Origin of the sequence: Clostridium septicum, from assembly GCF_003606265.1 — a bacterium.
Lineage (GTDB): Bacteria > Bacillota > Clostridia > Clostridiales > Clostridiaceae > Clostridium > Clostridium septicum.
Genome location: NZ_CP023671.1, coordinates 2,883,576 through 2,941,246, shown reverse-complemented (window position 1 = coordinate 2,941,246; position 57,671 = coordinate 2,883,576). Strand labels below are relative to the sequence as shown.

At 26.8% G+C, this 57,671-nt stretch carries 64 protein-coding genes and 1 other RNA gene (2 of these 65 cut by a window edge); 10 read left to right on the top strand and 55 right to left on the bottom strand.

Translation table 11 applies throughout. The annotated features are described in order from the left end of the window. Positions 1-380, bottom strand: the beginning of a protein-coding gene (folP, locus tag CP523_RS13575) for a dihydropteroate synthase (protein ID WP_120140955.1). Its footprint begins 430 nt before the window's first position; the window shows 380 of its 810 coding nt (coding positions 1-380); its start codon is at positions 378-380; the stop codon falls past the left edge of the window. A gap of 123 nt (positions 381-503) precedes the next feature. On the opposite strand from folP, the gene CP523_RS13570 reads away from it, so the two are divergent. Continuing rightward, on the top strand, positions 504-1,526 hold the full coding sequence (locus CP523_RS13570) for an IS6 family transposase (protein ID WP_120140954.1): 1,023 nt from the start codon (positions 504-506) through the stop codon (positions 1,524-1,526). Positions 1,527-1,676: 150 nt separating this feature from the next. Here the strand turns inward: CP523_RS13570 and CP523_RS13565 are convergent, their stop codons facing one another. From CP523_RS13565 to CP523_RS13545, 5 genes are read right to left on the bottom strand one after another with little or no spacing between them, the layout of a single operon-like run. Further along, positions 1,677-2,150, bottom strand: a complete 474-nt coding sequence (locus tag CP523_RS13565) for an HD domain-containing protein (RefSeq protein WP_066677594.1) — start codon at positions 2,148-2,150, stop codon at positions 1,677-1,679. Between the two features lie 14 nt (positions 2,151-2,164). Continuing rightward, positions 2,165-2,719: a GTP cyclohydrolase I FolE gene (gene folE, locus CP523_RS13560; RefSeq protein ID WP_066677593.1), complete on the bottom strand. Its 555-nt coding sequence runs from the start codon at positions 2,717-2,719 to the stop codon at positions 2,165-2,167. After that, positions 2,719-3,474: an aminotransferase class IV gene (locus CP523_RS13555; RefSeq protein ID WP_120140953.1), complete on the bottom strand. Its 756-nt coding sequence runs from the start codon at positions 3,472-3,474 to the stop codon at positions 2,719-2,721. Before CP523_RS13555 ends, folE begins: the two co-directional genes overlap by 1 nt. Further along, positions 3,474-4,829, bottom strand: a complete 1,356-nt coding sequence (gene pabB / locus CP523_RS13550; protein WP_066677590.1) for an aminodeoxychorismate synthase component I — start codon at positions 4,827-4,829, stop codon at positions 3,474-3,476. The genes CP523_RS13555 and pabB overlap by 1 nt, the downstream gene beginning before the upstream one ends. Beyond that, positions 4,830-5,420 (bottom strand): anthranilate synthase component II, encoded by a 591-nt coding sequence (locus tag CP523_RS13545; protein WP_066677588.1) that lies wholly within the window; start codon positions 5,418-5,420, stop codon positions 4,830-4,832. Positions 5,421-5,570: 150 nt separating this feature from the next. Between CP523_RS13545 and CP523_RS13540 the strand changes: the two genes are divergently transcribed. Then, positions 5,571-6,398 (top strand): PHP domain-containing protein, encoded by an 828-nt coding sequence (locus CP523_RS13540; RefSeq protein WP_066677587.1) that lies wholly within the window; start codon positions 5,571-5,573, stop codon positions 6,396-6,398. A gap of 42 nt (positions 6,399-6,440) precedes the next feature. On the opposite strand, the gene CP523_RS13535 is transcribed toward CP523_RS13540, so the two are convergent. The 4 genes from CP523_RS13535 to CP523_RS13520 all read right to left on the bottom strand — a co-directional run bounded on the left by CP523_RS13535 (position 6,441) and on the right by CP523_RS13520 (position 9,351). Continuing rightward, positions 6,441-6,710, bottom strand: a complete 270-nt coding sequence (locus tag CP523_RS13535; RefSeq protein ID WP_066677586.1) for a phage holin — start codon at positions 6,708-6,710, stop codon at positions 6,441-6,443. 87 nt (positions 6,711-6,797) lie between these two features. After that, positions 6,798-8,189 (bottom strand): aminopeptidase, encoded by a 1,392-nt coding sequence (locus tag CP523_RS13530; protein WP_066677584.1) that lies wholly within the window; start codon positions 8,187-8,189, stop codon positions 6,798-6,800. 35 nt (positions 8,190-8,224) lie between these two features. Further along, positions 8,225-9,133: an HPr(Ser) kinase/phosphatase gene (hprK, locus tag CP523_RS13525; protein ID WP_066677582.1), complete on the bottom strand. Its 909-nt coding sequence runs from the start codon at positions 9,131-9,133 to the stop codon at positions 8,225-8,227. 14 nt (positions 9,134-9,147) lie between these two features. Then, the gene (locus CP523_RS13520; protein ID WP_066677580.1) at positions 9,148-9,351 is read right to left on the bottom strand and encodes a DUF896 domain-containing protein; all 204 of its coding nucleotides are present in this window, start codon (positions 9,349-9,351) and stop codon (positions 9,148-9,150) included. A 307-nt stretch (positions 9,352-9,658) separates the two neighbouring features. Between CP523_RS13520 and CP523_RS16660 the strand changes: the two genes are divergently transcribed. Then, a complete protein-coding gene (locus CP523_RS16660) occupies positions 9,659-9,862 on the top strand; it encodes a Spo0E family sporulation regulatory protein-aspartic acid phosphatase (RefSeq protein WP_066677579.1) in 204 nt (67 codons plus the stop codon). Positions 9,863-9,994: 132 nt separating this feature from the next. On the opposite strand, the gene ssrS is transcribed toward CP523_RS16660, so the two are convergent. From ssrS to CP523_RS13495, 4 genes are all read right to left on the bottom strand, one after another. Next, positions 9,995-10,187, bottom strand: a non-coding RNA gene (ssrS, locus tag CP523_RS13510) — 6S RNA. A gap of 68 nt (positions 10,188-10,255) precedes the next feature. Then, positions 10,256-10,651, bottom strand: coding sequence for a hypothetical protein (locus CP523_RS13505; protein ID WP_066677577.1), 396 nt, complete (start codon positions 10,649-10,651; stop codon positions 10,256-10,258). A gap of 17 nt (positions 10,652-10,668) precedes the next feature. Then, a complete protein-coding gene (locus tag CP523_RS13500) occupies positions 10,669-10,941 on the bottom strand; it encodes a DUF1292 domain-containing protein (RefSeq protein ID WP_066677576.1) in 273 nt (90 codons plus the stop codon). A gap of 139 nt (positions 10,942-11,080) precedes the next feature. Then, positions 11,081-11,404 carry a hypothetical protein gene (locus tag CP523_RS13495; RefSeq protein WP_066677574.1) on the bottom strand — a complete coding sequence of 108 codons (324 nt, stop codon included), beginning with the start codon at positions 11,402-11,404 and terminating at the stop codon, positions 11,081-11,083. 244 nt (positions 11,405-11,648) lie between these two features. On the opposite strand from CP523_RS13495, the gene CP523_RS13490 reads away from it, so the two are divergent. The 4 genes from CP523_RS13490 (at position 11,649) to CP523_RS13475 (ending at position 16,020) form a co-directional block, all read left to right on the top strand. After that, complete coding sequence (locus tag CP523_RS13490) at positions 11,649-12,518, top strand: cation diffusion facilitator family transporter (protein ID WP_066677572.1); 870 nt, start codon at positions 11,649-11,651, stop codon at positions 12,516-12,518. Between the two features lie 83 nt (positions 12,519-12,601). Further along, complete coding sequence (gene ytaF, locus CP523_RS13485) at positions 12,602-13,225, top strand: sporulation membrane protein YtaF (protein ID WP_066677570.1); 624 nt, start codon at positions 12,602-12,604, stop codon at positions 13,223-13,225. A 147-nt stretch (positions 13,226-13,372) separates the two neighbouring features. Continuing rightward, positions 13,373-15,394 carry a thioredoxin domain-containing protein gene (locus CP523_RS13480; RefSeq protein WP_120140952.1) on the top strand — a complete coding sequence of 674 codons (2,022 nt, stop codon included), beginning with the start codon at positions 13,373-13,375 and terminating at the stop codon, positions 15,392-15,394. Between the two features lie 107 nt (positions 15,395-15,501). Beyond that, positions 15,502-16,020 carry a L,D-transpeptidase gene (locus CP523_RS13475; protein ID WP_083089550.1) on the top strand — a complete coding sequence of 173 codons (519 nt, stop codon included), beginning with the start codon at positions 15,502-15,504 and terminating at the stop codon, positions 16,018-16,020. 51 nt (positions 16,021-16,071) lie between these two features. Here CP523_RS13475 and CP523_RS13470 read toward each other — a convergent pair whose 3' ends face one another. The 7 genes from CP523_RS13470 to CP523_RS13450 form a co-directional block, all read right to left on the bottom strand. Then, positions 16,072-17,685, bottom strand: coding sequence for a YesL family protein (locus CP523_RS13470; protein ID WP_227909520.1), 1,614 nt, complete (start codon positions 17,683-17,685; stop codon positions 16,072-16,074). Positions 17,686-17,840: 155 nt separating this feature from the next. Next, entirely contained in the window at positions 17,841-17,978 is a 138-nt protein-coding gene (locus CP523_RS16050) for a hypothetical protein (protein ID WP_162925994.1), read from the bottom strand. Between the two features lie 400 nt (positions 17,979-18,378). After that, positions 18,379-18,513 (bottom strand): hypothetical protein, encoded by a 135-nt coding sequence (locus CP523_RS16535; RefSeq protein WP_265586010.1) that lies wholly within the window; start codon positions 18,511-18,513, stop codon positions 18,379-18,381. A gap of 96 nt (positions 18,514-18,609) precedes the next feature. After that, on the bottom strand, positions 18,610-19,572 hold the full coding sequence (locus CP523_RS13465; protein ID WP_066677563.1) for a calcium/sodium antiporter: 963 nt from the start codon (positions 19,570-19,572) through the stop codon (positions 18,610-18,612). A gap of 207 nt (positions 19,573-19,779) precedes the next feature. Continuing rightward, complete coding sequence (locus CP523_RS13460) at positions 19,780-20,952, bottom strand: FprA family A-type flavoprotein (RefSeq protein ID WP_066677562.1); 1,173 nt, start codon at positions 20,950-20,952, stop codon at positions 19,780-19,782. 196 nt (positions 20,953-21,148) lie between these two features. Beyond that, positions 21,149-23,425, bottom strand: coding sequence for an RNA polymerase recycling motor HelD (gene helD, locus CP523_RS13455; protein WP_066677560.1), 2,277 nt, complete (start codon positions 23,423-23,425; stop codon positions 21,149-21,151). 59 nt (positions 23,426-23,484) lie between these two features. Further along, entirely contained in the window at positions 23,485-25,026 is a 1,542-nt protein-coding gene (locus CP523_RS13450; protein WP_066677559.1) for a BCCT family transporter, read from the bottom strand. Between the two features lie 373 nt (positions 25,027-25,399). Between CP523_RS13450 and CP523_RS13445 the strand changes: the two genes are divergently transcribed. Beyond that, complete coding sequence (locus tag CP523_RS13445) at positions 25,400-26,026, top strand: GntR family transcriptional regulator (protein ID WP_066677553.1); 627 nt, start codon at positions 25,400-25,402, stop codon at positions 26,024-26,026. Positions 26,027-26,058: 32 nt separating this feature from the next. Here the strand turns inward: CP523_RS13445 and CP523_RS13440 are convergent, their stop codons facing one another. From CP523_RS13440 to CP523_RS13405, 8 genes are all read right to left on the bottom strand, one after another. Beyond that, complete coding sequence (locus CP523_RS13440) at positions 26,059-27,414, bottom strand: PFL family protein (RefSeq protein WP_120140951.1); 1,356 nt, start codon at positions 27,412-27,414, stop codon at positions 26,059-26,061. A gap of 14 nt (positions 27,415-27,428) precedes the next feature. Next, entirely contained in the window at positions 27,429-27,698 is a 270-nt protein-coding gene (locus CP523_RS13435; protein WP_066677545.1) for an ACT domain-containing protein, read from the bottom strand. Positions 27,699-27,927: 229 nt separating this feature from the next. Then, on the bottom strand, positions 27,928-28,389 hold the full coding sequence (locus CP523_RS13430; protein WP_066677538.1) for a hypothetical protein: 462 nt from the start codon (positions 28,387-28,389) through the stop codon (positions 27,928-27,930). A gap of 317 nt (positions 28,390-28,706) precedes the next feature. After that, on the bottom strand, positions 28,707-29,075 hold the full coding sequence (locus CP523_RS13425; protein WP_066677536.1) for a methylglyoxal synthase: 369 nt from the start codon (positions 29,073-29,075) through the stop codon (positions 28,707-28,709). Between the two features lie 65 nt (positions 29,076-29,140). Beyond that, positions 29,141-29,698 carry a glycerol-3-phosphate responsive antiterminator gene (locus CP523_RS13420; protein ID WP_120140950.1) on the bottom strand — a complete coding sequence of 186 codons (558 nt, stop codon included), beginning with the start codon at positions 29,696-29,698 and terminating at the stop codon, positions 29,141-29,143. Positions 29,699-29,828: 130 nt separating this feature from the next. Continuing rightward, positions 29,829-30,371: an ECF transporter S component gene (locus tag CP523_RS13415; protein WP_066677530.1), complete on the bottom strand. Its 543-nt coding sequence runs from the start codon at positions 30,369-30,371 to the stop codon at positions 29,829-29,831. A gap of 245 nt (positions 30,372-30,616) precedes the next feature. Next, entirely contained in the window at positions 30,617-31,645 is a 1,029-nt protein-coding gene (locus tag CP523_RS13410; RefSeq protein ID WP_066677527.1) for an acyltransferase family protein, read from the bottom strand. Further along, positions 31,638-32,459 carry an alpha/beta hydrolase gene (locus tag CP523_RS13405; protein ID WP_066677525.1) on the bottom strand — a complete coding sequence of 274 codons (822 nt, stop codon included), beginning with the start codon at positions 32,457-32,459 and terminating at the stop codon, positions 31,638-31,640. The genes CP523_RS13410 and CP523_RS13405 overlap by 8 nt, the downstream gene beginning before the upstream one ends. Before the next feature lie 229 nt (positions 32,460-32,688). Here CP523_RS13405 and zupT point away from each other — a divergent pair, with 229 nt between their 5' ends. Continuing rightward, a complete protein-coding gene (gene zupT / locus CP523_RS13400) occupies positions 32,689-33,465 on the top strand; it encodes a zinc transporter ZupT (protein WP_066677523.1) in 777 nt (258 codons plus the stop codon). Between the two features lie 53 nt (positions 33,466-33,518). Here the strand turns inward: zupT and trmB are convergent, their stop codons facing one another. From trmB to CP523_RS13375, 5 genes are all read right to left on the bottom strand, one after another. Further along, a complete protein-coding gene (trmB, locus tag CP523_RS13395; RefSeq protein WP_066677521.1) occupies positions 33,519-34,175 on the bottom strand; it encodes a tRNA (guanosine(46)-N7)-methyltransferase TrmB in 657 nt (218 codons plus the stop codon). Between the two features lie 194 nt (positions 34,176-34,369). Next, positions 34,370-35,020 carry a hypothetical protein gene (locus CP523_RS13390; RefSeq protein WP_066677518.1) on the bottom strand — a complete coding sequence of 217 codons (651 nt, stop codon included), beginning with the start codon at positions 35,018-35,020 and terminating at the stop codon, positions 34,370-34,372. A 111-nt stretch (positions 35,021-35,131) separates the two neighbouring features. Beyond that, positions 35,132-35,749, bottom strand: a complete 618-nt coding sequence (locus CP523_RS13385) for a DUF488 domain-containing protein (RefSeq protein ID WP_066677516.1) — start codon at positions 35,747-35,749, stop codon at positions 35,132-35,134. Between the two features lie 542 nt (positions 35,750-36,291). Then, a complete protein-coding gene (locus tag CP523_RS13380; protein WP_066677597.1) occupies positions 36,292-37,047 on the bottom strand; it encodes a DNA adenine methylase in 756 nt (251 codons plus the stop codon). Positions 37,048-37,115: 68 nt separating this feature from the next. Then, positions 37,116-37,769, bottom strand: a complete 654-nt coding sequence (locus CP523_RS13375; protein ID WP_120140949.1) for a helix-turn-helix domain-containing protein — start codon at positions 37,767-37,769, stop codon at positions 37,116-37,118. A gap of 151 nt (positions 37,770-37,920) precedes the next feature. On the opposite strand from CP523_RS13375, the gene CP523_RS13370 reads away from it, so the two are divergent. Beyond that, a complete protein-coding gene (locus tag CP523_RS13370; RefSeq protein ID WP_083089548.1) occupies positions 37,921-38,088 on the top strand; it encodes a ribbon-helix-helix domain-containing protein in 168 nt (55 codons plus the stop codon). 272 nt (positions 38,089-38,360) lie between these two features. Here CP523_RS13370 and CP523_RS13365 read toward each other — a convergent pair whose 3' ends face one another. The 21 genes from CP523_RS13365 to CP523_RS13265 all read right to left on the bottom strand — a co-directional run. Continuing rightward, positions 38,361-39,581 carry an IS256 family transposase gene (locus CP523_RS13365; RefSeq protein ID WP_120140434.1) on the bottom strand — a complete coding sequence of 407 codons (1,221 nt, stop codon included), beginning with the start codon at positions 39,579-39,581 and terminating at the stop codon, positions 38,361-38,363. Between the two features lie 398 nt (positions 39,582-39,979). Further along, positions 39,980-40,591: a hypothetical protein gene (locus tag CP523_RS13360; protein WP_066677511.1), complete on the bottom strand. Its 612-nt coding sequence runs from the start codon at positions 40,589-40,591 to the stop codon at positions 39,980-39,982. After that, positions 40,585-41,319: an ImmA/IrrE family metallo-endopeptidase gene (locus tag CP523_RS13355; RefSeq protein ID WP_066677505.1), complete on the bottom strand. Its 735-nt coding sequence runs from the start codon at positions 41,317-41,319 to the stop codon at positions 40,585-40,587. The genes CP523_RS13360 and CP523_RS13355 overlap by 7 nt, the downstream gene beginning before the upstream one ends. Before the next feature lie 4 nt (positions 41,320-41,323). Beyond that, on the bottom strand, positions 41,324-41,683 hold the full coding sequence (locus CP523_RS13350) for a hypothetical protein (RefSeq protein WP_066677503.1): 360 nt from the start codon (positions 41,681-41,683) through the stop codon (positions 41,324-41,326). Then, a complete protein-coding gene (locus tag CP523_RS13345) occupies positions 41,684-43,225 on the bottom strand; it encodes a hypothetical protein (protein ID WP_066677501.1) in 1,542 nt (513 codons plus the stop codon). Between the two features lie 6 nt (positions 43,226-43,231). Then, entirely contained in the window at positions 43,232-44,329 is a 1,098-nt protein-coding gene (locus CP523_RS13340; protein ID WP_066677499.1) for a 3'-5' exonuclease, read from the bottom strand. Between the two features lie 250 nt (positions 44,330-44,579). Then, a complete protein-coding gene (locus tag CP523_RS13335; RefSeq protein ID WP_066677497.1) occupies positions 44,580-45,629 on the bottom strand; it encodes a peptidoglycan recognition protein family protein in 1,050 nt (349 codons plus the stop codon). Positions 45,630-45,698: 69 nt separating this feature from the next. After that, positions 45,699-45,980: a phage holin family protein gene (locus CP523_RS13330; protein ID WP_066677495.1), complete on the bottom strand. Its 282-nt coding sequence runs from the start codon at positions 45,978-45,980 to the stop codon at positions 45,699-45,701. 15 nt (positions 45,981-45,995) lie between these two features. After that, on the bottom strand, positions 45,996-46,229 hold the full coding sequence (locus CP523_RS13325; protein ID WP_066677493.1) for a hemolysin XhlA family protein: 234 nt from the start codon (positions 46,227-46,229) through the stop codon (positions 45,996-45,998). Between the two features lie 36 nt (positions 46,230-46,265). After that, positions 46,266-49,898 (bottom strand): hypothetical protein, encoded by a 3,633-nt coding sequence (locus tag CP523_RS13320; protein ID WP_120140948.1) that lies wholly within the window; start codon positions 49,896-49,898, stop codon positions 46,266-46,268. Between the two features lies 1 nt (position 49,899). Beyond that, on the bottom strand, positions 49,900-50,178 hold the full coding sequence (locus CP523_RS13315; RefSeq protein WP_120140947.1) for a hypothetical protein: 279 nt from the start codon (positions 50,176-50,178) through the stop codon (positions 49,900-49,902). 1 nt (position 50,179) lies between these two features. Next, a complete protein-coding gene (locus tag CP523_RS13310) occupies positions 50,180-51,589 on the bottom strand; it encodes a phage tail spike protein (protein WP_120140946.1) in 1,410 nt (469 codons plus the stop codon). A 2-nt stretch (positions 51,590-51,591) separates the two neighbouring features. Then, positions 51,592-52,290, bottom strand: coding sequence for a phage tail domain-containing protein (locus tag CP523_RS13305; RefSeq protein WP_066679042.1), 699 nt, complete (start codon positions 52,288-52,290; stop codon positions 51,592-51,594). After that, positions 52,290-54,446, bottom strand: a complete 2,157-nt coding sequence (locus CP523_RS13300; RefSeq protein WP_066679044.1) for a phage tail tape measure protein — start codon at positions 54,444-54,446, stop codon at positions 52,290-52,292. The genes CP523_RS13305 and CP523_RS13300 overlap by 1 nt, the downstream gene beginning before the upstream one ends. Before the next feature lie 361 nt (positions 54,447-54,807). After that, on the bottom strand, positions 54,808-55,137 hold the full coding sequence (locus tag CP523_RS13295; protein ID WP_120140945.1) for a phage tail tape measure protein: 330 nt from the start codon (positions 55,135-55,137) through the stop codon (positions 54,808-54,810). A gap of 70 nt (positions 55,138-55,207) precedes the next feature. Continuing rightward, the gene (locus CP523_RS13290; RefSeq protein WP_242871394.1) at positions 55,208-55,345 is read right to left on the bottom strand and encodes a Com family DNA-binding transcriptional regulator; all 138 of its coding nucleotides are present in this window, start codon (positions 55,343-55,345) and stop codon (positions 55,208-55,210) included. Positions 55,346-55,389: 44 nt separating this feature from the next. Next, the gene (locus tag CP523_RS13285; RefSeq protein WP_066679048.1) at positions 55,390-55,920 is read right to left on the bottom strand and encodes a hypothetical protein; all 531 of its coding nucleotides are present in this window, start codon (positions 55,918-55,920) and stop codon (positions 55,390-55,392) included. A gap of 52 nt (positions 55,921-55,972) precedes the next feature. Next, positions 55,973-56,575, bottom strand: coding sequence for a bacteriophage Gp15 family protein (locus tag CP523_RS13280; protein ID WP_066679050.1), 603 nt, complete (start codon positions 56,573-56,575; stop codon positions 55,973-55,975). A gap of 2 nt (positions 56,576-56,577) precedes the next feature. Further along, positions 56,578-56,931 (bottom strand): DUF6673 family protein, encoded by a 354-nt coding sequence (locus CP523_RS13275; RefSeq protein ID WP_066679052.1) that lies wholly within the window; start codon positions 56,929-56,931, stop codon positions 56,578-56,580. 12 nt (positions 56,932-56,943) lie between these two features. Further along, positions 56,944-57,426, bottom strand: coding sequence for a hypothetical protein (locus tag CP523_RS13270; protein WP_066679054.1), 483 nt, complete (start codon positions 57,424-57,426; stop codon positions 56,944-56,946). A 5-nt stretch (positions 57,427-57,431) separates the two neighbouring features. Then, positions 57,432-57,671, bottom strand: the 3' portion of a protein-coding gene (locus tag CP523_RS13265; RefSeq protein WP_066679056.1) for a chloramphenicol resistance protein. The gene runs 195 nt beyond the window's last position; the window shows 240 of its 435 coding nt (coding positions 196-435); the start codon falls outside the window, past its right edge — the gene reads right to left on this strand; the stop codon is at positions 57,432-57,434.

Sequence of the window (57,671 nt, the reverse complement as noted above, 5' to 3'; positions counted from 1 at the left end):
TTAGCTATATTTCTATCTCTTTTAAAGCCCCAAACATCATTTATTATATCTGCTCCAGCTTTTATTGCTTCTTCTGCTGTCTTACTTTTATAAGTATCTATAGATATAATTACATCTAATTCTTCTTTTATGGCTTTTATTATTGGAACTACCCTCTTTATCTCCTCTTCTTCTGATACATATCCAGCTCCTGGCCTAGTTGATTCTCCACCAATATCTATAATATCAACACCTTCTGCAACCATTTCCTTTGCTCTTTTTACAGCGGATTGAACATCATTAAATTGTCCACCATCGGAAAACGAATCTGGTGTTACATTTAATATTCCCATAATAAACGTTCTGTCTTTTATATTAAATTCCTTATTTCCTATTTTCATAAAATCCCCCTATCTTAGTACCTCGATCTGTTAAGTTATATGAACATTGCTCTTCTCAACCCAAGGAAATACAATAGGTTTGCAAGACTAAATAATACCCCCTTCGAAAAGGAGAGAAGAACAATGAGCAAAACTAATATAAAATGCCCACGCTATAATTCTGATAAACTATATAAGTTTGGTATGAATAAGCAGGCTAAACAAAAGTATCAATGTAAGCAGTGTAAGCGCCAATTCGTCCTAGGCGACGGTGACGGACGTCCTAAACTAAATAATCCTAAATGTCCTAGATGCGGTAAGGGAACTTACTTACATCATGCATATAAACATTACAATCGCTATAAGTGCAATAACAAGAAGTGTAATCACATAATAGTAAAACATCACACCACCAATATTGATACAGCTTCTAGTGAATTAGTTAGTGGTTCCCTTTCAATGAAAGGAATGCGTTTTCCGCTACATGTAATACTAACTGCATTAACACTATATTTTTTAAATAATTCATCAACAAGAGCCATTTCTCAATTCTTGATGATTAACGCTGGTATTAAGGTATCCCATGTTACTATAGCAAGTTGGACTAATAAATTTGCACCTTTCTTTAAACAAAAGGCTGATAAATTTAAAGCTAGTTTAAACTTACAATCTGACGATTGGCACGCTGATGAAACAGTAGTATTTATTAATGGTGAAAGATACTACCTTTGGTTAGCTATTGATTCAGAAACTAGATTTATTTTAGCATTTCATTTAACTAAATCTAGAAGTTCTGATTCAGCATACACATTGGTAAATGAAGCTAAAAAATTTGGTGAACCAGCTAATTTTATAACTGATAGATTACCTTCATATAATGAAGCCGTGGCTACGCTATTGCCCAATACAACTCATATTCCTGTAGCTCCAATGTCTAGTGATACAAATAATAATTTAATTGAATCATTTAATAAAACATTTAAAGCCTGGTATAAAACCAAGAAAGGATTCAACTCTTTTCAAAAAGCTAATAACCTTATATATTTATTTATCTTTCACTATAACTTTATTAGACCACATGGATCATTAAATAACTGTACTCCAGCAGAAGTTGCCGGCTTCGCCAGCGATAGCTTTGCTAAAAACTCTTGGTTTTCAGCATCTTAATTAAATTTAATACCTTTATTTAACCTGCAAAAATCAATTTTATTGCTGGTTTATTTTCCATACAATAAAATATTCAAACTTATATAATTTTCAAAGAGCGAGCAATTCTATGAAAAATCAAGCTATTTTTTCATATCAACTTAACAGATTCTAGTACCTTATAAATTTATTCTTTTTCTCTTCATCCCAGTAACATTTGTTAATTGCTTTGCAAGAAAAACAATTTCTAGATAGCTTGTCACTTTCATAAATTATTTTTGCAAGGTCAAGTTCGCCACCCTCTCTATGATTTTCAATACAATCTAAAATAAGCTTAATTTCTAAACTAGAAAAGTTACTTTTTAAAAGCAATTCTCTAGCTATTATTACGCTTCCTTTATGGTGTGGTATATTTTTTTCATATTCTAAAACTCTACCTATATCATGTAAAAATGCAATAGTATAAACTATTTCTTTATCATAAGGTAACCTATTTTCTAAAACTCTTATATAAGCAATTCTTGCTAAATCAGTAAAATGATTAAAATCATGCCTACAAAACTCTCTATCTTTTTCATAAAACTCTATTTTCTTTATGTATTCTTTATATTCAACACTATTTAATATATCATTTAATCTATTCAAAAAAGCTTTCACCTCTATTTTATTAAAGAAAGAACCTCTTTTCTTAATTCATAATCTTCTTTAAATCTGCCTCTATAAGTTGTAGTTACAGTCTTAGTTCCAGGCTTTCTAACTCCTCTCATAGTCATACACATATGCTCAGCTTCTATAACTACCATTACACCTTCTGCTCCTAAATACTCCATTAAAGCATCTGCCACTTCTGACGTTAACTTTTCTTGAAGTTGTGGCTTTTTAGCATAAACCTCAACACATCTTGCTAATTTAGACAATCCTGCAACTCTTTCATTTGGTATATATGCTATATGAGCCTTCCCATAAAAAGGTACTAAATGGTGTTCACACATAGAAAAGAAAGTTATATCTTTTTCTATAACCAAATCATTATTTTCTACTTTAAATGTCTTTGATAATGCATCTTCTGCCGTTTGTCCAATACCTGAAAAAATTTCTTCATACATTCTTGCTATTCTATCAGGTGTTTCTATTAACCCTTCTCTGTTTACATCTTCTCCAATTGCCTCTAGTATTAACTTTACCCCAGTTTTAATTTTCTCTTTATCTATCATTATGCCCCTCCTAGTTTTTCTATATCCACTAGATATTTTCTATTTATGCTATCAGTAAATTTATGTTCTCTAAATATTTTATCTTCAATACTAATAACTTTCATTATACCTAATAAGCTATTAGTTATAAATACCTCATCTGAATTTATTAAATCATTTAATGTTAACTTCACTTCTTCACAATTAGTATTTTTTAAAATATATTCTCTTATAATTCCATTTAAAAGTCCAGATTCTATTTTAGGTGTATATAATTTATTATCTTTAACAAGAAATATATTTGATGTACTTCCTTCAGTTAAATATCCTTTTTCGTTTAAAAATATAACCTCATTATATCCTTCTTTTTTAGCTTTTTTATTTTCTAATAAATTATCCATATAACTTATAGACTTTATATAAACTAAAGGAGAAGTTGAATTTCTAATAACCTTTGAAATCTTTAATTTAAAACCATTTTTATAATCTTCCTTTGAATAAGGTATATCCCTTTCTGTTAAAATTATATTTTTAGGAGAAACTAAAACCTTCAATACTTTATTTCTTAAATGTAATTTCTCTATTTCTTTATCTAAAAAATCTTCTTTAATCTTATCTCCTAACTCTAATAGCTCTATTCCTCTATTTAACCTACATATATGTTCCTTTAAAAATATTGGTTTTTCCTTAATTAAAATTGTTTCAAATACACCTCTTCCAAAGAAAATTCCTTCATCTAAAATAATTTTCTCATCATTATATATAATATTTCTCATTATAATACCCTCATTAACGCTTTAGCCTTATCTAAAGTTTCATTATACTCATCTTCTTCTATAGAATCATAAGTTATTCCTCCGCCAACACCAAAATAAGCTTTGTTTTCTTTTTTAACAATAGTCCTTATTACTATATTAAAATCTGAATTTCCTCTTAAATCAAAATAGCCAATAGAGCCTGTATAAAGATTTCTTTTTACCCCTTCTAGCTCTTCAATTATTTCCATAGCTCTTATTTTAGGTGTCCCTGTTATTGATCCCCCAGGGAAGCATTCTCTAATGCATTCAACTGCTGATACTTCTTCCTTTAATTCACCTTCTACTGTTGAAACTAAATGAAATACTGTTGCATATTCTTCTAATTTAAACAATTCAGTAACTTTTACTGAATGATTTTTACAAACTTTGCTTAAATCATTTCTCTCTAAATCTACAACCATTAAAAGTTCTGCTTTATCTTTTTCACTATTTAATAATTCTTGACTATTTTTATAATCTTCTTCTTTAGTATTTCCCCTAGGTCTAGTACCTTTTATAGGCCTAGTATGAACCTTTCTATCTTTAACTTGAATAAATCTTTCTGGAGATGAACTAATAACTTGAAAATCATCATAATTCATAAATGCAGAAAACGGAGCCTTATTTATACTTCTTAACCTCTTATAAATTTTAAAGGCATCATCGTTACAATCACAAAAAAACCTTTGTGTCATATTAGCAATATATACATCTCCACTAATTATATAATCCTTAAGTTTTGATATAGCATTTTTATATTCTTTCTTTGTAAAATTAGAGTTAAAATTCTTATTTTTTCCCTCTATATCCTCTTCGTTTAATCTAACTCCTAATTTTATTTTACATTCTATTTCATCTAAGGATTTTTCACTATTTTTAACTACTCCTAAAGATGTTATATACTTCTTATTATTTATTAAATCAAAAATTATTAAATTATCATAAAAGGAAAACCTCATATCAGGAATTATAAAATCTTCCTTTGATGTATTAGGTAAATCTTCTAGTATTCTACATGTATCATAAGAAATATATCCTATACAACCCGATAAAAAAGGTATTTCATCATACTTATCCTCAACTATTCTATACTTACTTATTAGACTTTCTAGTATATTAAAAGGATTCCCTGTAATCTCCTTATCATTTATAAAAGCTTTATTTCCTTTTGATTCAAATTTTAAAAATTCATTAATTCCTATAAATGAAAATTTTGATAAAAGTCTATCATCTTTTGATGAATCTAATAGTATACTATTTTTCTTATCTTTAAATATATTATAAACCTCTAAAGGATTTAATGATGTTACTATTTCACGTATATTTAAATCCAATTAAAAACTCTCCCCTTTAAACTCTCTTGTAATATTTAAAAAATTATTTAAAAGATTATGTCCTTCCTCTGTCATTTCAGCTTCAGGATGGAACTGTACTCCAAATATAGGATAATTTTTATGATTTACTCCCATAATTATCCCATCATCTGTTTCACAGCTTACTTCTAACTCATTAGGTAAAGTATTTTTATCTAATATTAACGAATGATATCGTGTAACTCTAAGTGGATTTTTAATCCCTTTAAAAATCCCACTATTACTGTGTGTCACCATGCTCATTTTCCCATGAACAGGTTCTTTTCCTTTTATTATATCTCCTCCAAAATAATCACCTATACATTGATGCCCAAGACATATTCCAAGTATAGGAATTTTACCTTTAAAATAATCTATTATTTCTAAGCTTCTTCCTGCTTCTTTAGGGGATTTAGGTCCAGGTGATATTATAATTCCATTAACTTTTAATTTCTCTATTTCTTCAATTGTTATTTTGTTGTTTCTATAAATTATTACTTCTTCTCCTAATTCTTCTATGTACCTTACAAGGTTAAATACAAAGGAGTCATAATTATCAAGCATTAATAACATAGGTTTCCTCCTTAATATATAATGATTTTAAATACTTACAATATTATGTTAAAATAAATTTATTGAATAAATTATATCATAACAAATTAAAATTTAAAGTTCATATATATAATTAACAAAATAAATATAATGTTGAAGGGAGATTTTCTAATGATAAAATATGACCTACATACCCATTCAACATCTTCAGATGGAAGATATTCACCTAGAGATGTTGTTAAATTAGCCAAAGAAAATGGAGTCGAATATTTGGCATTAACTGATCACGATACACTCTCTGGTATAAATGATGCCCTTTTAGAAGCTAAAAAACTTAATATTAACTTTATTCCTGGAATAGAATTATCTACTGAATTTAATCATGAGTCTATACATGTTTTAGGATTTTTTAAAGGTGACGATTATAAAAATCCAGAACTTAAAGGCTTTCTAGAATCTTTAAAAGAAAAAAGGATAAAAAGAGCTTATGAAATAGTAGAGAGATTAAAAAAATATAATAATATAGAAATAGATATTAATAATGTCTTAAAAAACGGAAAAGACACAATTGCAAGGCCCCATATTGCCAAAGCAATAATAGAAGCTGGCTATCCTCATGATCATGAATATATATTTAAAAATATTTTAGGTGATAACTGCCCTGCATATGTTCCATCTGCAAAAATCACTACAGAAGAAGGGATTAAACTATTAAAAAAATATAATGCTTTAGTGTTTTTAGCTCACCCTGTATTAGTAAAACATACACCTATAAAGGAATTACTTAAATTAGGTTTTGATGGCTTAGAAGCAATATATTTTAGAAATAAATCTAAAAAAACTAAAGAATTTTTACATCTTGCAGAAGAATTAAATTTATTAGTTTCTTGCGGCTCTGACTGTCATGGTATACCAAATGACTGTAGCCATGGAACTGTTGGAGAAATTCCTTTCCCTGATGATATTGATGTTGATAAATACATGAATTGGTTAAAATAAAGAAATGAGGATTTTACTCCTCATTTTTTTATTTAATAAAATTTATTTTCGAATTTTTTCTTCTTTATTTCCATCTATAGCTTTTGGTTCTGGTTCTTTTATAACACCATCATCTTTAAACCATTTATTACAAGTTGTTGGATTATTAACTATACCTAAAGCAACTAAAATAGATAAAATAGCATTAGTAGCAGTTTGATATTCAGGTGCTACAACCTTAACTCCAAAAGCATTTAATATTAGTGGTATTAAAGATATTATAGATACCCATAACCCATAGTTTTTAAATCTTGACCAGTCGAAATTTTTCATAATAAAAAATCCCCCTTTTTCTTATGGTTATATAATATAATACTCTCATTAAATACCATCTGTGAAAATTAGGAGATTTTTATTTTTCTATTTAGCTTCTAAAAAAGCTTTATATCCATTTTTAGTTTCAAATATATCTACTTTACTTGATACTTCCCAAGGAGCGTGCATATTTTGTAGAGCAACTCCACAATCTATAACTTCCATATTATACTCAGCTAATATATAAGCTATAGTTCCGCCACCACCTTGATCAACTTTTCCAAGTTCTGCTGTTTGGAATGATACGTTGTTACTATCCATAACATTTCTAAGCCATGCCATAAATTCTGCATTTGCATCATTACATCCACTTTTACCTCTTGCTCCTGTGTATTTACTAAATACTAATCCCCTTCCGAAATAAGAAGAATTTTTCTTTTCTAAAACTGAAGGATAATTAGGATCATATGCAGCTGTTACATCTGCTGAAAGCATTTTTGAATTTGCAAGTGCTCTTCTAAGCTTAAGTTCTGAATAATCTCCAGTTCTATCCATTACTTCTGCAACAACATTTTCAAAGAATTTTGAATGCATACCAGTAGCTCCATTGCTTCCAACTTCTTCTTTATCAACTAATAAAACTACTGATGTATAATCTACATCATCAACTTCTAATAAAGCCATTAATGAAGTATAAGCACAAATTCTATCATCTTGACCATATGCCATAACCATACTTCTGTCTAAACCAAATTCTCTAGCTTTCCCTGCTGGTACTACTTCTAGTTCGGCTGATAGAAAGTCTTCTTCTTCAAAATCATATTTTTCTTTAAGAAGCTTTAAAATATTTGCTTTAACAGCATCTTTTTTTTCACCCTCTAATGGCATATTACCTACTAATATATTTAAATCTTCACCTTCTATAACATTAGACCCCTTCTTTTGAAGTTGATCTCCTGCAAGATGTATAAGAAGATCTGAAACTCCTATTACTGGATCTTTATCGTCTTCACCTATAACAACATCTATTTTAGTTCCATCTTTTTTAACTACTACTCCATGTATTGCAAGTGGAAGTGTAACCCACTGATATTTTTTAACACCACCATAATAATGAGTATCCATCATAGCAAGTTCTCCATCCTCATATAATGGATTTTGTTTTAAATCTAATCTTGGAGAATCAACATGTGCTCCTAAAATTCTCATTCCCTTTTCAATAGGCTCTTTTCCAATAAGAAATAATGCTAACATTTTGTCTTTATTATTTATAAAAACCTTATCACCAGCTTTTAAATCTTCTCCATTTTCTATTATTTCTTCTAGATCTCTATAACCCATAGCTTGAACCATATCTATAGCTGTAAGAACACATTCTCTTTCTGTTTTACATACAGACATATAGTCTATATATCCATTACAAAAATGAAAAATTTCTTCTTTATCTTTATTATTGTACTTTAACCAAGCACTTTTACTTTTTAGCTTTTCACTCATTTTTAAATCCTCCTATTCTAATCTAAATATATTTTTTATTCTAAAACTTTATCCATTCTACTTTCAATAATATCTACTGGAGTAACATCAGACATACGATAATATCTATAATTTACTGCAGCTGCCTCTATAATAACAGCTATATTTCTCCCAGGTCTAACAGGTATTCTTAACCTTCTAACCTTAACTCCTAATATATCTTGATGCTCATTATTTAAACCAAGTCTATCATAGTCTCCATCATCTTTCCAATGTTCAAAATGCATAACTAGCTTTATATCTTTTTGTTGAAGAACAGAACTTACACCATATAAAGCAGAAATATCTATTATCCCTATTCCTCTAACTTCTAACATTCCTATTGTTATTCTAGGGGATGTACCTATAAGCTCCCCATCTATTTCTTTTATATCTACTGCATCATCTGTTACTAATCTATGACCTCTTTTAATAAGTTCTAATGCAGTTTCACTTTTGCCTATACCACTTTCACCTGTAATAAGTATCCCTATTCCATATACGTCAACCAAAACTCCATGTAATCTAGTTTCTGGTGCTAGTTTATCTGCTAAATATATAGTAAGTTTACTCATAAATTTAGTTGTTACCAAATTACTTCTAAGTAACCATATCTTATTTTTTTTCGCTGCTCTAAGTAATTCCTTGTGTGGTTCAAGGTCTCTTGTTATTATTAGACACTTTATGTTAAAGCTAAAATATTTTTCTACCCTTTTTCTTCTAAGCTCTACTGCCATGTCATCTAAAAAACTCCATTCTGCTTTACCAATCACTTGAATTCTTTCTGAAGCAAAATAGTTATAAAAACCAGCTAATTGTAAACCTGGTCTATTAATATCACTTACAGATATCATTGTATCCGGTTGACCTTCTACTAAAACCTCTAAATCAAAATCATTTATTAACTTCTCAACTGAAACTGCCACTACTCATCACCCTTTTAACTTTTTCTACTCGTTGGATTTTTAGGTTCAATCCCTTCTAACTGAACTTTAAAATTACTTTTAACTCTATCAATATATACTCTTCTTAATTTTTGTTGTTCTTCTTTTTCCTCTTCATTTAAACCTTCTTCTTTACTCTTTTTATAAAGCTCATTTATTCTCTTTATTATATCATCTATTTTCATATCATTGTAATCCATATCATTTACTTCCTTTCCTTTTGTATGTAATTGTACCTTTATTACATTTTACATTCAAATTAATTTAATATCAACTCTATAAAAAATTCGACATATACCATAAATTATCTATTTTCCTTTATTCTAAAGTCTTTGTGGCATTCCCAGAAATTAATTATCTTTTTTCTACATTTTTTACTATAAATAACTAGTATTTTTTTTACTTTTATGTAACTATTTGTCTTATGCTTTGTATTTACATTTTTATCATATTTGGTATAATAATGATATAAACACATAAAATTTGTAAATTAATAGAGGTGATGATATGTTTAAAATTTCATATAATAACAAAATAACTTACAGAAAACTTTTGTTAAACTTTCTTCTAAAATATTTATCCCCAACCAATCCTATAATTATTTATGTTTCTCAAAATTTAGATAAATTAATAGTAGATTCACAAAAAACTATATATGAAAATCACATAAAAAATACTCTTTTTAGAAAGGCCTATAAAAAGGCAGCCTAAAAAGAGTATTTATCTCTCTTTTGGAGTTTTATCTCCACTTTGTTTTTATAAATTTTTTAATTAAAACATTTATATTCTTTAAAATATTTGAACAGCAAAAAACACCCCTTTAAAGAGGTGTTGAATGCATATATTGTTCCCAACATGCCGTTCACTTAAATATTCATACCTGCAGCTCGCAGGTGGGTTTCACTCACTTAGATTCTGTTATCTCCTGCCACTAAAAAGTGAATTTCTGAAGTCCGACATCATCATAAGGTGTTGCAAATCCCGTACATATAATGTAGGTTGAATATTATAAGCTTTACGCACATCTCAGGATTATTATGATTTTATTATACCACATTTTTATAGTAGTTCAATATAAATTTTATATATATCCTTCTATATCTGCTAAATGAAATCCTTTACCACTTCTTCTATTGTAATATCATCTAATCCATTTGTAAACAACGCCATAAATTGGACATAATTCGAATTATTTGAATCCATTTGGAATGCCATTATTTCTCCTGAAACATCTAACTCATCCACTATTTCTTCTATTATTGAAAGTACTTCATCATTAGCAAAATCATATAAATACGGAATAAAATATTCCTTTATCCATTCTATACTTTCAAATTCGTAATCACTTTCTTCATTAGCATAAGCTTTTGCAGCATTTAAAACATCTTCGTCAAAATCAAAATAAAATTTAACTAGTAATAAATCTTCCTCGCTTCTTAGTTCTTCTATTTCTGATAAATTATTTTCATCTAGAATATTTAATATTTCAGTAATATTCATTTCCATTCCTCCTTAATTTAATATAACAATTTTTTATATTCTTTTTTTACTGCCAAAAATTCCTTATCATCTTCTACAAGATTTAATTCTTGTTTACCATCTTTTTCATCAACTCTAAATACATACACATCTTCTGAATTTGAGTCTTCTAATGATGCTAATAATAAATATTCTTTTTCCTTTATATATATTCTAGCAACTCCTTCAAACTCTACTTTGTTCCCTTCTTCGTCTAAAAAAGTCATTACTTCTCTTTCATCTTCTTTTATATTTACACTATTTTTTTCCATAAGTACTCTCCTCTTTTATTATCATTGTAATTATACTTTATTCTTTTGCATTTTCAAATATTTTTATATATAAAAAAATATATTATCATTTTATTTGATAATATATTTATATAACTTTATATGCATAATTGTCCATTTATTATTTATGTTTATTCTTTTTTATTTCTTTTAAATTATCTAAATGCACTTCTTTCTGAATATTTCCTTTCCTAAAAATTAAAATTTCTGATATATTCTCAATAAACTGCCAATTATTATCTGCCATGTATTTTTTAAAAACATCTGTTGCATCATCTTTTTCACCTATTGCAACATAATATTTGTCTATATAAGGGATCTTTAGTACATCTAAATCCGTGTACATCAATCTTCCCATATTATATCCATGTAACCCTAAAGATCCTAAAAACAAAATTCCTAAAATAGTAACAATATATTTTAGAGTCTTCTTAATATTACTCATTATCTCACCCTATACTTTACAATTTATTTTACTTTTCACAACTTTATGTATTATAACATAATTTATTAATTTTTGTAAAACAATTACAATATATATAGTTATCATTATCAATTGATAATTAAAGTTACTCATCTTTTTTATCACAAATACTTTATATTCTAAGTATTATGATAATATAATTTTCACTAATTCTATTTATTAACTAAAAATCAATTGATAATAAAAAAAGGAGGCACTCAAATTTATGAATAACAGATTAAATATAGGTATCAAAGTGAGTAAAACTACAATAATTGGAAATATACTTCTATCTATAATAAAAATATTAATTGGATTTTTTTCTAAAAGTAACGCTATGGTGGCAGATGGAATTCACTCCTTCTCCGACGTAATTAGCACCATTGGGGTTATAATAGGCTTAAAACTTTCAAACAAACCTGCTGATAAGGAACATCCTTACGGTCATGAACGTATAGAAAGTTTAGTTTCTTTACTTCTATCAATAATGTTATTTTTAGTTGCCCTTGGAATTGGTATGTCTGGTGCCAGTGACATACTAAATAAAACATTCACTATACCTAGCATGCTGGCAATATTTGCTGCATTATTATCAATATTAGCTAAAGAATGGATGTATTTTTATACTATGAAATATGCTAAATTAATTGACAGCGCTTCATTAAAAGCAGATGCATGGCATCATAGGTCTGACTCCTTATCATCATTAGGAGCTTTAATAGGTATTATTGGAGCACGAATTGGATTTCCTATATTAGATCCTTTAGCATCTCTAATAATATGTATATTAATTTTAAAAGTTTCTTATGAAATAGCAAAACAAAGCATTTCTCAACTAGTTGATGAATCAGCAAAGGATGATACTATTACTGAAATAATATCTAAAATAAATTCCATCGATGATGTTAGAAAAATAGATAGTGTTAAAACTCGACTTCATTCTACCAAGATTTACGTTGATGTTGAAATTTCCGTTGATTCTTTCCTTACAGTTGAAGAAGGTCATGATATAGCTATTAAAGTACACAATTTAATAGAAGAAAATAGAAAAATAAAACATTGTATGGTTCATGTTAATCCTTTCGTTACTCAATAATCATTTCAAGTCATAATTTGTAACTAAAAAAATTAAATTCTCATATTATATTATTATTATAACAATTTTCTGAGGATAAATTTATGTTAGAAACACTTTTATTAGTCCTATCAGTATCTATAGACTCTTTTGTAGCTAGCATAGCATATGGAACAGATAAAATTAAAATCCCAATTTTATCAGCTCTAATTATTGATATTGTCTGTTCTGCAATGCTTGGGGTTTCTCTTTTACTGGGTTCTTTAATAAAAGACTATATTCCTAGTACAGTTGCTATCAGTATTAGCTTTCTTATTTTATTTGGCCTTGGTGTCTATAGATTATTTGAATCCATATTTAAAAACTATATAAAAAATAAATCAAATGCTTTAAAACCATTAACATTCAAAATGTTTGATTTTAATTTTGTACTTCAAGTTTATGCAGATGAAACTAAAGCTGACTTTGATAAGTCAAAAATACTTACTTCTAAAGAAGCTTTTTATCTGGCTTTCGCACTTTCTCTTGATAGTTTAGCCGTAGGATTTGGTAGTAGTTTAATTAGTGTTAATTATCTTCAAGCTATAATCTTCTGCTTAATACTTGGCATGATGGCTATATTAACAGGTGTATATATTGGAAGAAAATTCATTGAAAAAGTTGATATTGATCTCTCTTGGTTATCCGGTGCATTATTAATTTTACTTGCCATAATGAGGGTAATATAAAAAATCTAGTTAAAGCTCTAAATTTATGAGCTTTGACTAGATTTTTTTATTCTATTTATCATAAAATTATATATACTAAAATTTCTTTATGTTAGTATAAGAGTTAATATATAATACAAACTAATTATATATTATTTATTTGGAGGTATTAATTTGAGTAATAAGAATTATAATTATTTAACAAATGAAAAATCACCTTATTTACTTCAACATGCTAATAATCCAGTTAATTGGTATAGTTGGTGTGATGAAGCCTTTAAAAAAGCTAAAGAAGAAAATAAACCGATATTTCTTAGTATAGGTTATAGTACATGTCATTGGTGTCATGTAATGGCTCATGAAAGTTTTGAGGATGATGAAGTAGCTTCAATACTTAACAAAAGCTTTATTTCAATAAAAGTTGATAGAGAAGAACGTCCTGATATAGATAGTATATATATGACGGTATGTCAAAGGTTAACTGGTAGCGGTGGTTGGCCATTAACAATTTTTATGACTCCAGATCAAAAACCTTTTTTTGCTGGAACTTATTTCCCAAAAGAAAATAAATACGGCGCTATAGGGTTTATTAGCCTTCTTCAAACTATATCTAACAAATGGAGTACATCTAAAGATGAAATAATTTCTTCTAGTGATAAAATCATAAACTCATTACAAAATGACTTTGACCCTACAAATAACAATGAGGGTTTATCTAAAAAAGCTCTTAAAGATGGATTTTTACTTTCTAGCCAATTATTTGAACCTAAATATGGTGGCTTTGGTCCTGCTCCAAAATTCCCTACACCTCATAAATTAATGTTTCTTTTAAATTTTGGTATTATAGAAAATATGGTTAATCCTACAGAAATGGTTGAAAAAACATTAATATCAATGTTCAGAGGTGGATTATATGATCATATAGGGTATGGGTTTTCTCGATATTCAACTGATAATAAATGGCTAATTCCTCATTTTGAAAAAATGCTTTATGATAATGCATTGCTTATTATGATTTATTTGGATACTTATATGATTACTAAAAATCCACTTTACAAAAAGGTCGCTATTAATACTTTAGATTTCATACTACGTGATATGACTAATAAAGATGGTGGTTTTTATTCAGCATTAGATGCAGACACTGATGGAGAAGAAGGAAAATTCTACACTTTTACTTATAAAGAAATAATAGAGCTTTTAGGTGAAGAAGATGGTAGTTATTTCTGTGAATATTTTAATGCTACAGAAGAAGGTAATTTCGAAGGTAAAAACATATTAAATCTTTTAGATAACTATAATTATAACAAAGAAGACAAAAAAATAGATATCCTTAGAAAAAAAGTGTTTGATTATAGAAATAAAAGAAATACTCTAAATAAAGACGATAAAGTATTAACATCATGGAATGCTCTAACAATAGCTGCTTTAGCTAAAAGTTATAAGGTTTTAAATGATGAAAACTATTTAAATGCTGCCAATAAAAATTTAACTTTTATAAAATCTAAATTAACTGACAAAGATGGTAGATTATTAGCTAGGTATAGAGATGGCGAATCAAAATACAATGGTTATCTAGATGATTATGCTTATCTTATTTTTGCATTAATTGAATTATACGAAGCAACCCTTAATATATGTTATTTAGAAGATGCCCTTAAATTTACTAAAGATATGGTAAACTTATTTTGGGATAATGAAAACTTTGGATTCTTTCTTTATGGAAAAGACTCAGAAAATCTAATTGCTAATCCAAAAGAAATTTATGATGGCGCTCTTCCTTCTGGAAATTCTGTAGCTTCATATATTTTAGTAAAACTATCTAAAATTACAGGTGATAAAACCTTTATAGAACTAGCAAATAACCAGCTTAATGCCTTTTATTTAACTGTTAAAGAAATGCCTATGGCTTATACCTTTTATTTAACAGCATTACTTTTAGAACTATATGATTCTAAAGAATTAATTTGTGTAGCTAAAGACCTTAATGATGTTAAAGAATTAAAAAACTCATTATCAAATAACTTTATTCCAAACCTTACTGTGGTTTTAAAAACTAATGAAAATAGTGAAAAACTTGAAGAACTTATTCCTTATTTAAAAAACTATGATTTTAAAAATGAAACTATTACTTACTATCTGTGTGAAAATAATAAATGCTCTCCTCCATCTAACATATTACCAATTTAATTTTAAATGGCTGATATAAATTATATCAGCCATTTTTTTAAATTTAATAAACATTTTATAAATTCTTAAATACTATAATATTATATAAAATGTTTATAGGAGTTACTATGAAATATATTTTAAAAACCCCTTTAAGAAAAATCTACAGAAATATTTCTTATAAAACCAATTCTATAATAAGAACTTTTAAGGAAGATCCAAATTACATAGAAACGGCAACTAGATTTATTAATAATAATAATTTCAGTAGTAGCACTTACTATTTTATTTGGGTTGATACTAAAAATTTTAAAACAAATATCTTTGAAGGTTCAAAAAATAATTGGAAACTTGTAAAGAGTTACTTATGTAGTATAGGAAAACCCTCTACACCTACAATCAAAGGGAATTTTGTAGTAGGAATAAAAGGCCTTTATTTTGGAGTAAATCATGGTTATAAATGCTGGTACTACACTCAAATAAATGGAAATTATCTCTTTCATTCTATAATTTATAATTTAGATGGAAGCATAAGAGATGGACGACTAGGGGTTGCCATATCTGATGGATGTGTTAGATTAGCTAAGGAAAATGCAAAATGGATATACGATAATATACCTAGAACTACTGCAATATATATTTCCTGAAAAAAATAGGAAGGTTTAATTAGTAACCTTCCTATTTTCATATTAAAATTATTAAGATTTTAAGTTTAAATTTTCAAATGAATTTGTTAAAACAAACTTACCTTCTCCAACCTTTATAAACTTAACTATAACTTTATCTCCAATTGAACTTAATGCTACTTCTCTTGATGTTTCAGTTGAAACCGAGAAAATATTATCATTTCCTTTTAACTTTATATCGTAAATACTTGTACCATCTTTTACTACTAATCCTATTCTTTCTATTTCTCCCTCCAAAACTTCTTCACTACTAGCACCTTCTAAAGATATATTAGTATTTGTTAAGCCTTCTAAATATTTATTTAATGTAGCTTGAAGTGAATCGCCAACTCCTACTATATTATAATTTTTAACATTAATCATGGCATATTGCTTAACTAAACCATTTGAATCTTTAAGTGTTGTAAAATAAGTAGGTTCATTTTGTATATTTATTAAATATGGAAATGTAGCTTTATATCCAAATTGCTGAACTTTTCCCTCTGCTGATTGCATACTTGCTGTTTCAGTTGCTCCTGCTGTTTTATACATTGTAGTCTTTCCAGTTCTTGTATTTGTTAAAGTAAATCCTACTAATCCTTCATCGTTACCAACTGAAGTTATACCAGTGTAATAATAACAAATATCATTATTAAATATTAAATTCATTCCCTCTGTACTTTTTAGTTTATCTTTATCACTAAAGTTTAATACTCCATGTACCAATTCACCCCATTTATCTATATATTTTTTAATATATCTATTTGGTTGAATTCTATCTACCCATTTTGGTGTATTTTCTATATCATATATTTGTGATTCACCTGTTTGTGCATCTATAATTAAGGTTCCTATTGCCTTTGCTTCTGTCATTCCAATGGCATTATCATATCTAGTTACAACCCAATAAGGTCTTTCATTATCATCTAGCTCAAAAGTATAATCAGTATGTCCAACCTTTATATCTCTTAAATATGCAGCTCTATTTAAATCACTAAAAAGATATGATGATTCTAGATATTTTATTTTTAAAGTCTTTCCATCATGTTCAGTAATTAATTGCACATCACTTTGATTTGTTGCGCTAACCTTTATGTATCCAGGAGTTCCTTCTCTATTAGTAAACCATTTAAATAATGATGAATGTTCTAATGGTGCCACATAATATAGTTGCCCATGAACATTTTGTAAATCTAAATTACCTATTGTAACTTGACTACCTAAACTAGGTATTTCACCTAATTTTTTATCTGCTAATTTATAAGCAAGCTCTTTATCAATAGTAGGTAATTGCTTTAAATCTATGTGTTGTATTTGACTTGTAAAATCTACTTCTTCTACATTTCCTAATAAATTCCTATGGCTCTTATAACTAATTAAAGGGCTAAAGAAAATTACTGCTATAAAATATATTACTGCTAAGCCTATAGCCGTTTTAAGATAATTCTTATTAAATGTTATAAATGAATACACTACACTTACTAAAATAAATACTGCTACTATATAAAATATATTTAAACTTATGTCAAAAATTAATTTACTATTAAAAGCTAATATAATTCCCCCAATAAAATAGCCTAAAAATAGCCATCCTAAAAATTTATAAATTGAACTTTTTTGTGGTTTGAATTCACGTATATTATCCATTTAATTCCTCCAAATTATTTATTTTATATAAGTAAATTATATCATGTATATTAATAATATTCTTTTATATTTTTGTAAATGCAATCAAAATATAAAAAGTACAGTTTTACTCAATTAATTTTAAGCTTAAACTGTACTAACTTAATAAATTACTACTAATTCTTTTCATCATCATTCTGTAATCTTTTTTCATGCTTATTTATTTTTTTATATGATTCTAAATATGGCATTACATCAATGATAGCCATAATTACGCCAACAGCTATTATTAATAATATTTGTACTAATTTCATATTACCATTCTTCCTTTAAGGAATATTCTAATATATAATATGACCTTAAGAATAAAATAGTTATCAAATAACTTTTATAAAATAAAAAAAGTTATATTAATTAATATAACTTTTTTTATTCTATAAATCCTCTTGGGGGATCTGAAGATTGTGTGCAGTGATATCTTTCCCCCTAATATAACATCCGTGACATGTTATATTTCTATAATAATTCTTTTTTTTCATTTTGTCAAATTATGTATTGGATATTTTTATATTTTTATTATTTTTATTATTTAATCAATATCTAATATTAAAAAATAAAGAATATTTTGTTAAATATTTAATTTATTTACTATTATTTAAGATAATTTTAAATTAAAAAGAAGTTTCTATAAAAAGAAACTTCTTTTTATTAAATTTATTTTCCCCATTGATTATTTGTTGCAGTCTTTTTTTCTTTTCCGCAACAATGGTCTCCACAAACATGATCTACTTCATGATTATGCTTTTTATTATTTTTATTATTGTGTCCACAGCAACATTCTTTACTCATTAGTATCACTTCCTTTTTATTTGATACTAATATTATCTGTAATTATTAAATAATAATTCTATATAAAGAATTGATATATTGAAATATACTTCCAAACTAATTTCTCATAACTATGTATATTACATAACCTATATACATGGTGACTAAAATTATACCTTCAAATTTGCTTAATTTAGTTTCCTTATCTTTTCCATAAAACATGAATATACCTAATATAATACTTATAATAATTAAAAATATCATATCTATACTTAAATTAATTGCTACTGGAATAGGATTAATTATAGCTGACATACCTAGTATTAATAATATATTAAATATATTAGAACCAAGTACATTTCCTATAGCTATATCATTTTCACCTTTAATAGCTGCTACCATAGAGGTTACTAATTCTGGAAGTGATGTTCCAACTGCAACTATAGTTAATCCTACTAATTTCTCGCTCATCCCAAAAGAGTATGCTATATTAGTAGCAGCATCTACTACTAATTTACCACCTATTATAACTCCAGCTACTCCAATAATTACTTTTAATATGCATGAAATTACATTTATATTTTTTCCTTCTTCTTTATCCTCATTATTTTTATTTGTTCTTTTAGCTGAAATAATAAGATAAATTATATATGCTATACATACTATTAAAAATATAATTCCATCAAGTCTTGTTATTATAGCTTCTCCACTAAATAAAGTAGGAGCAAAGGTTAAAATTAGTAATAATATAGATATCAAAACATTAATTATGTAGTCTTTTATTATTGTTGTTTTCTTTATTAATATAGGCATTATTATTGCCGTTACTCCAAGAACCATTAAAGTATTAAAAATATTAGACCCTAAAACATTACCTATTGTTATTCCATTATTTCCTTGTATAGATGAAATTAGACTAATTGCTAATTCTGGAGCACTAGTTCCTAAGGAAACTATAGTTAGTCCAACTATAACTGCTGGTATTCCTAACTTCTTAGCTATTGTAGCTGCACCATCTACAAAAATATCAGCTCCTTTAATTAACAAAACAAACCCAATTATCAATATAATGTAATTCATCATTTTCTCCTTTATATTCTATAATTAATTATTACAAAACTATATTATATCATTTTTGTTACATAAATACATAAATTTATTTAACTTTTTTATTTTATCCTAAATATAAAAACTAATACTAATTTTAAAGCAAAAAAAAACTTAAAATGGCTTAAAAGAGATTTCTTGAAACTTTTAAACCATTTTAAGTTTTTATATTTTAACTTTCTACATTAGTTCTATAAAACTATTTACTGCTTCTTCCGCCTTTTTATATTCTTCTTTAGATGGTACAAAACAGAATGATAAACCTGGATCCACTGTCTTAAGCTTTAATTCTTTTAGTCTTGAAGTAAGCATTTTTACGCCTTCTCCACTCCATCCATATGAACCAAATGCTAATGCTGCCTTTCCTCTATTTACAACTGGACTAACCACTGAAAGTAAATCCCAAGAAGGCTTAACAGCATCTTGATTTATAGTTGGAGATCCCACCATAAATCCCTTTGCTCTTTCTATTTTAGCCGCACATTCTTCTAAAGGAATTGATGTTATTTCAGTTACATCTGCTTTGAATCCTTTTTCTTCTAACTTTTCTTTCATAAAATTAGCCATTGCTTCTGTATTTCCATAAGCTGATATATAAAATATTTCTACTTTTTTATTATCTACTGGAACTTCTTTAGCCCATTCTCTATATAAATTTAAAATTTTATCTATGTTGCTTATATGAACTGGACCATGACTTGGAGCTATGATTTCTATTTCTAAATCTTTTATTTTATCTAACCCCATATTTACAAATCTTTTAAATGGTCCCATTATACAATCAAAATAATACTTCATTTCTTCAAAATAATCATCACCAAAGCTATCACACATTTTGGCAATAGGACTATAATGACATCCTGTAAAATCACATGTAAAAATAAACTTTTCATCTTCTATATAAGTAAACATTGTGTCTGGCCAATGAAGATTTGGAGCCATTATAAATTTAAGTGTAGTTTTTCCCAATACTAAATCTTCTTTAGCTTCTATTGCATTAAATTCTATATTTAAAATATTTTTAAGATAATTTAATGCAGCCTTTGACGCTACAACTTTAATTTCTGGATAATCTTCTATTAATTTAATTAAAGAACCACTATGGTCTAATTCAGTATGGTGAACTATTACGTAATCTACCTTTTTATCACCTATAACTTCAGTTAAATTTTTTTTAAATTCATCATAATATCCATTTTTCACAGTATCTACAACTGCTATTTTTTCATCATTTATTAAATACGAATTATACGTAGTTCCTTTTTTAGTTTCCATAATTATATCAAATATTTTTAAATTTGGATCTTTTACCCCTACCCAATATATATTGTTTTTTAACAACTCTGCTGACATCTAAAATACCTCCCAAATAAGCTTAGTGCAATTTATACAACTTTAATATAACTTAATATTTATTATACATACTTCCAATTCATAATTTTAACATATTAATTTATTTATAACAAAATCACAATAAGCTATTTACAGTATTTATTCCTATATTTCTCTATTTTCCTCTAAATTAACAATTATTATTCAATGATTGTTATTATTTTATCATATTTGTTTTTTCACTAATTTCTATGATATATTCACTATGCAAAGCTCTAGTTAAAGAAACATACAATAATCTTTGATCTAAAAGTCTATTTGAGTACTTCCCTTTGCTTGGATCATATATTATTGTAGCATCAAACTCTAATCCTTTAGTTAAATAAGCTGGTATAATTGATATATCCCCAGGTGATTTTTTTTCCGTACCCTTTACTAATGAAATTTTTTCTTTAATTTTCTTTTTAAGCATTTTTTCTAATGCTTTACCCTCTTCTAAACTTTTAGTTATGATAGCAATGCTACTTTTTCCTTCATCTTTAATTTCACTTATTATTCTATTTATATTATCTACAATTTCACAATTTTCATTGCATTTTATAATACTTGGCTCTTTTCCATGTCTAAGTACTGGTTTTGCAGACTTTAATCCAAGTTTTTGCGCCTCTAAAGCTCCGTTTGCAAACTCAATTATTTCAACTGTTGATCTATAACTTTGAGTTAATTGAATATAAGTTGCCTTTCCATTAAAAACACCATTAGTTATGTCTTCCCATGTTTTAACACCTTTATAATAGTAAATACCTTGAGCTAAATCCCCCACTAAAGTTAATGAATTTCCTTTTGATAATTTATTAATTAAATATATTTGAAATGGATTATAATCTTGAGCTTCATCTACAACTATATGCTTAAATTTTTCCTTTTCAGTAACTCCTTCTAAAAGCAAATTAATATGTAGAAGAGGTGCTAAATCATCTTCATCAATAATTCCGTTTTCAGCATGTTCTAATACCTCTTCTTTCATAAATTCAAATACTTCATCAGGAACTTTTCCTAGTGTTGCTATTTCAAAAAGCTCTTTATCTCTAAATAAATTTAAATAAATATCCTTTGAGGTTATTCCTCTCCACTCTTTAAAATAATCATTCATCTCGCTTTTTGTATTTGATTTTATATAGTTTTTAATTTCATCTCTTTCTCCATAAACTTTTATAAGTTTACTTCTTCTTTCTTCACAATCTGGCATTTCTTTTTTTATTCTTTTTATTTCAGCTTCCCACTCAATATCAATTTGAATACAAAGATTTTCTATTTTTTCTTTTAATTTTAATCCTAAATACCTTTTTATTTCATCTTTTCTTTTATTTATAGGAAAAGTTTTTAAATCTTTTAAATATAACCTTATAATTTCCCTTCTAGTAAAAATAACGTATCCTTTTACTACTACATCTTGAATATCTACAGAATCACTTTCTAATAAAGATATATATCTATCTATTGCACTTTTAAAATCCAAGGTGCCTTTTATTTCAGATGACTTTGTAATTAACTCACACCTTTTCTCATCTGTAGTTTCTATTATTTCTTTTATTTTTTCATCTTTATTTTTTATTTTTCCCTTTAGCTTAAGTCTTTTACAAACTAACTCTTGAAAAGTAGTTTGCTTTACTTGATCTACTCCAAGGTTTGGTAGTATTTCTGATATATAATCCAAAAACAACTTATTAGGTGCTAATACTAATATATCTTTACCTTCAATTGTATCTGCATATCTATATAATAAATAAGCTAATCTATGAAGGGCTATTGTTGTCTTCCCTGATCCTGCTGATCCTTGAACTATTATTGGAAGATTTTTAGGCCACCTTATAATATCATTTTGTTCTTTTTGTATGGTAGCCACTACTTCCTTTAATTTCTTACCTCTACTTTCTTCAAGGTTTATTTTTAAAAATTCATCGACTAAATCCCTTCCTTCTGCTTGATTTATTATTATTTCATTTATTCCTTCATCGAATATTTCTTTTATTTCGTTATCCTTAAATAAAAACTTTCTTTTTAAAGATAAATTTCCCTCTATTATTCCTGAAGGGGCTTTATAATACGCATCCCCCCCTGTTCCACTATAGTAAAGATCTGAAACTGGTGCCCTCCAATCAACTACAACTTCTTCTCCATCTAATGTTGAGCTAATCCCCTGTTTTCCTATATATATACTTTCCTCTTCTCCTCTTAATTCCCTAAAGTCAACACGTCCAAAATACGGAGTATTAAGAGCCTCCTCATAATTTTCTATATCTTTTTTTAAAACCGCATATATTTTTTCTGTAGTTTCCTTCTCTTCGCTATATGAACCTTTAGCTTCCTTAGTTAATGCCTTAAGCTTTGCCCCTATATTGCTTTGATTTTTTCTTTTCTCTTCTAACTCATGATCTATTTTTTTCCTTTTATCTTCAAGTATTTTCTTTTCTATTTCTAAATTTTCATTCATTATTACTACCTCATAAAACTAGATTAATGTTTTAATTATAGGATAATGAAAAATTAAATTCAACGTTCTAAAGGTTTTACCCTAAAACTTTTACTATTTAATTTTGTATATTCAAGCTTTGGCTCATAAACATATAATTCTCTTATAAATCCACATATGGATATTAACATGATTATTCCAAAAGGTAGTGCTGCTATTATTGATGCATTTTGAATCATTTCTAATCCTCCTGCAAATAAAAGTATAATTGTTAATAATGATAATGTTGCTCCTAAAATTATCTTCCTAATATTTTTAACTTTAGTATCTCCATTACATGTTATCATTCCTAAAACATAAGTGGCTGAGTCTGCACTTGTTACAAAGAAAGTTATCAATAAAGCTATTGCAATTAATGACATTAAATTACCTAGCGGATATTGCTGGAATATCATAAACATAGATGTTTCCACTTTTTGTATTGCAACATTACCTATTTCAATTGGTGCGTTTACTCCTAAATTACCAAATACAGCCATCCAAGCCATGCAAAATCCTGCTGGAATAAATAAAACTCCAAGTATGAATTCCCTAATAGTTCTTCCTTTTGAAACTCTAGCTATAAATATAGCAACAGAAGGTGCCCAAGCAATCCACCATCCCCAATAAAAAATTGTCCATTTTTCATACCAAGGTCCACTTATAAAAATATTATTATTAGTTGTTAATAAATCAACTCCATAACCTTGTAAACCTAAACTTATATTTTTTAAAAGTTCGCCTTTAGGTCCAACTATAATTGCCATTGTAAATAATAGAAATGCTAAAGCTATATTTGCATTAGATAATATTTTTATCCCTTTTTTAACGCCTGTACAAGCTGATATTAAAAACAATAAAGTTATTACTGTTATTATTACTATCTTTACAATATTTGTTTCTGGTACTCCCAATAAATAATTTAAACCACTTGTTACTTGTAATGTTCCCATTCCAAGTGAAGTAATTATCCCTGCCATTGTTGCAAATACAGTAAATATATCAACAATTTTCCCTAAAGTTCCTTTTGCTTTCTCTTCTCCTACTAAAGGTATTAATAAACTACTAATTAATAAAGGTTTCTTTCTTCTATAATGTATATAAGCAAGTGCTAAAGCTAATACAGCATAACAAGCCCAAGCAGATACTCCTATATGAAGAAAAGCTTTTGAAAAAGCAAATTTTTTTGCTTCCTCTGTGACTCCTTCAACACCTAATGGGTTAATGTAATGTGTTAATGGTTCTGCTACTCCCCAGAAAACTAATCCTATTCCCATTCCAGCACTAAACAACATTGCAAACCAACTTATATTAGAAAACTCTGGTTTAGAATTATTATCTCCTAATTTAACTTTACTAAATCTACTAAAAACTGCCCATAAACATACTAAGAAAAATATTAACATCATTCCACAATATGCCCATGAAAATTTATCAATAAACATTGAATAAACTACTGATACATTTTTTTCAAAATTATTCTTAAATAAAGCTCCCCAAACAAATATAATTGTTGAAAAAATAATAAAACTTTTAAAGATAATATTATTTTTATTAAAAAATCTTATTTTTGTATTTCTCATAACTCCTCCTTGACACATCTATTTATTTTAAAAGTTGTCAGTTCTACTAAAAATAAATCCCTGTTATTTACAGGAACTGTTATACTTATAGTATCATATAAGTTGTCAGTTGTGCAACCTCTTATAAAAATAAAATGTTCTCAAAGCCATTTTATAGCTGTAAATTTTTTTGTCCATGCCCCATTCTTAAAAGGTTTCCTAAGAATAAAATAAATAACTTACATTTTCATTTATTTTTAATACAACATAGTTAATTTTTAAATTATAATCGAATTCTACATAATTTATTTATATAATTATCCAAAAAATAAAAAAATTTTACTTTTCTTATACAAGATGATAAACTTTCTTATATAAAGGAGTGTATTTAACAATGTCAAAACAAACTAAAACCCCAAATTATATAAAAATAGCTGTAGATATTGCTCATAGAATCGTAAATAATGATTTCGTAGAAGGAAGTAAAATAACTGGTAGAACTACGCTGGTTAGTTTATATAATGTTTCTCCGGAAACTATAAGAAGATCTCTTGCTCTTTTAAAAGATATGGATGTAGTTACTGTAAATGAAAAAAGTGGAATAATAATAAATAACAAAAGTCATGCTAAAGAATTTTTAAATAAGTTTAAAACTAAATCTGATTTTACAACTCTTAATAATGAAACTTTTGATCTTATTAAGCAAAGAAAAGATTTAGATTCAAAATTAATAAAAAACCTTAATTCTATAATAGAATTTGCAACTCAATTACGTAATGTTGGTTCTATAATTCCATTTGAAAGCATTGTAGAAGAAGGTAGTATAGCTGTTAATAAAAGTATAGGAGAACTTAATTTTTGGCATAACACAAAAGCTACTATAATTGCAGTTAAAAGAAATGGTGATTTATTCTTATCTCCAGGACCATATTTTAAAATTCAAAATGATGATATTCTTGTTTATGTTGGAGAAGATGAAGTATTAGAAAATGTTAAAAACTATATCTCTGCCGCAAAATAAAAAAATCTCTAGAAAATCTAGAGATTTTTTATTTAGTTTTTAAATGAATGTATCGGAGCAGGTATTCTTCCACCTCTTTTTATAAATAGTGAAGAGGAATATTTATTTACTGGCATTACTGGTGCTGTTCCTAAAAGTCCTCCAAACTCAACCATATCTCCTACATTACATCCAGGAGCTGGTATTATTCTAACTGCTGTTGTTTTATTATTTATCATTCCTATTGCTGATTCATCTGCTATCATTGCAGATATTGATTCTGCTGGAGTATTTCCAGGTACTGCTATCATATCTAGTCCTACTGAACATATAGCCGTCATAGCTTCTAGCTTTTCTAAATTTAATGATCCATTAAGAACTGCATCTATCATACCTGCATCTTCTGATACTGGTATAAATGCTCCACTTAATCCACCAACATGGCTACATGCCATAACTCCACCTTTTTTAACAGCATCATTTAAAAGTGCTAATGCTGCTGTTGTTCCATGTGTTCCCACTACCTCTAATCCCATTTCTTCCAATATATGAGCAACTGAATCACCAACAGCTGGTGTAGGCGCTAAAGATAAATCTACTATTCCAAATGGAACTCCTAATCTACTTGAGGCTTCTTTAGCTACTAATTGACCCATTCTTGTAATTTTAAATGCTGTCTTTTTTATTGTTTCAGAAACAACATCGAAAGATTCTCCTTTAACTTTTTCTAGAGCTCTTTGTACTACTCCTGGTCCACTTACTCCAACATTTATAATTCTATCTGCTTCTCCAACTCCATGGAATGCACCTGCCATAAATGGATTATCTTCAACTGCATTACAGAATACCACAAGCTTTGCACAACCAAATCCCTTAGCATCCTTTGTTAAATCTGCTGTTTCTTTTATAATTTCACCCATCTCTTTAACTGCATCCATATTTATTCCACATCTTGTTGATCCTACATTTACAGATGAACAAACTTTCGTTGTTTTTTCTAATGCTTCAGGAATAGACTTAATTAAAATTCTATCACTCTTCGTATAACCTTTTTGAACAAGGGCTGAAAAACCTCCAATAAAATCAATTCCTAATGTATGTGCTGCTTTATCTAAAGTCTCTGCAAATTTCACATAATTTTCTTCATCTGTAGCTCCTGCTATTATAGAAATTGGAGTTACTGAAACTCTTTTATTTACTATTGGAATACCAAATTCATTTTCTATTTCATTTGCAACCTTAACTAATTTTTTTGCTGAAGTTACAATCTTATTATATATTTTTTCTCTTGCCTTATCACCATCTGAATCTATACAATCTAATAGAGAAATTCCCATTGTAATAGTTCTTATATCTAGTTTTTCTTCTTCTATCATTTTTATAGTTTCTAATATATTATTTACGTTCATATTTTACCTCCGAATTATAGTGTATGCATTGAATTGAATATTTCAGCTCTTTGAATTTTAACGTCTACACCTAATTCTTCACCTTTTGAAAGTAAAGCTTTTTTAGCATCATCAAAAGTTCCATTAGCTTTTCCTAAATCAAGCATCATTATCATAGTAAAATATTCTTCCATTATAGTTTGATTTACATCTAAAATATTTATATTTTGATTTAATAATTCGTTGCTAATTCCGGCTACTATCCCCACCCTATCTTTACCTATTACTGTTAAAATTGCTTTCATTTTATGTTCACTCCTTTATATATAAAAAAAGGACCTCCTTAAAGAATTTGAATTATCATAAATTCTCTCTTTATAGGTTATTGCCCTAAATAAACTTACCAAATTTACTATAATTTTATACTTAAAGCGTAAATTTGTCAAATTATTCTCAAAATAATTCGTGTTAATTTTAAAATTTTTCTGTTAATTAGAAAAAGAATGAATATTTCTTATACTAAATAAATAATATTTACTCTTTCTTCATTATTTCTATGTCTTTTTTTAACTCTTTAATTTCTTTTGTTAATTTATCTATATTATCCTTTAATTTATCTATCTCTTTACTATTATTACTAGTATCAGTGTTATTATTATTAGGACAATTAGGATTACTTGTATTTTTATTTGATAAATTATAATAGTTTCCTGGCCCACTTTCAAAGTATTGTTGTTGTGAATTGTATGTTAATATAGCTTGTCCTACTAATTGTAACCAGTTTCCAACTGCATTTTGTACATTAAATGGTAATCTTCCAGCCATAACATTTCCTATAAGTTCTCCTATTATTATAAAAAACTCAGGATTTAAATCCTGAAAACCACCATTGATATCATTACAACCTAAATTATTATTACTTTCACACCCATTATTATTTTTGTATTCAAAATTTCTAAAAAATTCTTCAAAGTTATTAAATCCATTAAAATTCATTTTTTTCCCTTTTAAAATAGCTTATGTACTATATTATTCACATATAACACTTTATGATACTTTACCTTACCTTTAATACATTATTCTATAAAACAAAAAATCAAGCAAAATATAAATTTAATTTTGCTTGATTTTATTCCTCTTAGCACACTAAATATGTTACAACAACATTCTAACATTTGCCAATTAATTTGTCTATATATTTACTGAATATTCTCTCCTTAATAGTATCAATATTTATTTTTAATATATAAATTATTTAAACTATTACATATTATTGAAAACCTTTTAATTAAATATAATAAATAAAGCTCACTCTATCTACTAGTTATAGCCTTTAAAAATACTTCAGCAGCCCCAAAATTTGTTGCTACAGGTGTGTTATGGACATCACATAATCTTATTAATGCTGTCACATCTGGTTCATGTGGTTGCGCTGTTAATGGATCTCTAAAAAATATAACTATATCTATTTCTCCAACTGCTATTTTAGCTCCTATTTGTTGATCTCCTCCTAATGGTCCTGATAAATATCTACATACATTTAATCCTATATGCTTTTCTATAAGACCTCCTGTTGTGCCTGTCGCAAAAATATTATGTTTTACAAACACATCTTTATATTTTTTAACAAACTCAATCATTTCTTCTTTTTTTTCATCATGTGCAATAATAGCAATATTCATTTCTACCATCCTCCAAAATAAATTAACCTTTAGTCATATAAATAAATTTATATACTATCTTTAGTTTACATATTCCAAATTTCCTTTTTAGTTGTAGATACACAAGTAGCCCCTGAATTTAATGCAGTGATTATTTCTTTTTTTGTATCTATAAGGCCACCTGATACAATAGGTTTCGAAGCTTCCATTGCAAGTTTTTTAATAACTTTAGGAATTGTGCCTGGCAACACTTCTATAGCATCACATTCATCCATTAAATGTTTTTTAGCATTATTTAATGAAAGAGTATCAAAAACAAATACTCTTTGAATTGCTATAAAACCATTATTTTTTGCTGCTTTAACAACTTGTGATTTTGTACTTATAATACCTTTAAAACTTGTCTCTTTCTTTAAAAATTTAATAGCCACTTCTTTATTATTTATACCTTCAATTAAATCTACATGAACTATACCTATTTTATTTTTCTCTGCAATTTTTTCACTTATTTCTTTTATATTAAGTAAGTCCCCAAATAACACAAATATAACTTCTGATTCAGAGTTTAAAGCCACTTCTAAAGCTTTGAGATCTTTAACAGCTGCTATAACAGGATTTTCTTCCAATAGCTCTTTTATCTTCATATTTATACCTCTTGTACCCCTTTATTTCAATCATTATAATTATGTCATCATTATAAATTAATGTCAATTAAGTTAATATCTTAACTAATAAATAAAAAGCATTGAGCTATTTAAACTCAATGCTTTTTATTTATACTACAATATTATCTATTGACATCTTATCATTAAACGTAGTATATATATCTTTTTTTCTTACTTTAGCTAAAGAATTAGCTAACACAAATGATAAACTTCCATCTATAAAATGATGTATCATTGTTCCAATAACTGTAACTATTATAACTTGATACATGTTAAATCCAAAAGGAATTACCGCTAACCCTTCTAATATTCCATGTATTGGAGCTGTTACTATTATAGCTTGTTTAAAGTTTCTTTTCTTTAGGATTATCTTTGCCCCAACAAATCCTACTATAATATGTGTAAATGCTCTAAGTACTACATGCATAGGCATTCCTGATAATAAAAATCCAATACCAGAACCTACTCCTACAATTATTGCAGTAATTGGTGAAATCAACATTGCTATAAACATAGGTACATGTGATGCCACAGTTGCTGTAAATGGTCCTACTATAATCTTTAAAAAACCAAATTGTATAGGAATTATTATTGCTAATGCCACTAAAAGTGCTGCAATAACCATCTCCTTTACTTTTATTGAAGTTCTCATATTTTAAAAGCCCCCTTAATGTATATACATAAGTATATACTAATTTTACTCCATTGTAAATATATTAACCAAAAATTTCTTAAGTTACTATAAAATTATTATTTTTTCCAAAGCACCTCTTTAATTTTTGTTTAAAGATAAATTACATTAAACCACTTTATTTTCCTTTAGGGAACTTAACTTTAAATTACTATTAATCTATATAATATAAAGTCCTAAAAATTAAAAAGAGAGCTTAGTTTACACTAAAATCTCTTATACTTAAAATCCTTACACTTTTTAAATGATTTTCTTCCGTGATGTATTCCTTTATTAACTGGATAAAATATACTATCATAAACTTTAGTAACTGGCTTCTTTGCCAATATATATATTATTAAAAAAGGACTTAAAAGTAATAAAGTATTTCTAATATAATCTAAATTCCATTTAGGTATAAAGAAATATACTAATAATACTAAATATATATGAAATACATATATATTCATAGTTGCTTTTCCTATATATGAATATATAACTTTTACTTTTGGTGTTAAATTTATTGTACATATACTAAAAATAATAGCTCCAATGTATAACAATACTCTAAAAAACATACCTTGAAAGACTGTTAAACCTGATTCATAATATGTACTAGAATTATATAAGAATCTATAATCTATTAAATTGTTTTTTGATATATAGAAGGCTCCATATGCAAATAATATTATAACAATAACGGATATTAACTTATTGCTTTTTTGGATTTCCATAAAGTCTTTTTCCTTTGTATAGTATCCTAATAGGAAAAATGGTAAAAATGTTATTGTTCGGGAAATTGCTAAAACAGAGGAACCACTTGGTAACATTCCTATTAAAAGTCCGCATATAAAACTAATTGGAAGTATATACTTTATTTTTATTAGATATTTTAAACTTATTCTCCAAAAAAATAAACTTAATAAATACCATAATGTCCACCCTGGATATAATACCGAAAACATAAATTCACCAGTTCCAATATATACTACCATATACCATATCATATCAAAAATTAAATATGGTAAAAGTAAACCTTTAATAGCTCCCTTACTTATCTTTTCTACATTCTTAGAAAAATATCCTGATATAAAAATAAAAAGTGGCATATGAAATATATAAATAAATATATAAATTCCTTTTAATATATTACTTTGATTTATATAGTATTCAATAACATGACCAAATACGACACAGAACATTAGTAGCACTTTTAAATTATCTAATAAATAATTCCTGTTTGTTAATTTATTCATCTGTCTTTATAAATTCTAATACTACATTAGAATCTTTCTCTCCTTTTCCTAATAATAACCCTGTCATATCTGAATGATGTTTTCCCTTTATTAAAATAACTTTTCCATAACCTTGTAATTTATTTATTTTATCTACAAAACTAAAAGAATTATCCGTATTAATTAACGGATCTCTATCTCCATGAATGCATAAAACTGAAATATGTGACTTGTAACTAATTAAATCTACTGGGTTTTTTCCATTAAAACTCTCATTTTTACCTAAATAATTTTCTATTAATGTTTTAGCATGTCTAGATGTACATTTATTGAAATCTAAAACTCCTGATATTGAAACCATTTTTTTAAATATCTTATTATCTATATTATATTTCTCATGGATTTTTTTATTAAATAACAAATTAGCCGCAAGTTCTCCTCCTGCTGAAAACCCCATAATTATTATTCCCCTTTTAAAATTTTTATCTTCTATATAATGAGAAAAGGCCGTAAATACATCTTCTATTTGAGTTGGATATTTATATATAGGTACCAATCTATATGATGGCAAAACTACTGTATATCCAAGTTTATTAAAATATTTTCCTATGCATGTACACATTTTAGGGCTTCCATGCCACCATCCGCCTCCATGTATAAAATATATTAGTGGTTTTTCATTATCATTTCCTTCAAATACTCTATAATACTGTCTCTTATTTTTCCCATATTTTACATCTCTAAATCTCACATTTTTATCACTAAATAAATTATATCTTGTAATTCTCCACATTAATGGAAGCATAGATAATTTTTCTTCCAACTTGAAATTCATCTTCCCTATCCTCCTCATTAAAAACTTCTTAAATTTATAATATACAATATATTAAAGTACTATACTTATCATTAATAAAATAATTATTTTATTGATTTATGTTTTCATATTATAAATATATTTTAAATCTAAGTTTTCGCATACTATTTTAATCTTAATAATATATTTACTTATAGAGTATATTTAAAATTACATTACTCTTAATTTTATTTATTAAAGGAGTAATATTATGTTTAGTAATCACTGCTTAATGCCATTAATTTTATCTTCACTTGCTGGTATGTCAACTGTTATAGGAGCTTTTATAGTATTTTTTTCAAAATCAAAAAATAAAAAACTTATATGCTTTTCCTTAGCCTTTTCCGCTGGAGTTATGATTTCTGTTTCTTTTACAGATCTATTTTCTACTGCTGAAGAAACATTAAGAAAATCTCAAGGGAATTTAAAAGGAATTTGCTATACAATATTATTTTTAGTTATAGGTGCATTTATAGCTATGCTTATAGATATGTTTATTCCTGAAGAACCTCGTTTAATTGCTAGTCAGCGTGGAAATAAACTTTACAGAGTTGGGTTTGTTTCAATGATTGCTTTAATGATACATAATTTCCCTGAAGGTGTAGCAACCTTTGTTTCTGGATATGAGAATACTACTCTTGGAATTACTATAGCCCTTGCTATAGCACTTCATAATATACCTGAAGGTATTTCCATTGCAATGCCAATATATTATTCCACTGGTAGTAAATTGAAAGCATTTAAATATACTTTTGTTTCAGGACTTGCAGAACCTATAGGTGCATTACTTGCATTATTATTCTTAAGACCTTTTATAAACGAAATAATACTTGCAATAATTTTTGCTATAGTTTCAGGAATAATGTTATATATTTCTTTCGAAGAATTAATACCTACTGCTAGAAAATATGGCTACGATAAGTTATATATATTTTCTATATTTTTAGGAATATGTATAATTCCTTTAAGTCATGTTCTTTTTAATTAAAGTTATAGGATATATGGGTAAGCTTATTACTTATTCATATATCCTACTTTTTACTAAGCTAACTTTGCAATTAAAAATTTAGTTTTTATTCCCATTTCAGTAAACATCTTTTCATGTTCTGTTTCTACATTACCTTCAAAATCACTATTATGTAAATCATATGTTATATATTCTATATTAAATCCGGATTCCTTAAAATATTCTAATGATTCATCGAATAACTCATCATCATCAGTTTTAAAATAAATTTCTCCATTATCCTTTAAGAAAGTTTTATAATGCTCTAATTGTCTAGTATGTGTTAATCTTCTCTTCTTATGTCTATCTTTTGGCCACGGATTACAGAAATTAATATATATTCTACTTATCTCATCTTTACTATCTAATATTTTATCTATTATTAATATTTCTTGAGCCATTAATTTTATATTATCTAATTCTTCATTTTTTTCGCTATAAGCCTTTTCTATATTTCTTTTAGCTAATACTAAAACCTCATCTTTTATATCTATTGCTATATAATTTATATCTTTATTTTCAGATCCATGAACAGCTATAAATGTTCCTTTCCCACAACCTAATTCTAAGTATATAGGTTTGTTATTCCCAAATATTTCTTTCCACTTTCCTCTATTTTCACTTGGATTTATTATAAAAAAAGGACAGCTTTCTAATTCTGGTCTAGCCCATGGCTTTTTTCTTAATCTCACGTTTGTTCACTCCTCCATCTGTTTAAAAAGATGCTGAGAAAGCTTTAGTTCTCTATAAATAGCAGTATTTGCTTTCACATCATATTTCCTCATTTTAAAATTGTATATTATTTAGTCCTCTATTTCAATAATATATTTTAATTCTTATATTAAAATAAAAATAGAGATTTGAATTACAAATCTCTATTTTCATCTTATTTCTTTGTTACTTTCATTTTTACAATACTGACTTCTTTATATTTAGAAACCTCATCTTTATATGTATCTAAATTAATAGCAGGTTTTTCAGTATCATCTTCTTTAAATTTAACATATCCTGCTAAAGTTACTTCTTCATCTAAATTTTTTCCTATTTGAGCTACTTCGCTTTTTACATCATAATCTAAAGAATGTTCATTAATTTTAGTTAATTTATATTCAGGATTCTTCTCATCCTTTGTCTTTTCTTTATCTACTTCAGCTATTGAATATATGGATCTGCTATTTTCCCCATCACTTGCTTTTCCAACATTTAATATCATATGTACTATGGAGTTTTTTTCTATTTTTTCAGTTGTATAATTAGTTATTTCCTTTGTATCTACTAATTTACCATCTTTATATTTTTCCATAACAACATTTATGTTGTATTGTGAATCTTGTGGTAATAATATTGAAGCTACTGTACTTTCATCTTTTCCATAATCTGCTGATTTTAATAATAAATCTACTACACCTTGAATTTCTTGCTTAGCAACCTTTACATCACCCTCTGGTAATTTAGCATTGCTTCCTGGCATACATCCTGCTAAACCTACTGTTAATGCTAATGTAGCTACTAATAATGATAATTTTTTCATTTTCATAATGTACCCTCGCTTATATTTTATGTTCATTTATCTTAAATTTATAATAATGTTATAATTATATCATAGCACTAAAAATTAAGTATGTACTTTTTGTTAATTTAATTAAAGTTAACTTTTTAAATGCTCTATTCTATACCCTATTTCTTTATTTGCTAGTCTATACCCCTCATTTATCATTTCCTCTTCTGTCAAGTCATTACCAAGTAAATAATCAATAGTTAATTGAGCTCTATTATTAAAATATTTATCTAAAATATTACTTTCTATTTTATCCTGAGATATTATAGAGTAATCATCAATTATATGTTTGACATTAAATCCTTCTTTTCTCAAGGCTCTGCCAACTAAAATACTTCTATGACATCTTATAGGATCTTGCATTGCTCCAAGCAAAGCTATTCTATATCCTTTTGTACACCCATCTTTAAGTCTTTTTATACCATTAATAAACTCATTTTCATATACAACTTTTTCAAAATCTGAATATCCTTCATTATTATAAGATATTTTATTTTCCCTTTTAGCTGCTAATTCCTTTGCCATATAAATATAAATAAAGCCTTCTTTATTTAAAGTATATTTAATATTTTCCTTATCAAATTGGATATTATATTTAGAATATGGAGTTCCTCTAATATCTACAACACAATTTATATCATAATGCTTTAACATATCTATTAGTTTTTCTACTGTGTAATTTGAATGTCCAATAGTAAATATGTCCATACTCTTACCTCCTACTTTATTATTATATACTTATTTTCAATACTTATAAAAAAATTGTCAAGGCTACTTTTCCCAGTAGATTTTTTCACTCATGTGCCATATCTGAAACTTGACTGAAGTGAAACTTAAACAAGAGTACTTTATTTTATCTTTATTCTTTAAATAAACATACTTAGTTTTAAAATCCCTATTAAGTTATCCACAATTTAAATATTAATATAAATTCATAAAAAAGTTAAAAATCTAGATGCTATTTATAAATAACATCTAGATTTTTGATTTATTTTCTATTTAGAAGGCTGAGGCATATTTTTAGGATTCCTTGTTTGTATAAAAGATTATATTTTATAATTCTCTAAACTTCAATAAATCCCTTTAAATCGCAGCTTTCATAAGTATTTTTATAATTTCAAATTATCAAGATTCGTTAAAGTTCTTTTTTATTTTTGACGAATTTTTGACGACAGACTTATTATTTATGGCTTAAAATAATATTGTATATAAAAAATGAACTGGTATTAATTATCAGTTCATTTTTTTTATTAATAGTTTGTTATTATTAATTCATTATATTTCCCTCTTGCACTATTTTCTCTAGCAATAGAATAATTTACCTTAACTTCTTTTATATTAAATTCTTTGTATAGTTCTCTAGCTAAAGGATGATCATTTATTGTTAATAGAAACTTCCCTTGTATTTCTTTAAGTTTGTTAGCTAATATCCTATGTTCCTCTTCTCCAAATTTATTACCATATCCACAAGTTTTAATATAAGGTGGATCACAAAAGAAAAAACTATGTTTTCTATCATACTTATCAATTATTTTTTCAAAACTTAAATTCTCTACATATGTATTTTTAAGTCTATCTCTTAACTCTAATAATATTTCTTTATAAAATATTTGTTGTCCTGGCTTAGTTGTTGTACTATATCCATAATTATTCCCTTTTCCTGCAAAACTTTGTGTAATTACATACAAAAACTTTATAGCTCTATGAATCTCTGTCATATATTCTAATGTACAATTTTTATATTCTTCAAATATATCTCGTCCACTAAATTCATATTCTAATAACCTTTCTACTTCTGGAGCATGATACTTTATTGTTCTAAATAAATTTACTAATTCTTTATCTATATCATTTATAACTTCAACTTTACTTGACTCTTTCCCAAAGTAAACCCATCCTGCTCCAAAAAATACTTCTATATAACAAGTATGTTCTGGTATTTGTTCTATAATTGATTTCCTTAATTTTGATTTTCCTCCTACCCTACAAATAGGTGGCTTTAACATAATATCTCCTTCTTTAAAATACTTATACTTATATTTTAAAGAACATATGTTCACTTGTAAACACCTATTTAAATTATTATATAATCTCTTTTTAATAAGTTTAGTAATGGCTTAGATAAATCAATTCCTTCTTTATAATATTGGTCTACCAGTAACTTTATTAAAAAGGTAGGAGTTTTCCCCCTCTTCTTTTTAAATTCCTTTATAGCAGCTCTTACCAATCCATTATCTGATAAGGATAAAACTTTTTTAGCAAAACTACTATTATCTATATTAGTAACACTTCTAGCTAGCCTTACATTGCTACTATTATCTATAATATTAGTTCTTACTTTAGTTTCTTCTATATCTTCTAACGCTTCTTCTACTGATATTTGACCTTCTATAGCCTTCTCTCCATTACTATCTATAGCTATTTTATTAACTTTTTTAGTCTTTACTACATTATTTATAAGATGTTTTAATTTTTTATAAACATTGAAATTACCTGCTAATCCTTTTCTCTTTTCTATTGAAATATATCCAAGCTCTGCAAGCCTCTTAATACTTCTTTTAACTGTAGATATTGATATATTAAGTCTTTCTGAAATAATATCTATAGAAGGATAACTACATTGTTTTTCTACATTATAAAGGCTTAAAAGATAAGAATATATTCTGAATTCATTTGATGTGATATTATTATCTGTTATTAATTCTGTAGATAATTTTAAGAATTGCATTTGTAATTTCCTCCTTTCATATTATGAATTAATCAATATTAATTAACCTTAATTAAATATTACCATCTTAATCAACTTTAATCAAGTCTTTTTTTATTAAAGTTGATTAAGTTTGATTAATAATGCTATAATATATAGAGGAGGTGTTATTATGGCTGATAAAAAAGATAGTCTTGTTAATAGACAAAGATATTCAAGCACATTTGATATAGAACTATTAGAAAAAATGAAAGAGCTCTCTAAAGAAACATCTATTCCAATGTCTAAACTATTAGATAAAGCTTTAGAATTATTATTAAAAGAGCATAATAAAATTTAAGTCTTAGAAATTTAAATCTAAGACTTTTTCTTTTAAGCAAATACTTTGTATTAGCTAATATATAGCTAATTAATATTAAATATATATAAATAAATATAGATTGTGTTTCTTTGTGCTACTTGAGTCTGTCAATATTTTTGTGTAAACTTTAGAAAATTTAGTTTTATTTTAAAGGTTGGAAAGGTTAATACAACATCCAACCTTTATTTTTCTTTAATTGATAAATTTTACATAATAATCTGCACTTTAATAAGAGTTAGACTAAATATTTTTTAGAACAACTGGTCGTCTAAACGACCTTCGAAGAAGATTGATAGTTGAGCTAAAATTTGAGCCCATCCTCGTATTGATTGGGTCCATTTCTTTGTTATATCAACGGTAGCAAGGTATAAAATCTTCATTAATGATTCATCATTCGGAAATATAGATTTAGTTTTAGTAACTTTTCTCAGTTGACGATTATAACTTTCCATTGCATTAGTTGTATATATTATTTTTCTAATCTCTGGTGGATATTTAAAGAATGTTGATAACTCATTCCAGTTATTTCTCCAAGACCTTACTGCTATTAAGTATTTTTCTCCCCATTTTTCTTCTAATCTATCTAATTCCGCTAATGCGACCTCCTCAGTAGAAGCGGTGTAAACTAGTTTTAAATCTGCATTGAAAGCTTTTAAATCCTTATAAGATAAGTATTTACTTGAATTTCTTATTTGATGAATAATACATCTTTGAATTTCAGTGTTCGGATAAACAGCTCTAATGGCTTCGTTAAACCCTACTAACCCATCAACTGAAGCAATTAGTATATCTTTTACGCCTCTATTTTTTAACTCATTCAGAACAAGCAACCAATATTTTGATGACTCTGATGCTCCTATCCATATACCAAGAACATCTTTTTTTCCTTCAATATTTACTCCAATCGCAGCGTAGGCTGCTTTCGAAACAACGGTGTTATCTTTTCTCACTTTAAAGTGAATAGCATCCATAAATACTATAGGATATACTGTTTCCAACGGACGGCTTTGCCATTCTCTAATCATTGGAATTACTTTATCTGTTATATTAGAAACTAATGTTGGTGATATGTCCATTCCGTATATTTCATTTACTTGTGATGCTATATCTCTTGTAGTCATTCCCTTAGCATACATCCCAATTATTGAGCTTTCTAAATGTGAAACATCAGTTTGATGTTTTTTTACTATTTCAGGCTCAAAAGAACCTTCTCTATCTCTTGGAACATCTAAGTCGAAGTAGCCAAGATTGGATTTCATAGTTTTTCGGCTCTTGCCATTACGGCTATTAGTTGTGTTTTTATTTTGGTAATCATGTTTCTCATATCCAAGATGATTATCTAATTCGGCTTCTAGCATTTGCTGAAGCATTCCTCCAAATAAGTCTTTTAAAACATTTTGAATATCTTCAGCTGTTTTAATATTTGGATCCTTTGCTAATATTTTTATTAATTCTTCCTTTGAAAATGACATAGTCTGTGTTCCCTCCATAATTGATAATTTATTATATCATTTTCTGAAGTTTACACAGACTATTTTACACTCTCTGCTACTTTTAAAAGTTTCTTTTTAATACTTTTACATTTTATGTATAAAAAATAGTGTTAAGTCAATATTATTTAACCATTAAAAATACCACCTATTATATTACTATTCTAGGTGGTATCTACTATATTTAATTATATTAGAAAGAAATGAACATATTTTTATGTATGGAAAAAATATTACAACTATTATTAGTATTTTATTTTTAATAATTATTTATTATCAATTCTATTATACCTTTCACTAAACTTTTCTTAATATATAACTTCGATTACTTTTTCATATTATAAAATTATATTTAAGTACTATATTTTTATTAAAATTATCTATATACATGATAATTTTAAACTCCACTTTTCAAATTTCTCTAATACTTTTTCTTTAGTTAATGTATCTTCCATTTCTTTTGACTTTCTATTTATATCTAACACCACTCCTTTTCTTTTTTCTTTTCCTATTATTTTATCTAATACTTGTGTCATATTTATAAAAGATAATCCTTTGAAAATAAACTCATCTTTATATTTATTTATAAATTTTAAATCATTTGTTATAAACTTTCTTATCTCTAGATTAGCTGCATAAATTGCACTAATAAACTCACCACTATCAGGACATAAATCTCCAGTTAATAAACAATCCTCTATTAACTTATATTGATTTAAAGAAGCATTCATAACTAATATTCTATCTTCTGTAAAGTATTCATCTTTATTTATAACATTTATATTTTCATTATTTTTAACATTTTGCAATAAATAACTATATTCCGTATTCCTATTAAATTTTCTTTCTAATTCCAACAATACATTATCTGCAACAAAAATTTTTTTATTAAAATCTATGAATTCTCCAATAAAATCACTTAATCCAAAACTTATTAAAATATTAGTATCGCATATAGGTATGTTCTTTTCATCTTCACTTAAAACTACCATTTTATATCAGCTCCATTCTCATCTAAAAACTCAACTATTTTATTTCCCTTATCTAAGCTTATTCTATTACTCATAATATTTTCTCTTAAATTATTAATAAATGAGCTCGGAACACAAAAATCATTAGTTGGTGATATAAGCTGCAAATCAAACCCTAATCTAAGTACTTCATCTTCATATTTTTTTCTATTTTTAACGGAATTTATATTATAACTAAAATATTTTTTATTTTTATATATTTCAGCTAGTCTAGTTTTAAGTGATCCAAAGCTAACATTAAATCTATATTGAATTTTAATTAATGCTTCTTCATTTAAATACTTTTCACTTCCCCATACTTCTCTAATGTATCTATCAACTTCTTCTTTATCTAATAGCATGCAACTAGCAAAATACTCAGCCTCTTGTTCTCCTGGAGAATTATCTCCTTTTTTACTTATTGTTACTTCATTTACATCATCAATACAATGAAAAAATTCGTGCCAACATGAATAGTTTTGTCTACCAAGAAAATCTGAACTATTTATATAAATACATCTAAAATCACCTTTTTTTAAAGTAAATCCTTGTATATCTTTATCATTTTTAAATCTAATAATTATATAATTATCCAATAAGCTTATCACTTTAAACGGATCACTAAAATCAGTTACTTTATACTCTTCTCTTAATTTTTTCTTAATACTTTTTGCAACTTTCTCAATTTTCTCTTTTCTATCTTCAGTCATAATTCTACCCTCTCAATTTTGAATTAATTATTATTTCTTCGAAAATATTATTAGCAAATTCTATTAAGTCTTCAACCTGTTCCTCTTCTTTTAATCCTCTAAATTGTGGTATTAATGATACATTTTCAATTTCAGTAAGTTCTTTAATACTTTTATTTAGCATTAAGCTAATAACTTTATACATTTCAAATGTAAGAATTCTAGAATTTTTTAAAATATTTTTTATTAACTCTTCACTTACTTTATAATGTTTAGCACACTCTTCAACATTATTATATTTATCTACTATTTTCTTTACTTCTCTTACCAATTCATAACTTGTATATTTTACTCTTTTATGACAAACTGATAATTTGTTTGACATTTATTCCACCTCTTTATTATTTATATATTCTAATAAATTACTAAATATATATTCATATCTTAAGTCTAATGTTCTCGTTTTATTATTTATAATAAATCTATAATTAAAATAAATATTATTATTTGGACACTCCATTTTTATTTTTTTCAATTTATAACATCTATTATCATAATATTTTATACTATTTGCTAATTTCTTTTTTCTTTCCTTATAAAATACTTCTAACAAAGCATTCTCTCTTTTTATATTAATTGACATGTATCCAATCTCTTTATTGGTTATAATATCAAAATCATCAAATTTAACTTTTATGTTATCTAATTTAGAATATAATTTATTTAAATAATAATGAAGTTTTAACTTATATAAATATCTTTGATTTTCTCCATTAATTACATCATCAACTATTTTTATAGAATTCTTTAATATGCCATCATTCAAAACATTTTCTGCTATTATATTTCCTGACATATATTTCAATCCTTTTATTGCTCCTAATGTCATATAGGCTATATAACTTTTTCTTATATTTTTCTCCCTAGTAAATAATACAAATTCTTTTGTACTATCATATTTAATAAATACCACATATATATTTTTAATTACATCATTCTTTATAGAATCTACATTAACACTATAGTCTTCTTTTACTATTCTCTTATGCAACAATTCATAATCTTCTTTAATCTCAAAATCATTCTTATTTTTATCTAAATATTTAAGTAACATCAATGTCTTTTTTTTCTCATCTTCTATTCCACTTAATTTATTAACTATATAATTTATTATTCTTTCAAACAATTCTAGATCTTTCAAAGATAAATTTAACAAGCAATTATTAAATTTTATATAATTATAATCTATATCAGTTATTAATATATTTTTGTAATCAAAGTTATTTAAATTATTTTCTATTTGTTTCCTAAATACATTTCTGGTATCTATTAATGAATTATATAACTTCCTATTTAATTCATTTTTATTTCTCAAATTAATTATAATGTTATTAATTATGCTATATTCTTCATAAACTTTTGAGCAATTATTTAAAACATATTTATTTATTATTTGCTTATGTGTGAACATACCATAAATTATACCCTTTATAGATAAAATTCTATTAAATAGCATTTGATTTTTTTCTTTAACTATTTCTATATTATTTTTACTAGTGATTATTTTTAATGTATCACCATTTTTCCAATAATAAATTTTAAAATTATTTTCTATATACTCATAATTAACTTTTATTTCTTTTATATATTTTAAATTATTTAATATTTTATTTTTCATACTTTCATTTAAAAAATAAAATACTATAATTCTATTTTCTATATTTAAAATTTTATTAAATCTATAGCACTCTTTGTCTATTTTTATTAGTCCACATTTCTCATCATATGTAATTTTTATTTTAATAACAACTTCATCTTCATTTATTGAAGGTGGTACTGAGTAAACAAAATCATCATTTATGTTTATAGTTAAACTACTTAATATATCATATATATTATTTTTATTAATTTTATAGTATATGTACATTTCTCCTTACCTTCTTTCAAATTTATAATACTTACTATTTATACCATTTAAAAATGGTGATTTAAAACTCTTTATATATGATAATATTAACGTTTTTGAAGTTCTAGTACAAGCTACATATAAAGCTTCCCTTAAATTTAAATTTGTTGAATCATCTTCATCAACATCACACTGTGGAATAAAAACCCTTTCAAATTCTAATCCTTTTGAACTATGATATGTTAATATTTTAGGATTATCATTTGTAAAATCTAATTTCATTTCATCTTTTATTTTATAATCACATATGCAACCCTTTTTTCTTAACTCATCATAAACTATTTGAGCCATATCATTATTTCTTACCAATATCCCAACATCTTTCCAACCTTCATTCTTTATTGTATCTACAATATATGTCATTTCAGCATCTCTATTTTTAAATTCAATCATTCTAGGAGTATTTTCATCTCCACCTTCTTCAATACATAGATTTGAAATATCTCCATGATTATCTTTTATTAACTCAGAAAAAAAGGCAATCTTCTTAGGAAATCTATATGTCTTTTCTAATTTAAAAAGTTTAATATCCGAATCTATTAAATTTTTTATTATATTTTTTCCATCAGTATTTTTAGGATAAATTTGTTGTAAATCATCCCCAAATAAAAAGCATCCCTTTTTAGCCATATTACGGCAATACTCAATATTTTTTAAGTTAAAATCTTGAACTTCATCAATTATTATATAATCTATATCTTCAGAAATATCTTCCTTTTGAAATTCATATCCACATAAAATATAGTCCTTTATATTCTTTATATCTACTCTTTTAAGCTTTCCTATTATAAATTCACTTAATGCTTTAGTATAAATTATTATTCGAAACTTATTATTATTATTATATAGTTCCATAGCTTTAATCATTGCTATCATACTCTTACCACTTCCTGCTGGACCAGTAACCAAATATTCATCTAATGAACTACCTAATATATTAAGTTGCTTTTCATCACAATCTCTAATAGTTATTTGTATTACTTTATCCATCTCTAGTAATTGACTTTCCTTTTTCCTATTCTCTTCTTCATTTATTTCATTTTCTATATCACTTAATTTAAACACAGTATCCTCCATACGAAATATTTACTAATAATTAGTATATTATTTTTATACAAGCTTTATTATAAGATAATAATAAACTCATACTTTTATATCTGTAAACATTTTCGACAAATACTCTGTTTTATTTTTATTTTTCAACATTTTTATCTTTTATTAATTCAATCTACTTATTTCTATTAATTAAAATATTCCTTCTATCGTTATATAAAAACCTAGCAAGTAAAATTTCTACTACCTACTAGGCTTTAAATTAATATATTGGCTTTTCTGTTATGCTGCTATCATTATCTCTTGGAGCATATATTGCAACTACTCCAAATGATTCTGTTTTTATTTTATATACATCTGTAATTTTCTTTTCTAATATCTTATAAGATAATCCTCCATATTGTGCTGGAGCTAATGCTCCACATTCATTTCCTACAACTGGCGGAACATTTAATGGATAAACTCTCCATGAATAATTATGTTCATGTAAATTTAAATAGCTTACATTTATTACTGGTGGTGCAGGATTAGGTCCTGCTATATTGTTATATATAGGTTTATCTGTTATAGAACTATCGGCATCATTAGGTGCATATATTTGAACTGTTCCATAATCTCCTGTATTTATTATCTTTACATCTCCTCTATCTTCTATAATCTTATATGAAAGCCCTCCAAACATTTTAGGTTTTAAATATCCTTTTTGATTTCCTGTAACTGGTCTAACATTTGTTGCATATATAGCCCACTTTTCCATGTGTGAATGTAAATTTAAATATTTTCCCTCACCATGATTGTATGAAGGCTTTTGAACTGGTTTGCTTTGTTGTACTGTTTCCCCTGTTAATCTCTCTATAAAGTTACTCCACTTTTCCCAATTGTTTAATGAAAAATATTCTGGACAAACTTTTCTTGAAGCATCAAAATGTCTTACTACATTAGAATTCGGGATTCCATATTCTTTTTGCTTAACTTTAACCAATTCTAATGTATTTACAATTGTTCCTTCATCATAGGTATAATTATTGCAGCACATTTCTATATTTAATGTATTTTGATTATTTATACCATATTGATTATATCCATCTCCTACGGACCAGGAACCATTAAAGTCCTCAACTGATTGGTATATACTTGTTGCATCTACAAAATAATGTGCTGAAGCATTTCTATTTCCTCCATAAAAATAAATTGCATTATTTCTTGCTGAATCTGTTCCTTCTGGAGCTCCTGTTCCATGAACTACAATATACTTTATTGCATTTCCTTCATAGTGGTTATAAGGGCTTATCATTCTTTCAATCTTTAACATAAATATCACCTTTCCTTTTTTAAAATATTTCTATAATATAAAAAGCAGGATTACTCCTGCTATGTAAACTTAATTTTCTTTTGAAATTTGTTTTGATGTTTGATTTATTCCAACAGCTACTCCCCAACATAATATACCTTGAAGTATTCCATTTACTATAACATCAAATAATACTTTATATTGACCATTGACAATGTTTAGTAATATAGCAAATGTAATTCCAAAAAACATTAGAATTAGTGTTATATATTTGTCTTTTACTCCCTCTAATTTTTTAAGAAATACTCCTAATACATAAATAACAACAATTAATATAATTAAATTTTCTGGTATAAATTTTAATAGATCCATTTCACTTATCTCCTCTTATTTAAATATTCCTTTTTGAATTGCATAAAAAAAGAACCCTAGTAAACTACTTACCATAAGTCCTATTAACCAATTGATACTTTTTGTTTGTGCTCCGAGCTTCTCACATAAATTATCTATCTTTACATCTGTTGCAGCTCTTCCCTGTTCTAATTCATCTAACCTCTCCGAATGATTATTTATCCTTTTCTCATGTATCTTCAGTTGATGATTTATTAATTCGTCATTCATAATACACCTCTCTTTTTTATTAATACAAAAACATTTTTATAGTAAGTTCTTTAGAATTGTTGTTCCATATAAATATTTACCTGTTTCTGCTCCCATATGGCAATAATCACCACTATATCTTTCAGTAGTTCCCTTAACAATTATTTTCTTTCCTGCTTCTATAGGCTCTTTAAGCAATAGCCTTGTTGGTGTTGTTTTATATCCATGTGTTAAATCTGTATTCCAATAATACCCGTATCCTCCACTTAACCTTACATTTTTACCATCAAATATATTCATCCCATCAACTTCAACTGTAACATTTCTTAGTATAGGATTTATGTTTTCAGTTTCCTTTAAGATTATATAATCATTTGCTCCTGTTGAGTTTATTTCATATGTTATTGTTCTTTCTACTGTAGACTGATACTCTGAAGTTGGAGTAAACATATCTATAAATTTAACGTTATTCTTTTTAGCTATATATCTTATATATTCTCTATATCCTAATAGTTGTCTATGATTCATATTAGAAACTCCCATACAAGCTAAGTATATTTCTGGATTTATATTGTCATATGCTCTTAATTTACTTATAAACAAATCAATATCATCACCTAACTTCTTAATACTCTTAATGTGAACTTTTGTATCTAAGTTCACTAACTCAGTATCAATAGGCGTTAAGAAAGTTATTTTCTTTTTAGATTTATCAATGCTATCAATTAACCTTACTTGACAGTATCTTTCATCATTTCCCCATTTATTTATTATCAATATGTCATGTTTATTTACATCACCAATTACTACATTATCAGCTAAAGTTATTGAGTACTTATCAAATGCTTTAATATCTGTCCACCTGTCATTGATGTTATAATTGCTTTCATTCTTAATAGGGTTAGCTATCCAATAATAACTATTTTTTTCTAAGTAATCTGCTTGTACTATTCTTGGTTGATAAACAGGATATTCAGCTTTTCCCCAATCATCATTAGCTCCCATTAATGCTACGATTTTATCTGGTTCATATTCAGCTAGCTTTTTATAATTTATTATACCTGTTTCTTTATTGAACATATTATATTGAAACCCTCCAATACCTGCGTTCATGTATTCAAAATTTCTATCTGTAGCAAAGTTAAATACAAATGTTGGTGTATCTCCTGGTATAACTCTAGGATCTAATGATTTAATTCTTATTTTAATTTCTCTTGTCTTATTTGAAGCAAAATTATAAGTTTTAAAACAATCTTTATCTACTTTTCTAAAGTCTAATCCTGAACTTAATGATACTGCATTTGAAGGGTCGAAAGCTACATTACCATCACCATAATAACTCTCTAGTCCACTATCTAATAAAGTTCCTAACTCTCCTACTGTAGTTTTTGCATATGTTATACTTTCTCCATAATCAAATGTTATTTTTATTTCTCCTGCTGCAGGCGCATCCTTAAAGAATAAAGTATGTTTTACCTCGTCATTATCTAATGCTCTTATAATCATATAGTCATGGCCTTTAGGGAACTTTGAACCATAACTACCCCTGTTTAATTCACCTGTTAATGATACTCCTTTATGAGTAACAACATGATTGTAAGTAAAAGCTTCTTTTAGTTGGAACTTTCTTGTTGCTCCATCTGCATTAAATGTTAATGTCTTTCTTCCTTTTCTTCTTGGGTTATATGTGCTGAATGTATCTATTACTTTGTTATCAACTAGTACCTCACATATTGCAGCTCCTTTGCTCTCTCTGTTGATTGCATAAGCTATCTTTACCTTATCTGATTTCATTAAGAATGTAATTGAATTATCTACTCCAATTATTTCACAAGCTTTACTTTTAAATAATTTAGGTGAATTTATAATTTTATTAGCTCCATTTACTGTTACTTGATCTATTGTTACTGTATTTGAATATTTAAACCTAACTATTTCATCAATTACTTCTAAATACCCATCATTTAATCCGCCATTACCCCAAGTCACTGAATCACCTGCAAAGACTATTTTTTCATTACTAACCTTTGTTTCATTAGCTCCATAATTAAGTAGTTTTATTACTTCGTCACCTAATGCAGAATATGGTACACATTTATCTGTAAAGTTCTTTCTTTCCAATTTAATTTTGTCTGGATTTAATGATGAACCATACTTATTAGTTATACCACTTATATAAAATACATCCTCTTTTGTTAATCTACTTTTAAATACTAAGTATATTGCAAAAAAATTATAGTCATCTATTAATTTATCTCCTAAGTATGATTTTTCAAAATATAATTTTCTTTTATATACTTGCCTTCCACCTTTATGTGTTATAGGAATATCTCTAAAATATGTCCACAAAGAATTTTGATACCTTCCTACAATTTGAGCATTAACATTAAATGATTTCTTACTATCTATTATTATGTCAAACTCAATATACCCATCATCCTTATATGATTCTAATTTTATCTTTTTATCTATATCAGATATAAAACTATTACTAATTTTAATTTGCATATAAGGCATATCATTATTATCCTCACCATGATATTTAACCCACCAATTTCCTCCAAGGCTATTTTTATCATCTAATAAAACAGCTGAATTGTTTGAAAATGTACTATTGTTAGTTTGAATAATAACATTACTTCCGCTTATAAATCTATCCGAAAATGGATAATGATTTGTTTCAACTGTAACTCCTTCTATTTTAGAACTAATAACATCTATATCCCTATTTGTCTTATCAATTCTTAAATCTAGTAAATATTTACTATATACATCATCTATTGCTCCTCCATAGTAATAAATATTTTTTGTATAAGTAAATGTTTTATTTAATTCTGGTGAAACATATAAATATGTTCCAGATTTAATAGGCTTATTAAATTCTACTTCAATTACTGCAACTTTATTTGTTGCAGATTCAAACACATTATTAATATTAAATGTTTCACTTGTTTCATCTTTATAATAGACTCTACCATTTAATGAAAGTTTCGAAGTTCCGTTATAACTATACTGGATAATAAATGTTAACTTATTACCATATGTATTAGTTTCAACCTCATTTAAAGTAATATTGTTAGGAATCTGAGCTATCCATCCGTATCCTTCACTACTTGTAGATGTTATATCTATACTATATTCACTATTTGCAAGCTTTGAAGGTTTATTAACTGTTACTATCGCATTACTTGAAGGTAATTTAACAGCTGTTAATCCATCAAATACAATTTTACCTGGAGCTATTTGATGTGGAAATAATTGTACATCATCTGCAATTTTTGATTTAGTTACTGATTTATCTGCTAACTTTTCTGTAGTGACACCTTTATCTGGAGGTATGCTATTAATAGGAGCATTCCCTGAAATTTGTTGAAGTAATTCATCTGTTAAATAAGTTTGATCTATCTTCCCCTGATTTTTATCTATTTGTGAAACTTTAATTTTATCACCAATATTCATTTTAGTTTCTACAGTATTTATATTATTTGTTATTTTATCTTCGCAATTAGTTATTCTATCATTTAATGTTTCATGGACACCTCTCGCTATTAATACCTCCATATTTGCATTATCATGCTCTACTGATGCATTTCTATAACATTCCTTTATTGCATCATGAATTGATTGTCTAACATCTTTTCCAAATATAGCATTTTTAATTTTATTTAATTCGTTAGTTATATTTGTCATGTTAAGCTCCTCCTATCTCTAGTCCTGTTATGTGAATATTAATACCTTCTCCGCTAGCTTTAATATTCTTTGTAAGAATTGGACTATTTAAAATCTTAGTTTCACCTGCTGCTATCTTAAATTTAAAAGCTACACTATCAAATGTTAGTGTAGCTTTGGATTCTTCTTCTTTTGAATTGTATAGTAGTATAGTCTTTACAATAGCTCCTAATGAACTTGAATATAATGTTTGTTCTGACGTTGTAAGAACTTTAGCTGCTACTAACTTATAATCTTCCATTCTACACCTCCATAATTGCTCTACGCTTTAATTTCTCAAGCTTATTATTAACATTATTAAAGTTATCTTTAATATCGCTAGTAGCGTTAATTAAATTTTGAGTTTCTTTAACATTATCATTAAGTCTATTATTTATTTCTATAATTGCATCTGTTAAGTCCTTAACCGTTTGATTAGTATTAGTTAAAACCTCATTTGTTTTATTCAATACTTTAGCTGTATTCTTTGATTCAGTACTAATAGTCTTTACAACATCTATAGTTGAATTAATATTCTCATTTAAGGTTTCAATATTTTTATTAGCTTTAATAATTCCTAGTTGATATTGTTTTATATCTTCAAATTTATCACCTACTGTAAGACTAGAATTTTGAGGATTATTTCCATCAATATTTTTTTCTATAACCCTTAATTCCTCATTTATATTCATTAGTGGATTTATAACATTATAAGTATTGTATACTTCAAAACTATTCAAATCCAATCCTATTAAACTTAAATCTAAAGCAGTTATTTTATATTTTTTCTTTATTTTATTGTTTCTTTTTAGATAATCTTGTCCATTCTTTAATAAATTAGATGCTCTAGTAACATCATCCCACAACTTCACACCTACTATTACTCCGAATTTTTTCATTGCATCAATATCATCAATATATTTAATACCACCATTTACAGATTCAATGGTTAATCGTTCCTCGCTATTTTCAAGTTTACTTCCTAAAGGTATTAGTCTAGATATTATTGATGTAGGATCTTTTTGTTGCTCTATGGATTTTAAATTTTTAGATATTCTTATTTCAGTCTCTTTAAATTCTCCAATAGACTCTAAGTAATCTAAATATCTTGTACCATTTTCATATCTTATTTGCAATTCACCACCAAGTCTATCTATGAGTTTATCTTTAATAGACTGAAAAGTTTTTACATATCCTAAATATCTATAAAGTCTATCATTATTATTTTTTACAGTCACATTACCTAGTACAAATTTTTTATCTTCAGATACTTGATTATTATGATTATCTATTATTACTTTTAAAAAATTTTTAACAGAAATATTATGATATTCTCCGTATGTAGTACTAGAGTCCATAAGATACCCGAGTTCACTCTCACATACTACAGACTTTGTTAAAACACCATTATTATTCATTTTTTCAGTCGGTAATAGAATTCTACCTCTGAATTCTACTTTATTTAATTTTTTATTTAATACTTCTATTAAAGTTTTTAAAGCTATAATCTTAAAATATCCTGGATTATTAGGCGATATATCAAATGTTAAAGTATCGATAACATTTATACCATGTTTTATATTAAAACTAGATAATCTAGGTGCTTCAACACTTGTAGATATTGAATTAATTATAGTTTCTTCATTTTCATTTATTAACTTAATTTCGTACATTATTAAAGAACCTCTTTTCTAAAAATAAATTCTATATTCCCATTACCTATAATAGTCAATTTGTTCTTTCCTTTATCTAAATCAAATCTCCAATCTTTAGTAGTACCAACATTAAATTTATAAGTTATTCCATTTTTAATTAAACTTATTGGAGCACTACAATGAATAGTAGGTGTGATTTTTATGACACTAGGATTATATATATCAATAATCTTACTCCCATCTACATTATATTTAGTATCTTGAGCATAATCTAATTCAAAATTAAACTCATCCCAAATATCACTTCCTTCTATGTTATTAGCTATTTTAAATGGATAAGCTATGAATTTAACATTTATCTCACATCCAACTGAATATTCTTTAAATTTTAAATCACCTTCACACTCGGCTAAAAAATAATATCCAGGAATAAGATCATCAAATAATTTTTCCTTTTCACTATTTACTAACCAATCTGAAATTTCTATTTTTTTATTAAAATATTCTATTTTATCTTTATATTTAAAATCTAATGTATAAACTATAATTCTTTCTTCATAATTTTGATCCCCATATAGATCACTAAAGTCATAGCTACCATTCATAAAAGGCACTCTTTCTTTAATCTTGTTTTTTTTTGGTGGGTTAATTTCTCTATTCATTATACGTAATCCAAAATCATTATAACTATGTCTATCATTTATAGTAAACCCATACACTATAGTATTAATCCCCTTTCTGTTAAATTTAATCTTTGTCCGCTTATCTTATCTGAATAAGGAGCTGTAGCTTTTGCAACTTTTTCACCTTCTATAATAACTGGTACTTCTATAATTGATTTATTTTCTATCGTAGCACCTGCAGTATTATTATCTTTATTATCATAACTATTATTTTTAGCTATTACAGTAGCTGTAGTTTTAGCAGTTTCATAATCAACTGTAGCATGCATTCTTTGTATTAAATCAACCATGTTTGAATCAATATCTTTTTTTAAATTAGGAGTTTCGATATCAATACCTACTCCAATACCTTTAACTATGTTAGTACCTATTAAATCTCTCATTATCCTTGAAGGAGAATGTATTCCAAAGAATCCTTTGATAGAATTTATAACATTCTCTGAAAATCCCCCAATCAAATTAATTATCCAACCACTCATATTTGAAATACCATTCCAAATACCTCTTATTAAATTAGCGCCTATACTTGAGGCTTCGTTCCAACCTAGTATGCTTTTAATTCCTTGAAGAGCACTTACAGCAACATTTCTAGCCGCTTGAAGTAAACTTCCTACAGAACCACGTATCCCATTAGCAATCCAACTAATTAAATTTCTACCTATACTTCCACCTGATGTGAATATACCTTTTATACCACCTATTACACTTTCAGCTGTAAAATTTGCAATTGCACCTATATTAGGTACCATGGCCTTAATTCCGTTACCTATTCCTGTTATTAAGTTTTTACCAAGACTAGCCCAATTTACTAAAGTAAATACATTTATGATAGCCATAATTATTTGTGGTAAATTTTGAATTATGATAGGAATACTAGTTATTAATCCCTTAACTAACATAATAATTATATCCATTCCAGCTTTTAAAATTCTAGGTAGACAACTATATAGAGCATCTGCAAAACTATTAATTATTCTTGGAATTTCTTGTATTAAAGTTGGTAAATTTTGAACAATACCTTCAACTAAAGCTAATATTATGTCTATTCCAACATCAATGATAATTCCTATATTGCCTATAATCATATCACAAATACCCATCATAACTTGAATTAAATTCGGTAACATTTCAGGAATAGATTCTGCAATCCCTTTTCCAAGTTCTATTATTAAATTTAATCCCAATTCTAAAATTTGAGGTAAAAGAGTTAATATTCCATCTACTAAACTTCGTATTATTCCCATTGCTGCTTTTACTATCTGAGGCAGATTATTTTTTATACCAGTTATAAAAGACTGTACGGTTTGAACTGCCAAATCAATAAATTTAGGTGCTGAACTTGCAATATTAGTTACTATCTGTGAAAATACATTGCCTAACTCTATAACCAATCCCTCAAAGCCACCTTTTTCAAAAGCTTTAGAAAGTTGTCCTACCATACTATTAGTGGTTTTTACAACTTCTTTCATAGGGTTATTAATACTTTCGTATAACTGTATTCCTAGTCCTTCTAAAGCTGATTTTAAAAGCGTAACTTGACCTTTTAGATTATTATTCATAATATCAGCCATATTTTCTGCTGCACCAGCAGAATCATTTAAGCTATCATAAAGTTTATTATAATCTTCTTCACTTGCATTTATTACAGCAAGCATACCTGACATAGCTTCTTTTCCAAATATAGTAGCTGCTGATTGAGTTTTTTGGGCATCTGTAAGTCCACTAAATTTTTCTCTTAATTCATCATATAAAGCCTTTCCTTCTTTAACATTACCGTTGGCATCTAATAGGCTTATTCCTAGTTTATTCATCTCTATATTCATACTTTTAGTAGGTTTAGCTAGGTTAGTTAATGAAGCTCTAAGAGCAGTTCCACTTTGGCTAGACTTTATTCCCGCATTTGCCATAAGACCTAATGCAAAAGCTGTATCTTTAGCTGACATACCTAAAGCTCCAGCAATAGGAGCTACATATTTAAATGATTCACCTAACATACTAACATTAGTATTCGAGTTAGATGCTGTAGCCGCTAACAAATCACTAAACTCTCCTGCTTGTTTAGCAGACATTCCAAAAGCAGTTAGTGCATCTGTAACAATATCACTTGTAAGCGCCAAATCTTCACCAGAAGCTGCGGCTAAATTCATTATTCCTTCTATGCCATCTAACATATCACTTGTTTTCCATCCCATTTGTTACCGTAAAGGCTTTTTATCCTCTACATCTAGGAGTTTCCTCCATGATACCTAGTCATTTCTAGGCTAGTTCAGCGTACATTTTCACTTTATTAAGTGTTCGACACTCTTGCCAGTATTATATTTATTCAACTGGTACGCGTTACGGTGCTTAATAACCTTTCGTAATTTATTAAGTTACCTCGGTGTTGGCATATTTACTCAAAGAAAAAAGCACCTTATTTAAAGGTACTTATATATTTTACAATCTTATTCCTCATATTCCACCTCGCCGTTTTGGGTTTAATTGTACCAAATAGCTAGATATTTATAAACTTAGCGTTCACCGATTTTGCCGAATTTTAGATGACCCGATGTTTTAAGCCATCGCCATATAGCTTAATGCTTCACTACTTTCAGTTGCACTAAATTTAGTTTTTGAGCCCATCTCTTTAGCTTTATTCCCTAAAAGAACCATATCCTCTGCTGTAGCTCCACTTATAGCTTGAACTTTACTCATTCCAGCTTCAAAGTCCATTCCAACTTTTGTTGCTACAATTCCTATCCCTGCAATTACCGAAGCAGCTCCTCCTATTGATGCAATAATTGATTTTGATCCCGTTTTAGCAATACTACTCATTTTTGATAGGCCATTTTCAATTCCCTTTGAATCTAAATCAGTATCTATAACTATTCTTCCATCAGCCATGTTACTCTCACCTACTTTCTTTATAAAAATAAAAAAAGCAGGCATTGGCTCACTACTCTAAGGTGTGGCTCTAAGCTCTGTCTTTTTCTTTAACTTCTATTTTAATTATTTTTTTACATCGAGGACACTTTATTTCCCCCTTAACGTAATCTGCTTTTATTAATAACTGATTACAACAGAAGCACCTTACATCTTCAATATTAATCACCTCATTTATACATAAAAAAAGCACCTACTAAGTAAGTGCCAAATCTACTTTTGTAACTTTGGTTCTCTATGAACCTTTTTTTCTATAGCATCGTAAATATACCATTTACTTTGATTCTTAACTTCGCTCAAAGGAGCAATTCCTATAGATATAGTATAATTATCATATAATCCACCTAAATAATCCTTACCTGAACTTTTAACTGAAGAATCTTGTAATTGTGCATTTGCATTGAATCTTCTTATAATACTATCAGCTAAATCTAAAGCAAGTTTACTATCAGTTGAATCAGCAAGAACCGCTGTAAAAGTAACCTTGTCCCCAGATACTTCAATATAAATATCTTTTAAATAACTATATTGTTCTGAATTAATAAATTCAGCTTTAGTATCGTGTATACATTTTTCCCAATCAACATTATATGTAACTTTTTCATTAATATTCTCTTTCTTATCAATATCAGAATTATTAATAACTTCCTTATCAGTTTTAGCCTTTAAATCTTCTCCAGATTTACAACTAACCAAACCCAAAGATATAATTAAAAACAGAAATATACTTAATATTTTCTTCATGTCATTACCTCCATATTGTTATAATCATAATTATAGCAATATAATTATAATGTCACAATAAGTTCATTAAATCCTTTCCACTTAAAAGTGCTTCTTCTATGTTTTTCAGTTTTGCTTCTTCACTTGCACTTATATTTTTAGGTATTTTATATAGTTCTTTCATTTTCCTATAATGCATCTTTTCCTCTTTAGCTTTAATCTTAGATAAATCAATGGACCTATATCCCATTATTTTAACTATCTCATTATCTTCCTTAAGACTCTTAAACATAGCCTTGAATTTCCACCAATGTAAATAGTCTATATCCTGCAAATCTACGCCATATTGGTCTAAAAAAGCACTATAGATATAATCATCATCATGTTCAAAACTGTAAATTTGAGTACCGCCTTTACATTTAGCATTTCTCTTTTGATATGAAATATCTTTACCACATCTGTAGAACCACAAGATCTTTTCTACAGCCTCATTTATATTAGTTGGAACTACAGGATAATATAATTCTAAAGCATTAATGATTTTATATTCTTCATTTATTTCATTATCTTGCATTAAAAGTTCAAATAAAATAGATGTGCGAAAATCTGAATTAATACCATACTCTATACCATCTATATCTACCGTAATTGGAGCTAAATCAATTAATAAGTTCATTACTATTTAGTATGTTTTTGAACTCGCTTTTGAGCTCTATTAGGAGAATATTTAGATGTAAATTTATTTATTTCTTTCTTCTTCTCATTTGTTTTCTCAACTAATTCATCAATTGCTGACATACAAGTCAATAAATTAACCTTTTTACCAAAAACCTTTTTATCAGTTCCTTCTCCAAACATAGTATTAAATATATTAAAAACTGCATTGCACATTATTCGAATACTTTCACTATTTTTTTTATTAGCAACCTTTTCTTCAATCCCTGTTAAATTTTCTAAAGCTTTTTCATATCTTTCAGCAACTTCAAGATCATAAATATCTAAATCCTCTAATTCAACGCCATTTATTTTCACTTTAAATTCCTCCTATAGTGTTTTAGGTGTAAAACCTTTTTTAAATGTCTTTGCAGCAGTATCAAAAGTTCCTTCTACCGGATCACTAATTCCTAAAAAACTTCCACTTATGCCTAATTCTCCATCATTGTCATCAAAACTATCGACTGAAATAGCCACATCAAATTTTCTAGCTCTAAATCCTGAAGTTGTATCAGGTTTATCTAAGTCTACTATTAAATATTCCGTTTCTGTATCAGCACCTGTCTTTTGCATTTCTCCTATATCTCTTATATGATCAATAGCTTTCTCACTTGCTATTTGATCAGCATTAAAGCTTGTACTCCATTCATATCCAGTAATACTTTGACTTGCACTAGATTGATTTATATACCTCTTAGATGTAGTCTGGGCACTAGGACTCTCATTAAGCTCTGTAAACCCAGTGCCTAAAAGTTCAAAAGTTTCACCTACCTTTAAATAGTTAGCTTGAATTTTTCTTTTTCGTATAGCCATTTATATCATTTTCCTTTCTTAAAATATTTTAATTTTAATTGTATCTGGAATTGAGCAGTATCTTCTGTTACTGCAAAAGCATACCCAGTACTAGTCACCTTAACTTCTAACGGTTCTAACTTATTATCTAGCAATGGAAATATATAATTGTTATTATTATTATCCTCAATCCAATCAGCAAACTTTTCATAAAATCCGCTATTATCTATATTCTGTAACACATCAACCCCATAAGGCTTTCTAGA

What these genes read in the sequence shown, in the direction of transcription:
- CP523_RS13285 (WP_066679048.1), bottom strand. Translation starts at nt 55,920, where the DNA reads ATGAAGAAAATATTAAGTATATTTCTGTTTTTAATTATATCTTTGGGT.
- CP523_RS13430 (WP_066677538.1), bottom strand. Translation starts at nt 28,389, where the DNA reads ATGAATTTTAATGGATTTAATAACTTTGAAGAATTTTTTAGAAATTTT.
- CP523_RS13520 (WP_066677580.1), bottom strand. Translation starts at nt 9,351, where the DNA reads ATGGATTACAATGATATGAAAATAGATGATATAATAAAGAGAATAAAT.
- folE (WP_066677593.1), bottom strand. Translation starts at nt 2,719, where the DNA reads ATGATAGATAAAGAGAAAATTAAAACTGGGGTAAAGTTAATACTAGAG.
- zupT (WP_066677523.1), top strand. Translation starts at nt 32,689, where the DNA reads ATGTTTAGTAATCACTGCTTAATGCCATTAATTTTATCTTCACTTGCT.
- CP523_RS13505 (WP_066677577.1), bottom strand. Translation starts at nt 10,651, where the DNA reads ATGAATATTACTGAAATATTAAATATTCTAGATGAAAATAATTTATCA.
- CP523_RS13420 (WP_120140950.1), bottom strand. Translation starts at nt 29,698, where the DNA reads ATGAAGATAAAAGAGCTATTGGAAGAAAATCCTGTTATAGCAGCTGTT.
- CP523_RS13530 (WP_066677584.1), bottom strand. Translation starts at nt 8,189, where the DNA reads ATGAGTGAAAAGCTAAAAAGTAAAAGTGCTTGGTTAAAGTACAATAAT.
- CP523_RS13360 (WP_066677511.1), bottom strand. Translation starts at nt 40,591, where the DNA reads ATGGTAGTTTTAAGTGAAGATGAAAAGAACATACCTATATGCGATACT.
- CP523_RS13450 (WP_066677559.1), bottom strand. Translation starts at nt 25,026, where the DNA reads ATGAGAAATACAAAAATAAGATTTTTTAATAAAAATAATATTATCTTT.
- CP523_RS13320 (WP_120140948.1), bottom strand. Translation starts at nt 49,898, where the DNA reads ATGACAAATATAACTAACGAATTAAATAAAATTAAAAATGCTATATTT.
- CP523_RS13500 (WP_066677576.1), bottom strand. Translation starts at nt 10,941, where the DNA reads ATGGAAAAAAATAGTGTAAATATAAAAGAAGATGAAAGAGAAGTAATG.
- CP523_RS13375 (WP_120140949.1), bottom strand. Translation starts at nt 37,769, where the DNA reads ATGCAATTCTTAAAATTATCTACAGAATTAATAACAGATAATAATATC.
- CP523_RS13405 (WP_066677525.1), bottom strand. Translation starts at nt 32,459, where the DNA reads ATGAATTTCAAGTTGGAAGAAAAATTATCTATGCTTCCATTAATGTGG.
- CP523_RS13410 (WP_066677527.1), bottom strand. Translation starts at nt 31,645, where the DNA reads ATGAATAAATTAACAAACAGGAATTATTTATTAGATAATTTAAAAGTG.
- CP523_RS13540 (WP_066677587.1), top strand. Translation starts at nt 5,571, where the DNA reads ATGATAAAATATGACCTACATACCCATTCAACATCTTCAGATGGAAGA.
- CP523_RS13280 (WP_066679050.1), bottom strand. Translation starts at nt 56,575, where the DNA reads ATGAACTTATTAATTGATTTAGCTCCAATTACGGTAGATATAGATGGT.
- CP523_RS13365 (WP_120140434.1), bottom strand. Translation starts at nt 39,581, where the DNA reads ATGTCATTTTCAAAGGAAGAATTAATAAAAATATTAGCAAAGGATCCA.
- CP523_RS13445 (WP_066677553.1), top strand. Translation starts at nt 25,400, where the DNA reads ATGTCAAAACAAACTAAAACCCCAAATTATATAAAAATAGCTGTAGAT.
- CP523_RS13300 (WP_066679044.1), bottom strand. Translation starts at nt 54,446, where the DNA reads ATGGGATGGAAAACAAGTGATATGTTAGATGGCATAGAAGGAATAATG.
- CP523_RS13330 (WP_066677495.1), bottom strand. Translation starts at nt 45,980, where the DNA reads ATGGATCTATTAAAATTTATACCAGAAAATTTAATTATATTAATTGTT.
- CP523_RS13495 (WP_066677574.1), bottom strand. Translation starts at nt 11,404, where the DNA reads ATGAGTAATATTAAGAAGACTCTAAAATATATTGTTACTATTTTAGGA.
- CP523_RS13465 (WP_066677563.1), bottom strand. Translation starts at nt 19,572, where the DNA reads ATGAATTACATTATATTGATAATTGGGTTTGTTTTGTTAATTAAAGGA.
- CP523_RS13370 (WP_083089548.1), top strand. Translation starts at nt 37,921, where the DNA reads ATGGCTGATAAAAAAGATAGTCTTGTTAATAGACAAAGATATTCAAGC.
- CP523_RS13470 (WP_227909520.1), bottom strand. Translation starts at nt 17,685, where the DNA reads ATGGATAATATACGTGAATTCAAACCACAAAAAAGTTCAATTTATAAA.
- CP523_RS13490 (WP_066677572.1), top strand. Translation starts at nt 11,649, where the DNA reads ATGAATAACAGATTAAATATAGGTATCAAAGTGAGTAAAACTACAATA.
- CP523_RS13380 (WP_066677597.1), bottom strand. Translation starts at nt 37,047, where the DNA reads ATGTTAAAGCCACCTATTTGTAGGGTAGGAGGAAAATCAAAATTAAGG.
- CP523_RS13440 (WP_120140951.1), bottom strand. Translation starts at nt 27,414, where the DNA reads ATGAACGTAAATAATATATTAGAAACTATAAAAATGATAGAAGAAGAA.
- CP523_RS13390 (WP_066677518.1), bottom strand. Translation starts at nt 35,020, where the DNA reads ATGAAAATGAAAAAATTATCATTATTAGTAGCTACATTAGCATTAACA.
- CP523_RS13535 (WP_066677586.1), bottom strand. Translation starts at nt 6,710, where the DNA reads ATGAAAAATTTCGACTGGTCAAGATTTAAAAACTATGGGTTATGGGTA.
- CP523_RS13555 (WP_120140953.1), bottom strand. Translation starts at nt 3,474, where the DNA reads ATGAGAAATATTATATATAATGATGAGAAAATTATTTTAGATGAAGGA.
- CP523_RS13295 (WP_120140945.1), bottom strand. Translation starts at nt 55,137, where the DNA reads ATGGCTGATGGAAGAATAGTTATAGATACTGATTTAGATTCAAAGGGA.
- CP523_RS13460 (WP_066677562.1), bottom strand. Translation starts at nt 20,952, where the DNA reads ATGTCAGCAGAGTTGTTAAAAAACAATATATATTGGGTAGGGGTAAAA.
- CP523_RS13425 (WP_066677536.1), bottom strand. Translation starts at nt 29,075, where the DNA reads ATGAATATTGCTATTATTGCACATGATGAAAAAAAAGAAGAAATGATT.
- helD (WP_066677560.1), bottom strand. Translation starts at nt 23,425, where the DNA reads ATGAATGAAAATTTAGAAATAGAAAAGAAAATACTTGAAGATAAAAGG.
- CP523_RS13270 (WP_066679054.1), bottom strand. Translation starts at nt 57,426, where the DNA reads ATGGCTATACGAAAAAGAAAAATTCAAGCTAACTATTTAAAGGTAGGT.
- CP523_RS13415 (WP_066677530.1), bottom strand. Translation starts at nt 30,371, where the DNA reads ATGAGAACTTCAATAAAAGTAAAGGAGATGGTTATTGCAGCACTTTTA.
- CP523_RS13310 (WP_120140946.1), bottom strand. Translation starts at nt 51,589, where the DNA reads ATGTACGAAATTAAGTTAATAAATGAAAATGAAGAAACTATAATTAAT.
- CP523_RS16050 (WP_162925994.1), bottom strand. Translation starts at nt 17,978, where the DNA reads ATGAAATTAGTACAAATATTATTAATAATAGCTGTTGGCGTAATTATG.
- ytaF (WP_066677570.1), top strand. Translation starts at nt 12,602, where the DNA reads ATGTTAGAAACACTTTTATTAGTCCTATCAGTATCTATAGACTCTTTT.
- CP523_RS16660 (WP_066677579.1), top strand. Translation starts at nt 9,659, where the DNA reads ATGTTTAAAATTTCATATAATAACAAAATAACTTACAGAAAACTTTTG.
- CP523_RS13325 (WP_066677493.1), bottom strand. Translation starts at nt 46,229, where the DNA reads ATGAATGACGAATTAATAAATCATCAACTGAAGATACATGAGAAAAGG.
- CP523_RS13475 (WP_083089550.1), top strand. Translation starts at nt 15,502, where the DNA reads ATGAAATATATTTTAAAAACCCCTTTAAGAAAAATCTACAGAAATATT.
- CP523_RS13545 (WP_066677588.1), bottom strand. Translation starts at nt 5,420, where the DNA reads ATGTTATTAATGCTTGATAATTATGACTCCTTTGTATTTAACCTTGTA.
- CP523_RS13435 (WP_066677545.1), bottom strand. Translation starts at nt 27,698, where the DNA reads ATGAAAGCAATTTTAACAGTAATAGGTAAAGATAGGGTGGGGATAGTA.
- CP523_RS13335 (WP_066677497.1), bottom strand. Translation starts at nt 45,629, where the DNA reads ATGTTAAAGATTGAAAGAATGATAAGCCCTTATAACCACTATGAAGGA.
- CP523_RS13355 (WP_066677505.1), bottom strand. Translation starts at nt 41,319, where the DNA reads ATGACTGAAGATAGAAAAGAGAAAATTGAGAAAGTTGCAAAAAGTATT.
- CP523_RS13345 (WP_066677501.1), bottom strand. Translation starts at nt 43,225, where the DNA reads ATGTACATATACTATAAAATTAATAAAAATAATATATATGATATATTA.
- CP523_RS16535 (WP_265586010.1), bottom strand. Translation starts at nt 18,513, where the DNA reads ATGAGTAAAGAATGTTGCTGTGGACACAATAATAAAAATAATAAAAAG.
- CP523_RS13350 (WP_066677503.1), bottom strand. Translation starts at nt 41,683, where the DNA reads ATGTCAAACAAATTATCAGTTTGTCATAAAAGAGTAAAATATACAAGT.
- CP523_RS13385 (WP_066677516.1), bottom strand. Translation starts at nt 35,749, where the DNA reads ATGGACATATTTACTATTGGACATTCAAATTACACAGTAGAAAAACTA.
- CP523_RS13315 (WP_120140947.1), bottom strand. Translation starts at nt 50,178, where the DNA reads ATGGAAGATTATAAGTTAGTAGCAGCTAAAGTTCTTACAACGTCAGAA.
- CP523_RS13570 (WP_120140954.1), top strand. Translation starts at nt 504, where the DNA reads ATGAGCAAAACTAATATAAAATGCCCACGCTATAATTCTGATAAACTA.